At 49.2% G+C, this 57,142-nt stretch carries 55 protein-coding genes and 1 riboswitch (2 of these 56 running past the window's edge); of the genes, 39 read left to right on the top strand and 16 right to left on the bottom strand.

Features of this window, described 5'->3' with window-relative positions:
- From ACFVU8_RS16485 to ACFVU8_RS16460, 6 genes are all read left to right on the top strand, one after another.
- On the top strand, nt 1–136 hold the 3' portion of the coding sequence (locus ACFVU8_RS16485) for a hypothetical protein (protein ID WP_175370637.1). The gene continues 8 nt to the left of window position 1, outside the view; only the last 136 of its 144 coding nucleotides appear in the window; its start codon lies off the left edge, out of view; the stop codon is at nt 134–136.
- Nucleotides 137–151: 15 nt separating this feature from the next.
- Nucleotides 152–532: a hypothetical protein gene (locus ACFVU8_RS16480; protein ID WP_387428517.1), complete on the top strand. Its 381-nt coding sequence runs from the start codon at nt 152–154 to the stop codon at nt 530–532.
- An 18-nt stretch (nt 533–550) separates the two neighbouring features.
- Nucleotides 551–1,048: a hypothetical protein gene (locus ACFVU8_RS16475; RefSeq protein ID WP_387428514.1), complete on the top strand. Its 498-nt coding sequence runs from the start codon at nt 551–553 to the stop codon at nt 1,046–1,048.
- Between the two features lie 207 nt (nt 1,049–1,255).
- Nucleotides 1,256–1,861: a hypothetical protein gene (locus ACFVU8_RS16470; RefSeq protein ID WP_387428512.1), complete on the top strand. Its 606-nt coding sequence runs from the start codon at nt 1,256–1,258 to the stop codon at nt 1,859–1,861.
- A 36-nt stretch (nt 1,862–1,897) separates the two neighbouring features.
- Nucleotides 1,898–4,138: a hypothetical protein gene (locus tag ACFVU8_RS16465; RefSeq protein ID WP_387428509.1), complete on the top strand. Its 2,241-nt coding sequence runs from the start codon at nt 1,898–1,900 to the stop codon at nt 4,136–4,138.
- Nucleotides 4,139–4,150: 12 nt separating this feature from the next.
- A complete protein-coding gene (locus ACFVU8_RS16460) occupies nt 4,151–8,065 on the top strand; it encodes a hypothetical protein (protein ID WP_387428507.1) in 3,915 nt (1,304 codons plus the stop codon).
- A 27-nt stretch (nt 8,066–8,092) separates the two neighbouring features.
- On the opposite strand, the gene ACFVU8_RS16455 is transcribed toward ACFVU8_RS16460, so the two are convergent.
- Nucleotides 8,093–8,722 carry a hypothetical protein gene (locus tag ACFVU8_RS16455; protein WP_379465461.1) on the bottom strand — a complete coding sequence of 210 codons (630 nt, stop codon included), beginning with the start codon at nt 8,720–8,722 and terminating at the stop codon, nt 8,093–8,095.
- 223 nt (nt 8,723–8,945) lie between these two features.
- On the opposite strand from ACFVU8_RS16455, the gene tkt reads away from it, so the two are divergent.
- Both tkt and ppnP read left to right on the top strand, forming a co-directional pair.
- Nucleotides 8,946–10,988 carry a transketolase gene (gene tkt, locus ACFVU8_RS16450; protein ID WP_379465460.1) on the top strand — a complete coding sequence of 681 codons (2,043 nt, stop codon included), beginning with the start codon at nt 8,946–8,948 and terminating at the stop codon, nt 10,986–10,988.
- Nucleotides 10,989–11,019: 31 nt separating this feature from the next.
- Nucleotides 11,020–11,337: a pyrimidine/purine nucleoside phosphorylase gene (ppnP, locus tag ACFVU8_RS16445; RefSeq protein ID WP_066373081.1), complete on the top strand. Its 318-nt coding sequence runs from the start codon at nt 11,020–11,022 to the stop codon at nt 11,335–11,337.
- 153 nt (nt 11,338–11,490) lie between these two features.
- Here ppnP and ACFVU8_RS16440 read toward each other — a convergent pair whose 3' ends face one another.
- Nucleotides 11,491–12,393 carry an NAD(P)-dependent oxidoreductase gene (locus ACFVU8_RS16440; RefSeq protein ID WP_387428504.1) on the bottom strand — a complete coding sequence of 301 codons (903 nt, stop codon included), beginning with the start codon at nt 12,391–12,393 and terminating at the stop codon, nt 11,491–11,493.
- A gap of 271 nt (nt 12,394–12,664) precedes the next feature.
- On the opposite strand from ACFVU8_RS16440, the gene ACFVU8_RS16435 reads away from it, so the two are divergent.
- From ACFVU8_RS16435 to ACFVU8_RS16425, 3 genes are all read left to right on the top strand, one after another.
- Complete coding sequence (locus ACFVU8_RS16435; protein ID WP_066373089.1) at nt 12,665–14,020, top strand: glucose-6-phosphate isomerase; 1,356 nt, start codon at nt 12,665–12,667, stop codon at nt 14,018–14,020.
- A gap of 127 nt (nt 14,021–14,147) precedes the next feature.
- Nucleotides 14,148–14,780 carry a YigZ family protein gene (locus ACFVU8_RS16430; protein WP_379201122.1) on the top strand — a complete coding sequence of 211 codons (633 nt, stop codon included), beginning with the start codon at nt 14,148–14,150 and terminating at the stop codon, nt 14,778–14,780.
- A 3-nt stretch (nt 14,781–14,783) separates the two neighbouring features.
- Nucleotides 14,784–15,365, top strand: a complete 582-nt coding sequence (locus tag ACFVU8_RS16425) for a TetR/AcrR family transcriptional regulator (RefSeq protein ID WP_066373094.1) — start codon at nt 14,784–14,786, stop codon at nt 15,363–15,365.
- Nucleotides 15,366–15,506: 141 nt separating this feature from the next.
- Here ACFVU8_RS16425 and ACFVU8_RS16420 read toward each other — a convergent pair whose 3' ends face one another.
- On the bottom strand, nt 15,507–15,908 hold the full coding sequence (locus tag ACFVU8_RS16420) for a secondary thiamine-phosphate synthase enzyme YjbQ (protein ID WP_387428501.1): 402 nt from the start codon (nt 15,906–15,908) through the stop codon (nt 15,507–15,509).
- Nucleotides 15,909–16,149: 241 nt separating this feature from the next.
- Between ACFVU8_RS16420 and cysT the strand changes: the two genes are divergently transcribed.
- From cysT to ACFVU8_RS16395, 5 genes are all read left to right on the top strand, one after another.
- Nucleotides 16,150–16,968: a sulfate ABC transporter permease subunit CysT gene (gene cysT / locus ACFVU8_RS16415; protein WP_379465457.1), complete on the top strand. Its 819-nt coding sequence runs from the start codon at nt 16,150–16,152 to the stop codon at nt 16,966–16,968.
- Nucleotides 16,965–17,762: a sulfate ABC transporter permease subunit gene (locus tag ACFVU8_RS16410; protein ID WP_379465456.1), complete on the top strand. Its 798-nt coding sequence runs from the start codon at nt 16,965–16,967 to the stop codon at nt 17,760–17,762. The genes cysT and ACFVU8_RS16410 overlap by 4 nt, the downstream gene beginning before the upstream one ends.
- A gap of 1 nt (nt 17,763) precedes the next feature.
- Nucleotides 17,764–18,828: a sulfate/molybdate ABC transporter ATP-binding protein gene (locus ACFVU8_RS16405; protein ID WP_387428498.1), complete on the top strand. Its 1,065-nt coding sequence runs from the start codon at nt 17,764–17,766 to the stop codon at nt 18,826–18,828.
- 516 nt (nt 18,829–19,344) lie between these two features.
- Nucleotides 19,345–20,421, top strand: a complete 1,077-nt coding sequence (locus ACFVU8_RS16400) for a sulfate ABC transporter substrate-binding protein (RefSeq protein ID WP_387428496.1) — start codon at nt 19,345–19,347, stop codon at nt 20,419–20,421.
- A gap of 360 nt (nt 20,422–20,781) precedes the next feature.
- Nucleotides 20,782–21,564: an MBL fold metallo-hydrolase gene (locus ACFVU8_RS16395; RefSeq protein WP_387428493.1), complete on the top strand. Its 783-nt coding sequence runs from the start codon at nt 20,782–20,784 to the stop codon at nt 21,562–21,564.
- A gap of 1,277 nt (nt 21,565–22,841) precedes the next feature.
- On the opposite strand, the gene ACFVU8_RS16390 is transcribed toward ACFVU8_RS16395, so the two are convergent.
- Nucleotides 22,842–23,612 (bottom strand): SDR family NAD(P)-dependent oxidoreductase, encoded by a 771-nt coding sequence (locus ACFVU8_RS16390; RefSeq protein WP_387428490.1) that lies wholly within the window; start codon nt 23,610–23,612, stop codon nt 22,842–22,844.
- A gap of 21 nt (nt 23,613–23,633) precedes the next feature.
- Nucleotides 23,634–24,089, bottom strand: coding sequence for an S-ribosylhomocysteine lyase (locus tag ACFVU8_RS16385; protein WP_387428488.1), 456 nt, complete (start codon nt 24,087–24,089; stop codon nt 23,634–23,636).
- 248 nt (nt 24,090–24,337) lie between these two features.
- On the opposite strand from ACFVU8_RS16385, the gene ACFVU8_RS16380 reads away from it, so the two are divergent.
- The 8 genes from ACFVU8_RS16380 to ACFVU8_RS16345 all read left to right on the top strand — a co-directional run bounded on the left by ACFVU8_RS16380 (nt 24,338) and on the right by ACFVU8_RS16345 (nt 32,621).
- Nucleotides 24,338–25,186 (top strand): MetQ/NlpA family ABC transporter substrate-binding protein, encoded by an 849-nt coding sequence (locus tag ACFVU8_RS16380; RefSeq protein ID WP_379465451.1) that lies wholly within the window; start codon nt 24,338–24,340, stop codon nt 25,184–25,186.
- A 111-nt stretch (nt 25,187–25,297) separates the two neighbouring features.
- The gene (locus ACFVU8_RS16375) at nt 25,298–26,512 is read left to right on the top strand and encodes an aminotransferase class I/II-fold pyridoxal phosphate-dependent enzyme (RefSeq protein WP_387428485.1); all 1,215 of its coding nucleotides are present in this window, start codon (nt 25,298–25,300) and stop codon (nt 26,510–26,512) included.
- Nucleotides 26,505–27,527, top strand: coding sequence for a methionine ABC transporter ATP-binding protein (locus ACFVU8_RS16370; protein WP_175370661.1), 1,023 nt, complete (start codon nt 26,505–26,507; stop codon nt 27,525–27,527). Before ACFVU8_RS16375 ends, ACFVU8_RS16370 begins: the two co-directional genes overlap by 8 nt.
- On the top strand, nt 27,524–28,180 hold the full coding sequence (locus tag ACFVU8_RS16365; protein ID WP_379201096.1) for a methionine ABC transporter permease: 657 nt from the start codon (nt 27,524–27,526) through the stop codon (nt 28,178–28,180). The genes ACFVU8_RS16370 and ACFVU8_RS16365 overlap by 4 nt, the downstream gene beginning before the upstream one ends.
- Nucleotides 28,181–28,200: 20 nt before the next feature.
- Complete coding sequence (locus ACFVU8_RS16360; RefSeq protein WP_387428482.1) at nt 28,201–29,328, top strand: iron-containing alcohol dehydrogenase family protein; 1,128 nt, start codon at nt 28,201–28,203, stop codon at nt 29,326–29,328.
- A complete protein-coding gene (locus tag ACFVU8_RS16355; RefSeq protein ID WP_387428479.1) occupies nt 29,325–30,038 on the top strand; it encodes a 5'-methylthioadenosine/adenosylhomocysteine nucleosidase in 714 nt (237 codons plus the stop codon). The genes ACFVU8_RS16360 and ACFVU8_RS16355 overlap by 4 nt, the downstream gene beginning before the upstream one ends.
- A gap of 195 nt (nt 30,039–30,233) precedes the next feature.
- Nucleotides 30,234–30,815 (top strand): GNAT family N-acetyltransferase, encoded by a 582-nt coding sequence (locus ACFVU8_RS16350; RefSeq protein WP_387428477.1) that lies wholly within the window; start codon nt 30,234–30,236, stop codon nt 30,813–30,815.
- A 21-nt stretch (nt 30,816–30,836) separates the two neighbouring features.
- Complete coding sequence (locus tag ACFVU8_RS16345) at nt 30,837–32,621, top strand: ABC transporter ATP-binding protein (protein ID WP_387428475.1); 1,785 nt, start codon at nt 30,837–30,839, stop codon at nt 32,619–32,621.
- Between the two features lie 64 nt (nt 32,622–32,685).
- On the opposite strand, the gene ACFVU8_RS16340 is transcribed toward ACFVU8_RS16345, so the two are convergent.
- Entirely contained in the window at nt 32,686–33,489 is an 804-nt protein-coding gene (locus ACFVU8_RS16340) for a Cof-type HAD-IIB family hydrolase (RefSeq protein ID WP_387428472.1), read from the bottom strand.
- Nucleotides 33,490–33,757: 268 nt separating this feature from the next.
- Between ACFVU8_RS16340 and ACFVU8_RS16335 the strand changes: the two genes are divergently transcribed.
- Nucleotides 33,758–34,471, top strand: a complete 714-nt coding sequence (locus ACFVU8_RS16335) for a metal-dependent hydrolase (RefSeq protein ID WP_387428470.1) — start codon at nt 33,758–33,760, stop codon at nt 34,469–34,471.
- A 111-nt stretch (nt 34,472–34,582) separates the two neighbouring features.
- On the opposite strand, the gene lplA is transcribed toward ACFVU8_RS16335, so the two are convergent.
- Complete coding sequence (lplA, locus tag ACFVU8_RS16330; RefSeq protein WP_379465444.1) at nt 34,583–35,584, bottom strand: lipoate--protein ligase; 1,002 nt, start codon at nt 35,582–35,584, stop codon at nt 34,583–34,585.
- Between the two features lie 192 nt (nt 35,585–35,776).
- On the opposite strand from lplA, the gene ACFVU8_RS16325 reads away from it, so the two are divergent.
- The 5 genes from ACFVU8_RS16325 to ACFVU8_RS16305 all read left to right on the top strand — a co-directional run bounded on the left by ACFVU8_RS16325 (nt 35,777) and on the right by ACFVU8_RS16305 (nt 40,575).
- Nucleotides 35,777–36,568 (top strand): adenosylcobinamide amidohydrolase, encoded by a 792-nt coding sequence (locus ACFVU8_RS16325; RefSeq protein ID WP_387428467.1) that lies wholly within the window; start codon nt 35,777–35,779, stop codon nt 36,566–36,568.
- A gap of 104 nt (nt 36,569–36,672) precedes the next feature.
- Complete coding sequence (locus tag ACFVU8_RS16320) at nt 36,673–38,124, top strand: aminotransferase-like domain-containing protein (RefSeq protein WP_387428464.1); 1,452 nt, start codon at nt 36,673–36,675, stop codon at nt 38,122–38,124.
- A 13-nt stretch (nt 38,125–38,137) separates the two neighbouring features.
- Nucleotides 38,138–39,079: a D-alanine--D-alanine ligase gene (locus ACFVU8_RS16315; protein ID WP_387428462.1), complete on the top strand. Its 942-nt coding sequence runs from the start codon at nt 38,138–38,140 to the stop codon at nt 39,077–39,079.
- Nucleotides 39,069–40,232, top strand: coding sequence for a pyridoxal phosphate-dependent aminotransferase (locus ACFVU8_RS16310; protein ID WP_387428459.1), 1,164 nt, complete (start codon nt 39,069–39,071; stop codon nt 40,230–40,232). The genes ACFVU8_RS16315 and ACFVU8_RS16310 overlap by 11 nt, the downstream gene beginning before the upstream one ends.
- A gap of 94 nt (nt 40,233–40,326) precedes the next feature.
- The gene (locus tag ACFVU8_RS16305; protein WP_387428456.1) at nt 40,327–40,575 is read left to right on the top strand and encodes a helix-hairpin-helix domain-containing protein; all 249 of its coding nucleotides are present in this window, start codon (nt 40,327–40,329) and stop codon (nt 40,573–40,575) included.
- An 86-nt stretch (nt 40,576–40,661) separates the two neighbouring features.
- Here ACFVU8_RS16305 and ACFVU8_RS16300 read toward each other — a convergent pair whose 3' ends face one another.
- Entirely contained in the window at nt 40,662–42,353 is a 1,692-nt protein-coding gene (locus ACFVU8_RS16300) for a methyl-accepting chemotaxis protein (RefSeq protein ID WP_387428453.1), read from the bottom strand.
- A gap of 349 nt (nt 42,354–42,702) precedes the next feature.
- Nucleotides 42,703–42,748, top strand: a riboswitch (PreQ1 riboswitch).
- 10 nt (nt 42,749–42,758) lie between these two features.
- On the opposite strand from ACFVU8_RS16300, the gene ACFVU8_RS16295 reads away from it, so the two are divergent.
- On the top strand, nt 42,759–43,493 hold the full coding sequence (locus tag ACFVU8_RS16295; RefSeq protein ID WP_387428450.1) for a queuosine precursor transporter: 735 nt from the start codon (nt 42,759–42,761) through the stop codon (nt 43,491–43,493).
- A 125-nt stretch (nt 43,494–43,618) separates the two neighbouring features.
- On the opposite strand, the gene ACFVU8_RS16290 is transcribed toward ACFVU8_RS16295, so the two are convergent.
- A complete protein-coding gene (locus tag ACFVU8_RS16290; RefSeq protein WP_387428447.1) occupies nt 43,619–44,713 on the bottom strand; it encodes a M24 family metallopeptidase in 1,095 nt (364 codons plus the stop codon).
- Nucleotides 44,714–44,862: 149 nt separating this feature from the next.
- On the opposite strand from ACFVU8_RS16290, the gene ACFVU8_RS16285 reads away from it, so the two are divergent.
- Both ACFVU8_RS16285 and ACFVU8_RS16280 read left to right on the top strand, forming a co-directional pair.
- Entirely contained in the window at nt 44,863–45,705 is an 843-nt protein-coding gene (locus ACFVU8_RS16285; RefSeq protein WP_387428445.1) for an SDR family oxidoreductase, read from the top strand.
- Between the two features lie 71 nt (nt 45,706–45,776).
- A complete protein-coding gene (locus tag ACFVU8_RS16280; RefSeq protein ID WP_387428441.1) occupies nt 45,777–46,280 on the top strand; it encodes a GNAT family N-acetyltransferase in 504 nt (167 codons plus the stop codon).
- 150 nt (nt 46,281–46,430) lie between these two features.
- Here ACFVU8_RS16280 and ACFVU8_RS16275 read toward each other — a convergent pair whose 3' ends face one another.
- On the bottom strand, nt 46,431–46,757 hold the full coding sequence (locus ACFVU8_RS16275; protein WP_066373172.1) for a winged helix-turn-helix transcriptional regulator: 327 nt from the start codon (nt 46,755–46,757) through the stop codon (nt 46,431–46,433).
- 89 nt (nt 46,758–46,846) lie between these two features.
- Here ACFVU8_RS16275 and ACFVU8_RS16270 point away from each other — a divergent pair, with 89 nt between their 5' ends.
- From ACFVU8_RS16270 to ACFVU8_RS16250, 5 genes are all read left to right on the top strand, one after another.
- Complete coding sequence (locus tag ACFVU8_RS16270) at nt 46,847–47,107, top strand: YqkE family protein (protein WP_175370679.1); 261 nt, start codon at nt 46,847–46,849, stop codon at nt 47,105–47,107.
- A gap of 151 nt (nt 47,108–47,258) precedes the next feature.
- Nucleotides 47,259–47,939: an HAD family hydrolase gene (locus tag ACFVU8_RS16265; protein WP_387428439.1), complete on the top strand. Its 681-nt coding sequence runs from the start codon at nt 47,259–47,261 to the stop codon at nt 47,937–47,939.
- A gap of 141 nt (nt 47,940–48,080) precedes the next feature.
- Nucleotides 48,081–48,590, top strand: a complete 510-nt coding sequence (locus ACFVU8_RS16260; protein ID WP_175370681.1) for a metallophosphoesterase family protein — start codon at nt 48,081–48,083, stop codon at nt 48,588–48,590.
- 56 nt (nt 48,591–48,646) lie between these two features.
- Nucleotides 48,647–49,198 carry a GNAT family N-acetyltransferase gene (locus tag ACFVU8_RS16255; RefSeq protein WP_387428435.1) on the top strand — a complete coding sequence of 184 codons (552 nt, stop codon included), beginning with the start codon at nt 48,647–48,649 and terminating at the stop codon, nt 49,196–49,198.
- 20 nt (nt 49,199–49,218) lie between these two features.
- Nucleotides 49,219–49,929, top strand: coding sequence for an HAD family hydrolase (locus ACFVU8_RS16250; protein WP_387428434.1), 711 nt, complete (start codon nt 49,219–49,221; stop codon nt 49,927–49,929).
- Between the two features lie 787 nt (nt 49,930–50,716).
- Here ACFVU8_RS16250 and ACFVU8_RS16245 read toward each other — a convergent pair.
- Nucleotides 50,717–51,829, bottom strand: a complete 1,113-nt coding sequence (locus ACFVU8_RS16245; RefSeq protein ID WP_387428431.1) for an FAD:protein FMN transferase — start codon at nt 51,827–51,829, stop codon at nt 50,717–50,719.
- A gap of 255 nt (nt 51,830–52,084) precedes the next feature.
- Entirely contained in the window at nt 52,085–53,017 is a 933-nt protein-coding gene (locus ACFVU8_RS16240) for a glycosyltransferase family 2 protein (RefSeq protein WP_387428428.1), read from the bottom strand.
- Between the two features lie 203 nt (nt 53,018–53,220).
- Here ACFVU8_RS16240 and ACFVU8_RS16235 point away from each other — a divergent pair, with 203 nt between their 5' ends.
- Entirely contained in the window at nt 53,221–53,949 is a 729-nt protein-coding gene (locus ACFVU8_RS16235; protein ID WP_387428426.1) for a DsbA family oxidoreductase, read from the top strand.
- 85 nt (nt 53,950–54,034) lie between these two features.
- On the opposite strand, the gene ACFVU8_RS16230 is transcribed toward ACFVU8_RS16235, so the two are convergent.
- The 4 genes from ACFVU8_RS16230 to ACFVU8_RS16215 form a co-directional block, all read right to left on the bottom strand.
- Nucleotides 54,035–55,615, bottom strand: coding sequence for an oleate hydratase (locus tag ACFVU8_RS16230; protein WP_387428424.1), 1,581 nt, complete (start codon nt 55,613–55,615; stop codon nt 54,035–54,037).
- Between the two features lie 198 nt (nt 55,616–55,813).
- Nucleotides 55,814–56,398, bottom strand: a complete 585-nt coding sequence (locus ACFVU8_RS16225) for a TetR-like C-terminal domain-containing protein (RefSeq protein WP_387428422.1) — start codon at nt 56,396–56,398, stop codon at nt 55,814–55,816.
- 30 nt (nt 56,399–56,428) lie between these two features.
- Nucleotides 56,429–56,824: a hypothetical protein gene (locus ACFVU8_RS16220; protein ID WP_387428420.1), complete on the bottom strand. Its 396-nt coding sequence runs from the start codon at nt 56,822–56,824 to the stop codon at nt 56,429–56,431.
- Nucleotides 56,825–56,870: 46 nt separating this feature from the next.
- Nucleotides 56,871–57,142, bottom strand: the 3' portion of a protein-coding gene (locus ACFVU8_RS16215; RefSeq protein ID WP_387428418.1) for a hypothetical protein. 244 nt of this gene lie beyond the right edge of the window; 272 of the gene's 516 nt are visible here — the last part of the coding sequence; the start codon falls outside the window, past its right edge — the gene reads right to left on this strand; the stop codon is at nt 56,871–56,873.

The raw sequence follows: 57,142 nt of genomic DNA, 5'->3' as shown, positions 1-57,142 counted from the left end.
GGACTCTATTTCTGTTGCGCTTTTTCTAGCCATTGGCTTTGTCATCGCTGGGATATTTATTACCGCAGCTACTGGCATCATTGGCGACAGTCAGGATGACATCATTACTTACACAAAGCAAGTAGAACAATACTAGAAGGGGGCAGAATCCGTGAAGGCGACTGTCCTTAGGGCATTGTTCATGTGGCTCGTCCTCTTTATTATTTTGCAGCCGATATTCACTTATCTTGATTATTTGCTCGATCTGCAGGTGAAGGCGAACACCTCATTTCTGACTCAAAAGGCGGCTACCGAGGGAATGGTTACCTCTGCAATGAGAAGCGAGGTGATATCCAATCTGAAGGCGGTCGGTATTCCAGAAGCTTCGATCTCAATCACCAGCAGTACAGAAAGCGTACAGGCGCGTAAGCAGCGGATTGACGTGTATGTAACGGCACCGCGTCTTAATCTGTTTCCGTACAAATTTTCCGGGATGTCGCAGCCGACACGTTATTACGGGCATGGATCCATCATGAGTGAGTATTTGGATTAGATAGGGATGGGCTAACAGATGGACTATATTATCAAACTGGCTTTTGTACTACTGATCTTTATTTATTCCTGGTTCTTTCAAATTCAGAATCAGGAATGGGACACGCTGCGAAGCATGCTGAAGGATGCCGGTAACGTCGCAGTTCATGATGCTGCACAAGAAATGGATGAGGCTGCCCGCGCACAAGGCCGACTGATTATCGACCCCGCCCAAGCTTATGCAACCTTTGAGGATTCGCTTCGCCATAATCTTGGTCTAGGTAATGATCTTTCTCCCAAGGTGGGAAGTAGATTTCGAGACAAGGTCAAAATCTTAAAGTTCGATATCGTAGATGAATCCAAAGGAGCAAGATTCCCATTACTCTACGAGGACCGTAAATACGGCATCACCAAATATCTACAAGGTCCTTCCGTTATAGCGGTGATAGAAACTAAGCATCCGGTATTGATTGCTAGAACAAAAACGCAGGAAGCCATTACCGTGCCAGCAGTTCAGGAGTACAAGTACAATAAGTAATTTGAGCGGCAATTGGAGCCCCTGAGGATGGTATGTCCTGAGCTCTGTTGTTGCAATACATACCCCCGTTGTGGCGGATAACCTGTTCAAGTATGGCGTAAAAACTACCCGGTGAGATGAATCACTGAAGCATATTTGGAGTGGGTAAACCTGATCCGTGGCCTTAGGTGGCCGCATCAAATAAATATCCTAAAGGAGATGTTTCGAATGAAGAACACAATGATGAAGGTAACTCTAGCAGTAACGATGTTGGTAGGTGGAGTTTTGGGGCAGGGTGCAGTGGACGTTTCGAAAGCAGATGCAGCAGCTCCTACTACAAAAGCCCAGCCGATCATGACTGATAACTTGTCGAAGTATGGGCTGAAGAAAGATGTGGAACTGCCGGTGACGGTTACTACCGCAGGTTTGAGTTATACGCTTGAGAAAATTATGATTTATGACTTCAACTCTACTGAGGCAATTAACTTGCGTAAAACTTACAAATACGGTGATCAGTCTGGTTTGATTGCTAAACCGCAATATTTTATTTGGACTAAAATTACCGTCAAAAACAATAGCAAGAAGACAATAGATAATATTAACGGTGAATATTGGGATTTGAGATTCGGTAAAGACATTGTTGATCCTGTATCGAATTGGTCGCGCATTGGCAAAACCAATGATAAGTTGGCCCTTAATAGAATTGTTCTAAAACCAGGAGAACAATTGTCAACTTATCAGGCTTATATGTATAAGGGTAGTTTTAACTATTTCGCTATTGGGCTGGCCCATGATGGTCAATTCAGTGAAAAATACATTATGGAAAATCAATAGAGGTAGAAGATTATGAGGAAAACCACGTATCTTGTATTGATTTTTACATTGTTACTGGCAGGCTTTCCAAATCATGAATATGTCCAAGCTGCGGATGCGGGAACCAAATCTGGTTCCCTTGCTATTCCGATCACAACGGGGTTAACAGGGGCGAGTAATAGTGCAAAAAGCTTTTTATTAGATCTGCCTAGTGGAGTGGCAAGTGCTACTGTTTTGCAAAACACTCTAAAGTATACCGGAAATAACGAGAAGGTTGGCAATCTTTCCATTGAAAATGGAAAGATAAAGCTGACTTTGAAAGGAACAGCTAATAAGAAGGTTATCGATGATGTGCAGGGTTTTAATGCATCTTATGATCGGAAGTATAACACTAAAATCTACAACTCAATCTGGTTATATTCCGACGGAAGACGCTGGCAAATTAATGAATACGATGAAAATAATAATGCTATGAAACACAAAGATAAACCCGCTGAGGACGGATATCCATCTCATGATCCTCCCTTGACGGTAGTAACAGCGGGACCTTTACAAGATAGTTCGTATCTCAAATGGTATAACGGTTCTGTATCAGAAGTAATTGACTCACAAGATATAATCAATTCTTCCATTAGACCTGTTCTCACTTCCTATTCTGATTACGTGAAAGATGAGCCGAAATTTAAAAACGGTAGAGTTATTATCAATTACTATATTCCGAATAGCGTTCCTTATGAACCTGAAGATAAAGAGGGGCTGGTTGGTAAGGCTGAAGGAAGAAAATATTTTGCCTTTGTCAGCTATTATTATAAAGCTAAAGCCAATGTTACCACTTACAGTTATGGTGGAAACATCACCTTCGACTACTCCCTACCTACTGAACCCACCCTGAACGGAACCGCTACGCTAGAAAAACCAAGCCCGAACCCAAGCAAATTGGAAGGCAATAAGGTTGAAGTGAAAATTAATGTCAAAGGAGATCTGCTAGGGTATACAGACACCTCTAACATAGAGGAATGGGTTTTTTATGCGAAGGAAAAAGGAAAGACCTCCGCTGATATGAAGAAAGACTACAATAAGGTTCTTGCAACATCGAAGAGCTTCGATTTTGAAATCCCGGCCAGTCGAGTAACCAGCGATAACTTTAAGCAGGATTATTCACTTGCTGTTGTCGTTCGTTTCAAGAAGCCGGTTCCTACGAAGGCAGGGAAGACAATAACTTCTTTGGAGCAGAGTATGGATGTGTCTGCAGGAGTGTATAAGAAGGACAGCCCGGTCAGTTATCCAACTGTACCGAGTACACCAACAAAACCAGAAGGAAAGCCACCAATTGCCCGAATCAGCGCACCGAAGTATGTCAAAGCAGGGAATGATATGTTGGTCAATGGCGGGGCTTCAAGCGATCAGGACGGTTACATTACTGACTATGCCTGGGGAACACATGGGGCTCAGGGGGGAATTGGTAATACTTCGAGGGGATACATATGGTACACCCGAGAACAGGTTGGTCAGACCTTCCCGATTGCTCTTACAGTAGTCGATAATGATGGCCTTATCGGCAGCACCAGCACCGAAGTGACTGTTATTGAGCCGACTCCAGATGCCAGTCTTCAAATAAACGGATCGCTCAAACAAAACAGGAAAACTATCTTAATTAATAGCAGCCAAAGTCCGACTAGGTTCCCGATTATTAAGGAAAAGACCCGGGTAACCCTCAGCGCAATTAGCGGGGGAACCAATGCGGATATCAAATACGTGGGCAGCTTGGCTGAGCTGGAGAGTAAGGATGTGCTCTTTAAGAAGCCGGGCAAATATCGGGCTACCATCCATGTAGAAAACACAGCAGGATATGGCGCTGATAGCGAGATTACCTTCGATATCGCTCCCGATGAACTCCCCTTTGCGTATTTTAATATCCCTGGGAAGGTGTACAGAGATCCGAGTAACTGGAATAAAGCAGTCGTTTCCATCGATGATATGTCCTTTTCTCCAGACAAGGATAATATCGGCCGTCGGATTTGGCAGTATCGATATGATTCCAATAACAACGGGAGTTTTACAGATGAAGGATGGGTAACGTTCAACGATGAGAACAAATCCCGTCTGAATTTGGAATTGTATCAGGTTGGGAGATACGAGATCCGGCTCACAGTTATTGAAGAGTTTGGTCAGGCGACGATTGAAGATTTTGTTACGGATAACGACAGGCAGCGAAACAACTCTGATAACACTCAGAATGTGATTGAGCGGATTGTCGAAGTGAATAACCGTGCGCCCGAAGTCGATTGGGATCTATAGAAGGAGGAACAAATGAAATTTTCGAAAAAAATAATCATGACCCTAGTGTTTGTTCTTCTGATCACCTCGTTCTCCGAACAGATCCTTGGGGTAAAGGAATTGACAGCAACGGTCTCTGCCGCAGAAAGTGATGATGTCATACGCTATAAAGACATCATTTTTAATCCGGGTATTGGACAACATGACGGTTGGATCAATATAAATTTCCCTACGACCAAGTTAACGAATATTACTTACAACAAGATTACTAAAAAGCTATCGTATGACATTGCTCCCGGAAACCCAGATGTGGGGATCGGAATTTATAATTGGCAAATGCCTAGCGGGAGTTCAAATTTATGGGCGCAAACCATAACGGTGGAATCCTGTTTATCGGTTTATTCGGAGGGAGGTCTGCAATCTGAGATTGCTTATGGAAATAATGATTATCAGTGTTTTGGACCCTCTATAGGTGAATGGGCAGGCAATGTTAATTCCTGGTCTGCCGATTACGGGGCATGGTGGAAATTCAACAATCCAGATATTATTAATTATAATTTTTCTTTCAATATGTCTGAATTAAGAGATCGTCAAAAAAATAATAATTATCCAAATGAAAAAAATAATTACCTCCCAAATGAATACCTGGAAGGATGGAATTACTTTACTGGCTACAAGGCTGGCGACCCTGAATATGTAAGAATGAGAATGAATGTACGCTCAGCTTGGCGCAGGACAGATTTAGGTGAGCTTTTAACAACTAGGTATGGGCCGGGAGGCTGGACTCCCTATATGACGGAGGTAGCACGCCTCATACCCAATCATCCCCCTACATTATCGGTAGGGACACCTAACGGAATCACTTTGGTTAACGCCCCGAATTTGAGCGGTATAAATATTGAAGGGTATGTCAGTGACCCTGATAACGATGATGTGACGGTAACAGCAGAGATACCTAATGTGTTTTACAAAAAAACGGTAGTACCACAAGCAAAAACATCGAAACCATTTTATATTCCAATCGATGCGATCCAGGACGGCATTCCCCCCGGCACATACACTGTTCTGATCACAGCGTCAGATCCTTCGGGATTGAAACAAACTGCAAATTTAACCATTAACGTTAAACAGCAGCTGCGCAATAAATCCTTTATTTTAATAGATACAACAATCGAGACCAGAACGAAATTTTTTGACTCTGAAGGCGATCCTAAGTACACGGAGCGTTACAGATACGATCATGATCCTAACTTTTATGACAACTCTATGGGGATCATTGGAGACAGCGGACTTTGGCGAACTACTCCCTATCTCTCATTTCCGTTTACCGGGGTATACACGGTAATATTCCAAGGTCGTGATAACCCGTTAAACGATGACCGATTTGATGTCTATCGGAAGTGGAGCCGTGATAACTTATCCTCCATGACCTTCCATGTACATCGCAAGCCGATTGCTTTGTTTACCGCCAAACTGGTCGGGGGAACGCTTCAGATTACAGACAGTAGTTACGACCTGGATCATATCCGTGCCGTAAATAAAGGTCTAGTGGACCGGCAGTGGCAATATAAGAAAACTGAATCGGGGGTTTGGATTGATGGTCCACCGCCTTCAAATCTTCCATCTACTGATCAATATGATATTCGTTTACGTGTGAGGGACGTGGATGGTGAAGATGGATTAGGGGTTTGGAGCGACTGGTGCCAGCGGACGGTTGGAGCTGCTACGAATTTACCACCGGTAGCGCTCTTTACGGTTGATCCGAATATCGTCTCTTATCGCAAGGCAACGACGATTACAGACAGGTCATTTGATCCCGATAATGACCCATTGGATATTTATCAATGGTCTGTGATTAAAAATGGTTGGCAAGAGGTATGGCCTTATTGGGGAGGAGCAGCTACCCCTCCGAATATTGCGCAATTTGGGGTGGGGACGTATCAGATCACTCTTAAGGTGCATGATAACCGTGGCCTTTGGTCGGAACCATACACTCAGACTGTGAAAGTCATTAATCATCCACCGGTAGCAGCCTTTAATATGCCGACAGAAGTGTACCGAGATACGTTGATTACGATGGAAAATATGACACCAGATCCGGATGAAGATGGAGATAGTCTAACCTATCTCTGGTATGCAAGAAATAATAGCAGTCCATATTATTGGGCGGGTAATCATCGAAACCAGAACATGACAATCCGGGATTTGATCGCTCAAAATGGCATTACCCAGCAGCAAGCTATTTCAGATGGTTGGGAAATGCGATTGACTGCTTCAGATGGTTCGCTCAGTTCAAGTGCCACGCGAGTGTTTAAGGTGTTAAATCATGTTCCGACTGCAGCCATAAACGGTCCTGCGACGGTATATCAATTTGACACAAAGCAGTATACCTCGGCTGATAATGACGGAGATCCATCGGATGTAGCCAGCTTACAATATTTTTGGAAGGTAACGGACAGTGACGGAACAACTAAGCTATACCGAACCCCAAATATCCAAGTGAATTTTCCAGAACCGGGAATTTACACTTTGGAGCACTGGGCAGTGGATCAAATAGGAGCTAAATCCAATGTGGATTCACTGAAGGTCACGGTCTACAAAAATCTGGCGCCATCCATGACAATAACATCTCCAGTCGGAACAGTCGCCAATCCGACCGTTCTTGATAGCGAGAAACAAGGAGACCCATTGATTCAATGGACATACTCCGATCCAGAAAATGATCCGCAAGAAAAGTACAGACTAGAGTTTTTTACCAAGAAGGGTCTTTTAGAAAAGAGTATTGAAAATCCGGACCCTACCGGTTCCATTCGGCAATATCAGGTTCCTAACGGAACTTTCGAACGCTTTGAATATTTCACGGTTTTAGGACGGGCCTATTCCAAAGGTTCGTGGTCTGAGGTATCTAATGAAAAGTCCTTCATCATCGATAACCCGCCGAAACCTGGGTTTACACTGATTACGGATACCGGCAAGGATGCTACGAAGGTACCAATCTATCGTACAGATGTGCTAAGCATCAAGAGTACAGCTTCTGATCCGGACGAGCTGAAGGGAGACGTTCTATCCTATAAATACTACCTTAAAGCTTCCAGCGGAGCAGAAGCATTGGCCAGCTCACAGAAGGACCTCACCAAACAGTTCACATCTAATGGTACATTTACGTATCGTCAGGTTGTTACCGATTCACTGGGGCTGTTCAGAGAGTTATCCCAAAATATCACCGTGGTGAACCGGTTGCCGAAGGTCAACGTTACGTATCCAACGAGTGACAACCCGAATAAGCCGACCATTGCCAGTACATTGACTCCAATTATTAAGTGGGACTATCAGGATGAGGATGGAGATCTGCAGCAACGTTTCCGTGTGAGAATTGTCAATCTGGCCACTGGAGCGATAAAAGTACAGTCCGGGGACCAAGTCTCATCTGCGAAGCAGTGGCAGATTCCTGCGGGGGCTCTGATCGAGAATGAAAAGTATGCCGTAGAGGTCGAGGTGTTTGACGGATTTGACTGGAGTAATGTTTCCGTTCGGAAATATCTCATGGTGAATTTGTTGAGCGTTAAGGGCGGAGTGAAGCATACGGAAGAGTGGAATTTGAACCGGCAGAATTATAATCTGAAGAAGAGTGGTGACAGAGAGCAGCCGCGGGGTTATAGCGTGTTTTGGGCGGGAGAGAAATTTGTTTTCCTAGCGGACACTACAGGGTTGCCGGATACGGTGGAGGTGACTATGCCGGGCGGGTACAGCACACAGCTGCGTCCGGACAATGAGGATAAGCTGGTATGGAAGGGGGAACTGTATGATTCCTCTTTTGAAAAGCTGCCTGACGGCCCCCTTACGTTCACCTTCACGGCTACGAACGAATATCAGGTCAAAATCGATAAGGTAACGGTTCAAATCCTGGATGATTGGTCAGAGTATTTCCGGTTTCATCGTATAAAATAGCAAGTATGAACGGCGGAGGAAGGTCGATTAGATAACGGCTTCCTCTGCCTGTTCCTTTATATCCTTCATCATTCTGGCGGAACCAGAAGTCATAATGAACGTGTCTGAGCGAGCCGCATTATAATTGATCTTGCGCAGGTAATAGCACAGCTTGCCACTATAAATCTTATGGTGATACAACGAGAGGGCAAAGTCCTCTGGCGTAACAAAGCAGGATGGTTTATTCACAGGAAGCCTCTGGGTCTCTTCGAAAACAGACGCGACGAAATGCGAGCAGAAATAGGCGTTTTCCCTGTCGATTTTAATATTAAATAATACTCCAACCAGGCCCAGTAAATGATATTTGTAACGGTCCTGGTGTTTCATCATGCCCTGAACGTGATTATACATAGTATCGTATTCCTCATGAGATACCTTTAATTGATAAATTGCACAGTTTGCACTGTTATAAAAAGGGTCCACAAAGTTCTCTCGTATAAGCCCGGCGACAAACGGGTTGTACATTTTTTTCCTGCCGAAGCTGTAGACTTCCCGCAATTCAGGATCAAAGGCAATGGAGGCGTGATTTAGATTGGCCCTTGTGAACAAGCGGATAAAGCCGCTAAAAGCGGTACCCGTTCCGGTCAACACAATATAGATATGTTTGCTTTGAGTCATGTCCCAGATCCCTTTCTGCTGGTAGTAATGGATATTTCGGTAAAATTCTGTTTGAGTAATTCCATCTTACTGTATAATCCGGCGTTGTAAAACAAACTTTAGTCTTAAACAAATACTGGACCTGAGACCAGTGCGCACAAAAAGAAATGGTAATGCTTCTACACTAGTGATACAATAAGAGTCAAAATGACATTCTTGAGATTTCAGAGGAGGACAATTTAAAATGAGTGATTCCACACAAGCTATCCAGAAGGAAGAGAACTCCACTATCGACAATCTGGCGATCACAACGATCCGTACCCTGTCCATTGATGCAATTGAAAAAGCAAATTCCGGACATCCAGGTATGCCGATGGGTTCCGCACCGATGGGCTATCAATTGTTTGCAAAAACAATGAATCATAACCCGGAACATCCGACTTGGGTGAACCGTGACCGTTTTGTATTGTCCGCAGGACATGGCTCAATGCTGCTTTACAGCCTCTTGCACCTCAGTGGCTATGATCTGCCTATGGAAGAATTGAAGCAATTCCGCCAATGGGGCAGCTTGACACCAGGACACCCTGAGTTCGGCCACACTGCTGGCGTTGACGCTACAACAGGCCCACTCGGACAAGGTATCGGTATGGCTGTAGGGATGGCACTGGCTGAAGCCCAACTGGGTGCTACTTATAATAAAGACCAACATAAAATTGTCGACCACTTTACCTATGCAATCTGTGGTGACGGCGACTTGATGGAAGGGATTTCTTCCGAATCCGCTTCCCTCGCTGGACATTTGAAGCTGGGCAAGCTGGTAGTACTGTACGATTCCAATGACATCTCCCTCGACGGCAAGCTGAACCTGGCGTTCTCTGAGAACGTAGCTCAGCGTTTTGAAGCTTATGGCTGGCAAGTGCTGCGTGTAGAAGACGGTAACGATCTTCCTGCTCTGGAACAAGCGATTGCTGAAGCACAAGCTGAACTGAACAAACCAACATTGATCGAAGTAAAAACCGTTATCGGTTACGGTAGCCCGAACAAGCAAGGTAAAGGCGGCCATGGTGGTACACACGGTTCTCCGCTGGGTGCAGAAGAAGCGAAGCTGACCAAGGAATTCTACAAATGGGTATACGAAGAAGATTTCTATGTGCCGGATGAAGTTCGTGCGCGTTTTGCAGAAGTGAAAGATAAGGGTATTGCTGCTAACAAAGCATGGGACGAGCAGTTCGCAGCTTACAAAAAAGCTTATCCTGAACTGGCTGCCCAGTTCGAAACCGCTCTGAATGGTGAGCTTCCAGAAGGCTGGGATGCTAATCTTCCGTTCTACACAACAGAAGATAAAGCCGTGTCCACACGCGTGGCTTCCGGTAGTGCACTGAACGGTCTGGCTCCAAGCGTACCACAACTGGTTGGTGGTTCTGCAGACCTTGAGAGCTCCACAATGACTCACCTGAAAGACCTGCCGGTCTTTACATCTGAATCTTATGAAGGCCGCAATATCTATTTCGGCGTTCGTGAATTCGGTATGGCAGCAGCGATGAACGGGATTGCACTGCACAGCGGTCTGAAAGTATTCGGCGGTACGTTCTTCGTATTCACTGACTACTTGCGTCCGGCAGTTCGTCTGGCTTCCATCATGAAGCTGCCTGTAACTTATGTTCTGACTCACGACAGTATCGCTGTTGGTGAAGATGGTCCTACTCACGAGCCGATCGAACAATTGGCTTCCCTGCGTATCATTCCAGGTCTTACTGTGATTCGTCCGGCAGATGCCAACGAAACTTCGGCAGCTTGGGCGTATGCGCTCGAGAACAAGGACAACCCGGTAGCGCTGGTGCTGACTCGTCAAAACTTGCCGATCCTGGCTGGTACTGTGGAAGGCGTGCGCGAGAACATCAAACGCGGTGGATACGTTGTTTCCGATGCGAAGAATGGCACACCGCAAGCACAAATCATTGCGACGGGTTCCGAAGTTCAACTGGCTGTGAAAGCACAAGCTGCTTTGGCTGAAGAAGGTATTGATGTTCGTGTCATCAGCTTGCCAAGCTGGGATCTGTTCGAAAAACAAGATAAAGCTTACCGTGATTCCGTGATCCTGCCGGGAGTTAAAGCCCGTCTGGCGATTGAAATGGCACAAACCTTCGGATGGGAACGTTACACTGGAGATCAAGGCGATATCCTGGGTATCACAACCTTCGGTGCTTCCGCGCCTGGCGATACTGTAATCAAAGAGTATGGTTTCACCGTGGAAAATGTAGTTAGCCGCGTAAAAGCTTTGCTGTAAGCTATTGCAACTTATAGGGGGAGAACAGGACATGAGCGAGTTTAAGAATGCGACGATTGTCAAGGCAGCCAATGTGTATTATGGAGGGCAAGTAACCAGCCGTACGGTTCATTTGGAAAATGGAACCAAGGTGACACTTGGCATCATGCTTCCGGGTGTATACGAGTTCGGTACAGACGGTCCTGAGATTATGGAGATTCTGTCCGGCGACCTGAAGGTGCTGCTTCCCGGTGCAGAGGCATGGCAGGAGATTAAAGGAGCGGAGACTTTCCACGTTCCTGGTAACTCCAAATTTGCGCTGGAAGTGTTCGGCGTAACGGATTATATCTGTTCTTACCCAGAGTTGTAATTTGTAAAATAGATATTCTTGAAGGAGCTCCGCTTGTGCGGGGCTCCTTTTCTAATCGGTTACAACAAAAAGACTGCTTTTCTCGGACCCGCTGGTCGGGAAAAGCAGTCTTTTGTTCAATGCAGCGAATCCTTCGGCTGCAACTACGCTGTATTATTGTTCCGGCTTTTCTTCGCCGATCTTCTGACCAATCCAGGACTCGTAAGTTTTTACTACGGCAGAGAGATCTTCCTCGCCGAAGCCCTGGGTATAACCGGCTTGGAACAGGCTTTTGGCGAGACCCAGCATCGGCGTAGGGACGCCTGTGGCATCGCTGAGCGAAGAGGCGAGCTTCAGGTCCTTGAGCATCAGGACCAGTGAGAACTGGTTACTGAAGTCATTCTCGATGATCTTGCGGCCTTTGAGCTCAGCCTGCTTACTGCCTGCTGAACCAAGCTGCACCAGTTCCAGGAACTTGTCCGCGGGAACGCCTGATTTTACGGCGATGGAGAAGCCTTCGGCAAGCGCAACGTTATGGATACCCACCATGGTGTTGTGGGCCAGCTTGGCGACGGCGCCGCGGCCGTTGCCGCCCATGTGCAGCAGCTTTTTGCCCATGGTATCGAAGAGGGCACGGTTCGCCTCAATGACTTCGGCGCTGCCGCCGACCATGAATACCAGCGTGCCATCCACGGCTGCAGGCTTGCTACCAGTTACTGGTGCGTCGAGGAATTGGCTACCGCGCGCTTCCACGGCTGCTGCAATCTCTTGTACCAGTCCAGGGGAGATTGTACTGGAATCAATCACAACTGTTCCGGGCTTCAGCGTTCCGAGGATACCCTCTTCTCCGTAATATACTTCACGGATGGAATCATCGTTGCTGATCATGGTAATAATAACATCCTTGCCTTCTGCTGCTGCACGCGGTGTTGCTGCCTCCTGAGCGCCTTCTTCTACAAGTGGAGTGCACTTGGAAGCTGTACGGTTATAAACGGTGACCTGAAATCCACCGCGAAGCAGGTTGGAGGCCATAGGCGCCCCCATCGTTCCGAGTCCGATAAAGCCGATAGTTGTCATTACTTTCACACCTTCGCTATTGGATTTCTGTTGAATTCGACAAGATTTGTGGAGTGCTTTTCTCCATTTTAGCACGCGCTTTGTACAGGTTCCACAGGTAGCGGTACACTTCACCCTGAGGTAGCGTTTTCAGTTTTATTCAAAAACATCGTTCTAAAGCCCGGGTTGTGTCCTAAGACCTTGCCAGCCTAGGAAAATTAAAGTATCCTATTATAAAGTTGTAACAAACGGTGTCAAATTTAAAGAGACAAACAGGAGGTTACCATTACACATGTCTAAAAAGATTAATTTTGACTACAGCAAAGCACTTACTTTTATCGGACAGAATGAAATTGACAACTTCGCAGCTCCAGTAAAACTAGCTCACGAGCAGCTACATAACAAGAGCGGAGTAGGTTCCGACTACCTGGGCTGGATCGATCTGCCAACAGCATACGATAAGGAAGAATTTGCCCGCATTCAGCAGGCTGCCAAGAAGATCCAAAGTGATTCCGAAGTACTTATCGTAATCGGCATCGGCGGTTCTTACCTGGGCGCACGCGCAGCAATCGAGGCACTTTCCCATTCCTTCTACAATAACCTTTCCAAGGATAAACGCAAGACACCGGAAGTTTATTTTGCCGGTAACAACATCAGCTCCACTTACATTACGCACCTGCTTGATCTCGTAGAAGGCAAAGACTTCTCCGTGAACGTAATCTCCAAATCCGGTACGACTACTGAGCCGGCTATCGCTTTCCGCATTTTCCGTGCAGAGCTGGAGAAGAAATACGGTAAGGAAGAAGCTCGCAAGCGCATCTACGCTACTACAGACAAGGAGAAGGGCGCACTCAAGAAGCTGGCTAATGAAGAAGGCTATGAGTCGTTCATCATTCCAGACGATGTAGGCGGACGTTATTCCGTTCTAACACCTGTAGGTCTATTGCCAATTGCTGTTGCAGGCATTAATATCGAAGAAATGATGCAAGGCGCAGCGGCTGCCGCTGATGAGTTCAACAACCCGGACGTGGCAACGAACCAAAGTTATCAATACGCTGCTGTACGTAACGCTTTGTACCGTAAAGGCAAAACAACGGAAATCCTCGTCAACTACGAGCCTTCCCTGCACTTTGTCTCCGAATGGTGGAAACAGCTGTACGGCGAGAGCGAAGGTAAGGACTTCAAGGGGATTTATCCTTCTTCCGTTGATTTCTCAACAGATCTTCACTCCATGGGTCAATTCATTCAGGAGGGTAACCGTAACATCTTCGAAACGGTCATCCAAGTGGAGCAAGTGGCTCATCACGTAACGATCGAGAATGATCCGGATGATCTGGATGGTCTGAACTTCCTGACTGGCAAAACGATGGATTTTGTCAACAAGAAGGCATTCCAAGGAACGATGCTGGCGCACACAGACGGACAAGTGCCGAACCTGATCGTTACCATTCCGGACCAAACGCCGTATACTTTCGGATACCTGGTTTATTTCTTTGAAAAAGCCTGCGGGATCAGCGGATACCTGCTGGGCGTCAATCCTTTTGACCAACCGGGCGTTGAAGCTTACAAGAAGAACATGTTCGCGCTGCTGGGCAAACCGGGTTACGAGAAGGAAAAGGCTGAGCTGGAAGCCAGACTTACCGAGTAACATCGGCTACACCGTAGCAACCCTCATACTAGCGTAACTCACACTGGAGCAGTCCATAGGTATCATTACCGCGGGACTGCTCCTCATATATATTTAGCTATTATTTGCGTATAAGGACTGGGCAATCATGTTGGAACAATACCGGACGGTACGCGCTCCTGGGTCGCAGGAGATCGTTATCCGTAAGTCACGCTTTATCGGCCATGTTATGCCGGTGGAGAATGAAGAAGAAGCGGTGCAATTTATCGAAGACATCAAGAAGCAGCATTGGAACGCCACACATAACTGCTCTGCTTTTATGATTGGTGAGAGGGACGAGATCCAGAGGCAGTCTGACGACGGGGAGCCTAGCGGAACAGCAGGTAAACCGATTTTGGAGGTAATCCGCAGCCAAGGGGTTAAAAATGTCGCAATTGTTGTCACCCGTTATTTCGGAGGCATCATGCTGGGAGCTGGAGGGCTGATCCGGGCTTACGCGGATGGCGCAGCAATCGCGCTTGAAGCTGGAGAGGTCATCACTCGTGTACTGAGGCGGGAGGTATTCGTGGAACTGGATTACACCTGGCTGGGCAAGGTTGAGAACGAGCTCCGGGGCAGAGGTATTCAGACCGGCGAGACTTCATTCACCGACAAAGTGACACTGACCTGTCTGCCACGCAATGATGAGGGCGATGCATTTATGGCATGGATAACAGATCTTACCCAAGGCCAAGCCTTGGTAACGGAAGGGCGGCGGCTTTACTACAACGAAGGGGAATAGACGATGGCAAGAAGAGCAGTAGAGCAAGAGTTGTCGAGGGAAAGGATACTGGAGGCAGCCAGGCATTTGTTTATTACCAAAGGATACCGGGCGATTTCCATGCGCAGCATAGGGCAGCACTTGGGGTATAGCCATGGCTCCCTCTATTATCACTTCAAGGAAAAGGCGGAGTTGTTCTACGCCATTGTTGTCGAGGATTTCAATTATGTGGCTGCACTGCTGAGCCAGGCCATGAATAATCCCCCGGAAGAAGGTATGACACGGGTGGAGCAGCTAATTATGGAGTTTATCCGGTTTGGACTGGATCATCCTTATCAATACGAGATCATGTTCATGATCCGTGATGAAGAGTTGCTGGCCTATTGCAGAGCAGAGCAGGGACGATGTTATGACTTATTCGCAAGTATTGTACGCCGTCATATGAAGGAAGAAGGATTTGTACATGGGGACTGGCAGAGTATGCCATTGACCTTATTTTTATCCGCACACGGATTTATTTCTTACTATATTCAAGATAAAGTATCTTTTGAGGACGTCAAAGCAGAAGCAGTCTCCCATATCAAGGTATTATGCCGCAATCTGTAGAGCTTGCTTTTTTTTTAAGTTTTCGCTTTAAAGCATTGCATTGGTATAACATCACTTCTCTGCTTGATGAAAGTATTGTAGGAGCTATCTTTTTTAAAGAGGGCCGCTTCACGGTAGCAGCCGTTAGCGGCCCTCTTGTTTTTATCCCTCAACAATTTTTAGATAATACTCTCTGTGTCTGGGCCCGTCAAATTCGCAAAAATAAATCCCTTGCCAACGTCCTAATAGTAGCTCGCCATTATGGATGATGATGCTCTGTGAAGGTCCTGCGGTAATGGATTTCAGATGGGAAGCTGTATTCCCCTCAGCATGGCGATATTTCGGATGCTTCCATGGATAGATCTCATCCAGCTGCATTAGCACATCATGTTTTACATCAGGATCGGCATTCTCGTTAATGGCAATTCCCGCTGTGGTGTGTGGACAATAGACAACAAGAATTCCATTCTGAACACCGCTTTTTTTAACGTAAGATACCACCTCGCGGGTAATATCCCGCAGTTCATCACGCTTGCTCGTAGATAGCTGGATCGTATTCAGCATGCTACATTCTCCTCTCTGAATCAACAAACCTGAACAGCATGAAACGCTAGAAGCAACCCTTTTTCAAGGGGAAATGGTTTTCATTACATATTTTACCCTAAAACGTCTGGAAAGTAATTGACGGTAGTTAGTCGCTTTTGGTAAAGTAGTGTTTATATTAAACCGAGTATATTAATAGGAATAATGCTGTGTGTAAAGGCAAGTATACCGACCGGTAAGCCGGAGGTGGGGGGACTAATCGTTGAATTCGCTGCTTAGACACAAAGGATGGACATGGGGGTTCCGCACCACGATCCTGCTGTATTTTGTAGTCTTGATTGTACTGCCGATTCTTGGGGTGTATTATAGCTCCTTCTCGCTGGGTTTTGGTAATTTCGCCGAAAGCCTCAGTGACCCGATTGCCTGGAAATCGGTACTGCTGACGTTAAAGCTGGCTGTTATCGCTGCACTCATTAATGTACTGGTGGGGACGATGATTGCCTGGGTGCTGATCCGCTACAAGTTTCCCGGCAAGGCCTTGTTGAACAGTCTGGTGGATTTACCGTTTGCCCTGCCTACGGCGGTAGGGGGATTAATGATTCTGTTGTTGCTCGGACCCGGTAGTCTGATCGGCGGAATTGCAGAGAAGCTGGGCTTCGAGATTGTCTTCCACCAGCCGGCCATCGTTATTGCGATGGTGTTCGTTACGTTTCCTTTTGTAATCCGTGCGGTGCAGCCGTTACTGGAGGAACTGGATCCTTCCGAAGAAGAAGCTGCATATACCATGGGTGCCAAGGGCGTTAGGGTGTTCCGTCAGGTGATTCTGCCGTCTATGGCTCCCGGAATAATTGGCGGCGGTATGCTGGCTTTCTCAAGGGCGCTGGCGGAGTTTGGGGCGGTCGTGCTCGTAGCTGGCAATATCCCAGGCCGTACACTGGTTTCCTCTGTTTTTATCTACGGTGAAGTGGAGAGTGACAATCCTGTAGGCGCCTCAGCCGTATCCATCATCCTCCTAACCTTATCTTTCCTCATCCTATGGCTGATCAATATGGTGCAGATGCGGGGGAGAAGATCATCATGAGAAAACTCTGGATTGGATTAACGTATCTGGTGTTCTTTCTGCTCATTGCTGCGCCACTGGGTAAAATGACCGCGGGTGCCTTCAGCCAGGGGCCTGCTGGGTTATGGAATGCCTTGGTCCGGCCAGAAGCGCTGCATGCGCTGATGATGACCGGATTTGTCGTGGTCGTGGTAACGCTGCTGAACACGCTGTTCGGAATTATGCTGGCTCTTTATCTCGTCCGGGCACGCTGGATTGGACGGCGACTGAAAGGCTTGCTGAACAGTATTGTCGATCTGCCGTATGCGGTCTCGCCGGTGATTGGCGGCTTGATGATTGTGCTGCTTCTCGGACCGGACAGTGCGCTGGGCGCGCTGTTTGAAGGGATCGGGCTGAAAATTGTGTACGCTTTTCCCGGCATGGTCATTGCCACACTCTTCGTGACGTTCCCCTTGATGGTGCGCGAGATTATGCCTGTGCTGCAGGAGATCGGCTCTCAGCAGGAGGAAGCGGCTTCGACGCTTGGTGCTTATGGCTGGACGACCTTCTGGCGGGTGACCTGGCCTTCGATCCGCTGGGCGGTGGTGTACGGTGTCATCTTGACGGTCGCCCGCTCACTGGGCGAGTTCGGGGCGGTGCTGGTCGTCTCAGGCAATATCATGAATAAAACGCAAACGGCCACTACGCTTGTATATCAGGATGTCGAGAATTTTAATGTGACCGCTGCGGGCGGTGTAGCGCTTGTACTGGCGGCTTTTTCCGTAGGTCTGCTGCTGTTGATGGAATGGACCAAGAGAAGAAAGGGAGTGCATTGATATGCATGTCGAAGTCCGGGGATTAAATAAGCATTTTGGAGATTTTCATGCCGTCAAGGATGTGGAATTTGGGATTACCAAGGGACATCTGATCGGTCTGCTCGGCCCAAGCGGCGGCGGCAAAACCTCGATCCTGCGCATGCTGGCAGGGCTGGAGTCACCGGATAGCGGAGAGATTATTTTTCATGGTCAGACTGTCAACAACCTCCCTCCTCAGGAACGCGGCATTGGCTTTGTCTTCCAGAACTATGCCCTGTTCAAGCATATGACCGTATTTGAGAATATTGCCTTTGGTCTGAAGGTGAAAAAAGCAAGCAAGTCAGCTATTCGCGACCGGGTAACCGAGCTTGTCGAGTTGACGGGCCTGAAGGGTTTTGAAAAACGCTACCCGCACCAGTTGTCAGGTGGGCAGCGTCAGCGTGTGGCGTTCGCCCGGGCGCTTGCGCCGGAGCCACAACTGCTGCTGCTCGATGAGCCGTTTGCGGCGATTGATGCGAAGATCCGCCAGGAGCTGCGCTCATGGCTGCGCGAGCTGATAGAACGTGTAGGTATCACCTCCATCTTCGTTACTCATGATCAGGATGAAGCGATTGAAGTAGCGGACGAGATCATGATCATTAACCAGGGGCGTCTGGAGCAGAAGGGGACCCCGTGGGATATTTATAAAGAGCCGAAGACACCGTTCGTTGCGACATTCATCGGCGAATCAACACTGATCGATGATGCTTCCGAGCTGAAAGGTTTTAACAATGCTGGCGGAGGTAAGCCGACCAAAGCGCTAATCCGTCCGGAGTACATCGAGGTGGGCAGCCTGAATGAATTTAGAGTTGCCTCCGCTACGGAGCAGGGCATCGTGAAGCATCTGCATTTCCGCGGCAGCGAATGGCTGATAGAGATCGAGGTGAACGGCCACAAGCTCGTGACTTATCGTTCCCTGGAGAAGGAGACCCTGCAGATAGGGCAGGAAATATCCGTGCTGGTGCACCGCGCTTACCTGTTCAATGAGGATCATAGCTGGATTCAGGAGAACAACCTGAAGGATGACCCGATGCCGGTATATATTTAATTTATTTTATTTTATCTAATCCAGTTCAATCATAATTCAATTCAAGCTAGGCTATTTTCTTTTAAAGCATGATAAAGGTGCTGTTATAAAAGGTTGTACGAAGATGAGGCGTGTGGAGTGAGAGGTATTTCTTAAATAACTGGAAAAACTCCTGTTAAGTTAAGCTTTTTCATCGATTTCGAGGAAAAGCGTCGAAATAACAGGAGGAATTCCCGTTAATCTCGGAATAATGGCATTGCGGGTGAAAATAACGGGAGAAATTCCAGCTAAGCTCGTAATAGTAGCGATGCGGGTGGGATAACAGGAGAAATTCCAGTTAATCTCGTAATAGTAACGATGCGTGTGGGATAACAGGAGAAGTTTCAGTTAATCGCACCATAGTAGCGGTGCGAGTGGAATAACGGCAGGGAATCCCGTTAATTCCCATGATTATGTTTGCTCACTCACGTGATCAGCAAGCGGACTTGAGCCGAAGAAACACAATCATCTATCTATTTCAAAGGGATGTGGGCCGCAATGAAGCCTCTCAAAAGGAGCAGACAACTGCACGGATGGCTCGCCGCTCTAATGCTGGTTGTGCTTGTACTAACGGCAACCGGCTGCGGGAGCGGAGGGAAGGATAGTAATGCGGCTGACGCGCCCTCACGCAAGGGCGACCTTACGCTGGTAGTCGGTGCCTACAGCGTGGTCAAGGATGCCATGGAAGAAATATTGCCAAGCTTCGCCGCCAAATGGAAAGCGGATACGGGGCAGACTCTCGAATTCCAGCAATCCTATGAGGCATCCGGAACTCAGGCCCGTGCCATCGCCGGAGGGTTCGAGGCGGATGTGACGCTACTGGCGATGGAGGGGGACGTCGACAAGTTGGTTAAGGCTGGACTGGTACAGCCGAACTGGAAAAGCAAGGGCGGCGAGGACGGGATGGTTACCCGCTCGGTGGTAGCCCTGGGCACACGGGAAGGTAACCCGAAGGGCATTCACAGTTTTGCGGATCTGGCGAAGCCGGGGATTAAGGTGCTCTACCCCAATCCCAAGACATCCGGCGGCGCCCAGTGGGATATCAACGCCATCTATGGGGCGGGCCTGAAGCTGTCTGAGGAACAGGAAGGGGTTAAGGACCCCGTGGCTGCTAAGGCTTTTCTGGAGCGGGTACATGCCAATGTGGAGTCGCTGGACAAAAGCGGCCGGGCATCGATGGCCGCCTTCGAATATGGTGTCGGCGATGTGATCGTCACCTATGAGAACGAGCTGCTCGCCCGGATCGCCAAAGGGGTCAAATATGAGGTGATTATCCCACAGGATACCATTCTCATTGAGAACCCGCTGGCGGTTGTGGACAAATACGCAGAGAAGCATGGTACCCGCGAGGCCGCGGATGCGCTTGTGGCATACCTGCTGACTCCGCAGGCACAGGAAATCTTTGCGAAGCATGGCTTCCGTCCCGTCAATAAACAGGTATATGCTGCGAACGAAAGCCATTACCCCATCCCGACCGGTTTGTTCGACATCCAGTACCTGGGCGGCTGGGACGAGGTGCGCAGCACGCTTTATTCTAAGCGTGGTATCTGGTATCAGGTGCTAGCCGGAATTTAAGCTCGGCTATTGGGTTAGCAGAGTAAAGAAATCAGATAACAAGAGTAACGGAAGTCCAAGCCTTCACCGTAGTGACGACCGAGCCTTACGTTCGTAACTTGAGCTCATGTTAAATAGAAGGAACAGAAAATAGATGAGAAGTGTGGTCGTTCGTAAGGCAAAGCGCCTTGTGGGCGACTTTTTGTATTATCAGATTAGCTAGAATCTTCTGATTGGCTCTTTTTCTGGACTTCTTACGATGGGGGAGTCTGTCTCGTGGCCATGTACTAAGTGGGTCCTTGGCTTCGTGCAATGATGCTCCAACTTGTTTTATAATGGGCATACAAGACTTCGTTATATGGACAGAAGGAGAGATAACTGATGGATACATTGGTGTTTTTGGGTACGGGCGATGCAATGGGAGTTCCGCGTGTTTACTGCGGCTGTGAGACTTGCTCGGAGTCGAGAACAGGTGGGCTGAACGCCCGGCTTCGCTCCTCCGTACTGATTGATAACGGCGGCGACGGGCTGGTGATTGATTGCGGTCCGGATTGGCGGCGGCAGATGGAAGAACAGGGAATTCGCCATATGCGCCGCTTGCTGGTGACACATGCTCATTTTGACCATATCGGCGGACTTCCCGAATGGGCGGACGCTTGCCGCTGGATGGGGTATAGAGGTCAGCTCTATGCGCCGGCAGAGGTTATTCCGGTGATTCAGCGTCAGTATCCATGGCTTCAGAATCAACTGGATATGATTCCTTGTAATGAAGGTATCAATTTGGACGGTTGGGAGATAGAGACATGGAGAGTTTGCCATGGCAAAAATGGCTACTCCTATGCTTACAGACTGGAGAAAGAAGGGTATGCGTGGGTTTATTGTCCAGACTCCATTTCGCTGGGAGAGGAAGAGACCCGGCGTATGCATGACGCTGATCTGCTGGTACTGGGGACAAGCTTCTATTATGAAGCAGCCGAGTTGTCCACTCGTTCTGTCTATGATATGACGGAGGCCGCGGAACTGCTGAAGGAAGTAAAGCCCCACAGGGCGATTTACACCCACATGTCCCATGATGTTGACTTGCGGAAGGATTATATTCTACCGGAGCATGTCACGCTGGCGCGGACGGGGATGAGGGTTCCGCTGGGAAGCGCGGCAGAGTAAGTATAAGAGGAGAGTAGGTATGGGAGTAGAGCAGGCGTGGGAGGAGCAGGTATAGAAATAGAGCAAGTATGAGAGTGAGCGGGTATGGGAGTAGAGCAGGTATAGAAAGCAGGACAGGTATGGGAGTAGAGCAGGTGTAGGAGTAGAGCAGGTGTAGGAGTAGAGCAGGTATAGGAGTAGAGCGGGTATAGGAGTAGAGCGGGTATAGGAGTAGAGTAAGTATGAGAGTAGAACAGGTATGGGAGTAGGGCAGGTATAGAAAGCAGGACAGGTATGGGAGTAGGGCAGGTATAGAAAGCAGGACAGGTATGGGAGTAGAGCAGATATAGGAGTAGAGCAGGTGTAGGAGTAGAGTAGGTATAGGAGTAGAGCGGGTATAGGAAGTAGTGCATGTATAGCAGGTATAGTATGTGCAGCGAATATAGCAGGAAATACAATAAGTGCAAGAGGTGCAAGTGGAGAGCAAGTATGTCAGTAGAGAAGTATAGTAAACATGATAAGTAGGGGTAGTTGAGCAATCAGAGTGTGGAAAATCAAGTGATCAGAAACACATATAGCAGCATTTATCATTTAGCAGTACCAGCAGTCCAGCGCTACCAGCGTATCTACTATATAAGCCGAACAAAAGAAATGAATAAAAAGCGAAAATGAGCGAACGGGGAAGTTTAGAACTTTAGGGACAAAACGTTCTTCTGGAAGCTTTTCATAGGACAGCTAGCACGGAAGATAGACTGTCGACAGATTTCAACCACTAGAAGCGGTAAATTGCCCCTCACCAGTTATCTTAATAGTGCAAAAGAGGGGCCACCTCTCCAACTAAGAGCATTTTTGTACCTTATTTTTCTTTAATATAGGCTAATTAGGTAAATAAGGGCATTTTAGTATCTTATTTTTCGAAAAAGCAAGCTGAACGGGTGATTCTGGAAGATTTAAGGTACAATATTGCACTTAATCTCCAATAACCCTTATCTGCAAAGGATTTAAGGTACAAAAATGCCGTTAATTACACTTCGACCCTTCTTATATAAGTTCTCTTTATTCTTATACAAGCTCTCTTTTTCTTGGCTATGTTTGTTTTTAAATGCGTTCTATACAGCTAATTCATAGAATTAAAAAGGAGCACAGTCATGGGGTTGAACCCCCAGCTACTGTGCTCCTTTTATTGTATAACCGCTAACCGCTAACCGCTAACCGCTAACCGCTAACCGCTAACCGCTAACCGCTAACCGCTAACCGCTAACCGCTAACCGCTGATATCTTCTAACCTAAGTGGTCTGCTAATGCATGGTCATGCCGCCGGTTACGTTGATGGCTTGCCCAGTCATGTACGAAGAGAACGGACTGGCCAGGAACAGGACCACGTTCGCCACATCCTCCGGTTCGGCGGTCCGGCCTAGCGGAACCTGTGAGCGGTCTTCCGCCAGAATATCTTCTGGCGTCATCCCGCGGAGCTGTGCGCCCTCGATTCGTTCACGGCGCTTCATATCCGTCTCCACAATTCCCGGGCAGACGGCGTTCACCAGAATTTGCTCACTGGCGAGTTCGATCGCCATCACCTTGGTGAATCCCAGCACCGCGTGCTTGGAGGCCACGTAGTTCCCCATGCAGCGATAACCGTTTTTCCCCGCCTGTGAAGCGATATTGATAATTCGACCGCCGCCGCCTTGACGCAGCATCTGTCTGGCTCCCGCCTGGGAGACCAGATACACGCCTTTGGCATTGATATCCATAACCTTATCCCAGTCGGCTTCCTTGATGTCCACGGCATAGTCCATGGTAGACGTGCCGCTGTTGTTCACCAGAAAGTCGATTCGGCCGAAAGCCTGAACGGCTCCTTCAATGAGCCTGGTGGCATCCTCAGCCACTGTGACATCAATACGGAGATGAACCAGCCGCTCATGGATCTGCTCGTAATCTGCCTTGCAGGCGATGTCGCCAATGACGACATTGGCCCCGGCCTCCAGGAACAGATCCACAATGCCCTTGCCGATCCCGGTTAGGCCGCCGGTAACGATCAGTATTTTGCCGGTAAAATCAATGCTCAGCATGCTGCACAGTTCCCTTCTGTCTTAGGCTCTGAATGGATCGTCGCTGATGCCGGCATCAAGTACGATACGGGCGTACTCTTTAGCGCTGAACAAGGAGTGATCCTTGTAATTACCACATTCCAGAGCGGAGACTGCAGGGACATGCTCGGTTTCGAGAACCTTGTGCAATACCTTGGTAAGTGCCGCTGCCACATCGGCAGGGTTGTGCTCGTTCCAGATAATAAGATAGAAGCCGGTTCTGCAACCCATTGGGGAAATATCGATAATGCCTTCCAGCTCATCGCGGAGGTAAGTTGCGAGCAAGTGCTCCAGTGTGTGTACTGCTGCCGTTGGCAGGGCATCCTCGTTCGGCTGAAGGAAGCGCAAATCATACTTTTGAATGGTGCTACCCTTCTCATTAGTTTCAGTGCCTGCAATTCTTACATAAGGTGCTTTCACCTTGGTGTGATCTAGTTGGAAACTTTCTACTTCTGCCATAATTATATCTCTTCCTTTCGGGACTTTTCATTCCAAACTATCACAACCCGAAAGGGATGTAAATAGTTAGGTCTTCCAAAGCGGATTATTCATAGTACATTATACGGATTATGTTTGTAAATGTGTTGACATGTATATTAATGCATTGTAACATATGAAACAACTTAAATCTGATGCAATTACTTGGTATTATTCAAGCTAGTCTTGCGTTGGGAAAGAGCATCATGTCAAAGGGGAGAAACATCATAATGAAGAAAAAATGGATTCATTCTGCACTAATCATCGTCGCTGCCGCACTTTTTATTGCAGGATGCGGTAACAACAAGGAAGCTGCCGGTTCAGGGGATGCTTCTAGCCAGGACAAGAAAACGCTGCGAATTAGCTTCAATCCGGGGCCTTACAGCGATCAGTTCAAAAATGGAGTAGCACCCTATCTGGAGAAGAAAGGGTATCAAATAACATATAAAGAATTTACCGATGGCATTCAGCCGAACGTGGCTGTGGCTAATGGTGAGATTGACGCGAATGTATTCCAGCATTCTCTGTATCTGCAATCTATCAATGTGAGAGAAAAGATTGATCTGATAGGCGCTGTACAGGTGCCAACGCCACCTATGGGGCTCTATTCCAAGAAGCATAAAAGTCTGGACGAGGTGAGCGATGGCGATCAGGTCAATTTGCCGAATGAGCCGGTTAATATGCTACGTGCGCTCAATGTCCTGAAGGATATTGGCTGGATCACACTGAAGGATAATATCGATCCGCTGCAAACTTCTCTCTCGGACATCACTTCTAACCCGCACAACCTGAAGTTCATAGCCACCGAGCCGGCACAGGGGCCGCGCGCGCTGGAGGACGTCGATTATGCTGCTATTCAGGGGAATTTTGCTGTATCCAACAATATTAAGCTGACAACGGCGCTGCAACTGGAGAACATGACGGACCCATTCACCAACATTGTAGCGATTGACAGCAAGAACAAGGACGCACAGTTCGTTAAGGATATTGTTGAGGGATACCATTCGGACGAGTTCCAGAAATACATCAAGTCGAACCCGGTCTATGAGGGTTACAAGCTGCCTAGTTACTTTAAATAATAACTGATCCGGTCTGCCATTCCTTTACGGAGAAGTGGCAGACCCTCCTGTTTGTTGGGCGGACAGAATGACGATTACCTAAACCGAACTTTGCTAAAGAGGTGTAAAACAATGGACTTCAGACCTTCCAATGTAGTCAGTGAATTACCTGATAATTATTTCAGCGCGATTAACGACAAGATTGCCTTATACCGCAGCAAGGGGATTGACGTTATTGATCTGGCAAGTGGGAGTCCAGACCAGCCGACCCCGCAGCATATTATCGAAGCCCTGAAAGAAGCGGTCGAGGAGCCGCTGAATCAGGGATATCCGCCTTTTTACGGGAAAGGAAGCGCACGGGAGGCGGTAGCTGCCTTTTATAAGCGGGAATACAATGTTGAGCTTGATCCGGAGACGGAGGTGGCTGTGTTCAACGGTTCGGCGATTGGTGTGGTAGGCATTCCGCAAAGTCTTCTGAATCCCGGCGATCTGTTGCTGACAACGGATCCTGCATACCCGCCTTATTTCGCTGCGGCGATTCTGGCAAGAGCACAAGTTCAGACGATACCCGTCTACGAAGAGGATGGTTTTCTTCCCCGTTACGAGAGTGTTCCTGAAGAGATTGCCCGGAAGGTGAAGCTGTTGATGCTGAACTATCCTAACAATCCGACAGGTGCTGTTGCTACGGAAGAATTTTTTGAGCAGACGCTGGCGTTTGCTGCAAAGCACAAGTTTCCGGTGCTGAATGACTTTGCCTACGGTGCCTTTGGCTTCGATGGTCACAAGCCGCTGAGCTTCCTTCAGCAGTCTGGGGGCAAAGATTACGGCGTGGAGTTGTACACGGCTTCCAAGACATATAACATGGCAGGTTGGCGCTTTGGCTTCGCGGTCGGGAATGCATCGGTCATCGGAGCGCTCAAGCACTATCATACTCAGGCTTACAGTACAATTTTCGGGGCGGTGCAGGATGCTGCTGCAGCTGCGCTACTTGGCCCGCAAGAGGCTGTACAGCAGCTCGGGGTCTTATATGAACAGCGGCGTGACTTTTTGGTGAAACGACTGCGGGAAATCGGCTGGGCCGTTACAGCGCCTAAGGGCTCGTTTTTCTCGTGGTTCAAAGTGCCAGAAGGGTACACGGCAGAATCTTTTGCGGAGCGTCTGCTGGAAGAGGCTCATGTTGCAGTGGCTCCGGGAGCGGGATTTGGCAAGCAGGGAGATCTCTATGTCAGAGTCGGCCTGGTGAACAGCGAGGAGAGGCTGAACGAAGCCATTGACCGGATTGCGGCGACAGGTATTTTCAAAGAATCGGGTATAGCAGTGCAGACAGGGGGCGTGAAGCATGATTGAGCTTAGAGATGTCCATAAATCCTTCGAGCGCAAAGGACAATCCATTCAAGCCTTGAAAGGGGTCAGTCTCCGCGCGGAAAAAGGGGATATTTACGGGGTGATCGGCTACAGCGGAGCCGGCAAAAGCACACTGATCCGTCTGGTGAATTATTTGGAACGGCCGACCAGCGGTCAGGTCTTTGTAGACGGGGAACCTCTTGACCAATACAGTCCCTCCGAGCTGCGTCAGGTGAAGAAGCGGATCGGCATGATTTTTCAACATTTTAACCTGCTGGAATCCAAGACCGTATTCGATAATATTGCTATTCCGCTGGTGCTGCTGAAGAAGGGCAAAGAGGAGATCCGTGAGCGCGTTACAGAATTGCTGAAGTTTACGGGGCTGAGCGACAAGGCTGGAAGCTACCCTAAGGAACTGTCCGGCGGGCAAAAGCAACGGGTCGGCATCGCCCGGGCACTCGCCAGCAATCCGTCCATTCTCCTGTGCGATGAAGCGACTTCGGCACTGGACCCGCAGACGACAAGCTCCATTCTGGAGTTGCTGAAACGGATCAATGAGGAATACAACATCACGATCATGATCATTACTCATGAGATGGGGGTCATCCAGCAGATCTGCAACAAGGTAGCCGTGATGGAGCAGGGACTGATCATCGAGCAGGGCAACGTGCTGGAGGTCTTCGGTAATCCCCGTCATGCTACTACGCAGAGCTTCGTACAAACAGTGATTCACAACAGTGTGCCGCAAAGTGTAATCCATACACTCAAAGCAGAAAGCGGACGGCGGCTGTTCAGGCTCAAATTCGTTGGTGGTGCGGCATCCGAGCCTGTCATCAACAATTTGATTCGCAATCATGAGGTCAATGTGAATATACTATTTGCCAATATGACGGAAATTCAGAATACAACGCTGGGGACGATGATTTTGCAGATGAATGGGGATAACGGCACAATTGATCAGGCTGCATCCTATCTGCTAAGTCAGGGTGTTGAGATTACGGAGGTGGATAAAGTATGAATACGGTGATTACGGCAGATCAGCTTTTCGGTGCCTTGAGGGAAACGGTCGTTATGGTGGGTTTCTCCTTGTTCTTCGGCGCCTTGCTTGGGATTCCGCTTGGTATTGTACTGGTGATTACACGGCCCGGAGGCGTTCTGGAAAATAAATTTGTTTTCTCGGTACTGAATCCGGTGATCAATATTGTGCGTTCTCTTCCGTTCATTATATTGCTAGTCGCCATTATTCCGTTTACACGCTGGGTCGTACATACTTCCATTGGTACTAGTGCGGCTATTGTGCCGCTGATCGTCTATATTGCCCCGTACATCGCACGGTTGGTGGAGAATTCTCTGCTTGAAGTCAGTCCGGGCATTCTGGAGGCGGCGGAGGCTATGGGAGCAACGACTTTCCAGGTAATCTGGCACTTTCTGCTGCCGGAGGCGTTTGGGTCGCTGATTCTAACCATGACAACGGCTACGATCGGTTTGATTGGGGCTACGGCCATGGCGGGTACGGTTGGTGGAGGCGGCATCGGTGATTTGGCCATTTCCTACGGGTATCAACGGTTTGATACGTTTGTCATGATCGTTACGGTAGTTATCCTGATTATTTTCGTGCAGGGCATTCAGTCTCTTGGCAACGTGCTGGCTCGTAAGGCTCGGCGTAACTAATGAGCAGGGCGGACGAAGGATTGAAGCCGGAAATTGTAGTACGGGCTGCACCGCAAGAATTCATTTGCAGACCGGGTTCTTGGGGGAGCTTAGAGCAGCACTTGGGCCGAAGAGGCATTCGTACAGTATTGATTGTGCATGGCCGGGATTCATGGAGTGCGGCGCAGCCCTTTCTGCCAGAGCTGAAGGCGACGGAGGTCCACTTGTACGCGTACAGCGGGGAATGCACCTATCCGGAGCGCGACGGAATTGTGGCTGAAGCTGCAGGACATGGAGTACAAGCCATTATTGGCGTAGGTGGCGGTAAAATAAGCGATCTTGTCAAAAGCGCAGCTGCGGCGTTGCGGCTTCCCGCGATTATATTGCCCACACTGGCCTCGACCTGTGCGGCATGGTCGTCCCTGAGCGTCATGTATGACGATCAGGGACGCTTTGTGAGTATGGATGTATTTCCATACAGCAATGCGCTGGTTCTGCTTGATCCGCAGGTCATTGCGCAGTCGCCACCGGAGCTGCTGATCGCTGGTATTGGAGATACCCTGGCCAAATGGTACGAAGCCGATGTTATCATTCGGGGCATGATTTCCCCTCCGGTAGAGGTGGAACTGGCTTGGTACACAGCACGAAAATGCAAGGAGCATCTGCTGAAACACAGCGAAGCTGCTCTGGAAGCCCTGCGAACAGGATATGCCAATGAGGATCTGACACGGATTGTCGAGACTATTATTATGGTTGCTGGCCTTGTGGGCGGTTTTGGCGAGGATTACGGCCGCACAGCGGGTGCCCATTCCATTCATGATGCTCTAACGGCGATACCGGAAGCTCATGGGCAATTGCACGGGAATAAAGTGGCTTACGGAGTGCTTGTGCAGCTTGCGCTAGAGGATAACCGGACGGAGATAGATTTTCTTTTACCATTCTATGAGCAGTTGGGTCTGCCCGCCTGTCTTCGGGACATGGGACTAGGACATCTGGAGCGTGAGGATTGGCTAAAGATCGGGGAACGGGCAACGGTGCAGGAGGCCTCGATTCATAGAATGCCAGGTCACATCGGAGCAGAAGAAGTAGCAGATGCAATAGCGCAGCTTGAGATCTATACAACAGATTACAGAGTGAAATCCAACATGGAGAAGGCGGGAATGACATGAGTATCGCAATTATCGGGGCGATGGAAGAAGAAGTGGCATTGATTAAATCACATTTGGAGGATATTCAGCAGTTGGTAGTGGCCAAAAGCAATTTCTTCACCGGACGGCTTAAGGGGAAGGATATTGTGCTGGTGCAATCAGGGATCGGCAAGGCCAATGCGGCAATGACCACCACCATTTTATTGGAACGGTTTCAGGTCGAGCTGATTATCAACATCGGTGCTGCAGGTGCACTGGACCCGGGTCTCCAGATCGGCGATGTAGTGATTGCCGAGGAAATTACCTACAGTGATGTGGATGCTACTGTTTTTAATTATGTCTACGGACAGGTTCCGCAGATGCCGGCTTCGTATCCGGTGGATAAGCAATGGGTGGCCTTGGCGCTGGAAGGAGCTGCCCTCATTCATAGTAAGCGGAGCGTCGTGACGGGACTTGTGACCACAGAGGATTCTTTCATCGGACATTCGGAGCTTGCTGTCTCCATCCGAGCACGGTTCCCGGAGTCCAAGGCATCGGACATGGAAGGCGCGGCCATAGCCCAAACCGCTTATCAATTTGGGGTTCCCTTCTTTTCGGTTCGCGGGATCTCTGACAATGTGGGCGCGGGAGCTGCTGAATTGTTCACCTCCAACGTGGATCTGGCCGCGAAGAATTCTGCGGAAGTCGTCGAGGCATTTCTGACTTTGTATGAACCTGAAAGCTCTTTGTAGTATAAAATATGCCTGTATAAAACGTTGCCGTTCCACCCAGGGAAATGCTCCTGGCGTGTGAGCGGTTTTTTTATGTCCCAAATATATACAAAATTAGTAGTATTCTCGGGAGTGAATTCCCGTTATAATCGATGTACCTGCGTGAGAAGGTTTACATATTTAGTATTAAAATCAATTGAAATGGAGGATTACATAATGCCAGAATCACAAGCCCCAATCTTGCTTGATTTTCCCGAAAGCTTTGAGACAGAACGTCTGCTGATCCGTGCTCCATTGTGGGGGGATGGCGCCAGTATGCATGAAGCACTTGTGGAAAGTCAGGAGCTGCTGAAGCCTTGGATGCCGTTTGCTCAGACCTTGCAGAGTCTGGAGGAATCGGAGAAGTTCACGCGTGAAGCACGGCTGGAATTTCTGAAGCGCACAGAATTGCACCTGCGTATTTTTGACAAAGTGTCAGGTCGGTTCATCGGCTGCACCGGTATGCATACTCTCGATTGGAACATTCGCATTTTCGAGATTGGCTATTGGATCAGAAGCAGCTGCACTGGCAAAGGGTATATGACCGAAGCAGTGAACGGGGTTACGGATTTTGCGATCCAGGAGCTGGCAGCGAATCGGATTGAGATCCGTTGCAGCGCCCATAATCTGAAAAGTGCAGCCGTAGCGGAACGCGCGGGCTATACGCTGGACGGGATTTTACGCAGCAATAGGCGGGCGATGAGCGGGGAATTACATGACAGTAAGGTGTATGCCAAGGTGCGGGGAACAGAATTTTAGAATGGAAGGAGACTTGTAGTCATGCAACAAGGGGTATTTTCCCGATTGAGTAAGTACATGCTCAGGCACAAGCTTATTTATTTCATATTAATTATAACCACCTTGATGGGTATCACCCTTGAGCTAATGATTGCCTGGTTTCTGTCGGCAGTGACAGATGCTGCTGTTCATTTCGATGTGGATAGACTGAAAAATGTAATTGGAATTGGGCTCCTTATGCTGGCTGGCATCGGGGTCAATGGTTATGCGGATGCTTATTTTAAAAACAATGTGTCAGCCAAAATCAGAAATGAACTGCGCCAAGACATGATGAAACATACGCTGAAGCTGCCGCAGTCTTATTTTGACCGCAATCATTCTGGCGACCTGCTGTCCCGGTTCACGAACGATAATCAATCCGTCGGCGAGGCCTGCGGACAGGTGATAATCGGCTTGCTGCGTAATCCGCTGCTGGCACTCGCGGCCTTCGCGTATTTGCTGTATATTCACTGGCTGCTGGCGCTGATCTGTTTTGCAATGGGGCCGCTAATGTTCCTGACGGGGAAGGTATTCGGCAAAGCAATGCGCAACAACAGCGTACAGCTACAGCAGAATATGGGCAAGACGACTTCGTTTCTAAATGACATTCTGGGCAGCAGTATGGTATTCAAGTCATTCTCTATTGAACCTCGTTTGTTTAAGCAATACCGCAAGCACAGTGAGAACATCGCTTCCGGAGAACTGAAGCGCGGCTCCATCGAAGGGGCCACGTCTGCGGTCTCCTCTCTCCTGGGGAATATGACCTTCCTGCTAGCGCTGGTCATAGCGGGGTATTTTGTAGCTAAAGGTTCGCTCGAAGTTGGAGCAATGTTGGCCTTCATCCAGCTGATGAACTATCTGGTGAACCCGTTCTCAGCTCTGCCTGGGCTGGTGGCATCCATGCAGCAATCTTTGGGTGCCGCGGGACGGATTTTTGAGGTGATGGATGTGCCGACAGAGGTGGATTCTCTTGAAGAATCAAAGCAGCAGACGGAGACTCCACAATTTCAGACCTTGAAACTATCTGATGTTACCTTTACTTATCCCGGTGCGGAGACTCAAAGTCTGAACCGAGTGAGCCTGGAGCTTATACGCGGGCAGCAAATCGCGATTGTTGGGCCAAGCGGCGGTGGGAAGTCCACACTCTTTAAGCTGCTGCTGCGCTTCTATGATGCTGACAAGGGCGAACTGTCCTTGAATGAACAGCCCATTGGGGAAATCAGCCTGTCCAGGCTGAGGAGTTATTTTGCCTATGTCCCCCAGGATTCTGGTCTATACTCGGGCACGATCCGTGATAATATTCGCAATGGCAGATTGGATGCCGGCGATGAGGAGATTGTAGAGGCATTGCGTAAGGCGAACGCCTATGACTTCGTTATGGGTTTGCCGCAAGGACTGGATTCGGAGATTGGTGAGGAAGGGGCCAGACTCTCAGGGGGACAGCGTCAGAGACTATCTATTGCTAGAGCGATTTTGAAAGATGCACCGATTCTGTTGCTGGATGAAGCTACGGCTGCGCTGGATAATGAATCTGAGAAGCTGGTGCAGCAGGCCATCCGCAAGCTCATGAACGACAAGTCGACGCTCGTCATCGCTCACCGCCTCTCAACGATTCAGCAGGCTGACCTGATTCTGGTCATGGAGAACGGTTCAATCGTGGAACACGGCAATCATGAGGAGCTGCTGTCGGCAGGTGGCAGATACCATGCGTTGTATTATTCACAGTTGGAGAGTGAAGAGGAAGAAGACCAGATGAAGGAAGCGATGCTTTCGTCAACAGGTCACTGAATGCATAAATAAAACAAAGTGCCGCACGCCGTGAAGATAACATGGCTGTGCGGCACTCTTGGTATTAATTTGCAGTCTGCAAAATAAACTTCTCGATGACATGCTTGACGCCGTCCTCGTTGTTGCTGAGGGTGATGAAATCAGCGATTTCCTTCAGTGCCGGAATGGCGTTATCCATAGCTACGCCCAGGCCTGCTGCTTCCAGCATCTCATGGTCGTTCCAGGAATCGCCGACAGCGATCGTCTCGGACAGATCGCATCCGAAATGGCCGGCCAGGAATTCCAGAGCCAGGCCCTTGGTGCCTTCATGATGCATGATTTCCAGGAAATAAGGTTTGGATTTGGTGATGTGCACGGAATCTCCCAGCAGCTCACGCAGAATTGGCGCCAGCTCATCCAGGAAATCAGGATCGTCGATGATGAGCATTTTTGGTGTTTTTTCGGGTACCAGCTTCTTCCAGTCTGGTTCGATATAGTAACGGGTATTGTTCAAAGCGGAGTAGTCGATCAGCTTCTGGTTCTCTTCACGGGCATACAGTTTATCATCAATGTAAGTTTGCAGATGCAAGTTATGCTCCACACAGTATTCGAACAGCTTGCGAACGGCATCCTGCGGAACATAACGTTCATACAATACATTTTCGTCGAGCAGGTTCTTCACGAGTGCACCCTGGTACGTAATGATCGGCACGTTAAGTCCGGTCTGGCGGGCAATGGCCTGGGCCGACGCATAAGCGCGTCCAGTAGCAAGTGTTACTACTACGCCTGAAGCAACAGCTTGTTCTAACGCTTGCTGTGTGGCCGGGGTAACTTCCTTGTCATCATTAATAAGGGTGTCGTCAATGTCGATCGCAATCAATTTGTACATGGATGGTTTCTCTCTCCTTATTTCTTTCTGGTTATAACAATCAGATCAAATGGTACTGATGCCTGGCATTGAAAGTTGTCTTATAGAGTAAGACAAGTTGTCCAAATTGTATCCTAAAACAGGAGTAAGAACAAGCCAAAACTGCCGGAGAACCTTTATGGAACAGGACATTTCAGGGTTCGTGCTGGACAAATTGACAGGGTCTTGGTATACTTCGATAACCGCACATTTGTTCTCATTTACATCTTGGAAAAGGAGCGGATCTCATATGATGGGCAAATCCCATTTAATCATTAGCACCGGGGTTACCCTGTCGGTTATGAACCTACTTGGCTATGAGATTACCATTCCAGCCATTGCTGTGGCGGCGGTAAGCTCGCTTATGCCTGATATTGATGAGCCTAATTCATTATTGGTTCGCAAGGCTATTCCGGAGTTCGTACTGCGAATTCTTCAGGTAGCGCTAATCGGCGCAGCTATTTATCTTTATTTCGCCGGTCTGGCTCAGCCGCCTTGGAACATTGCTTTGGCTCTACTTGTTGGCAGTGTTTCTTTCCTGCCGGGACGCAGACTGAGGCATCTTGTCATGATATTGATTGCCGTGGGGTTGGTAGCATTCGCAGATGCCTATGATCCATGGAACTATATCGCGGCCTGCATACTCATCGTCGCATCCGTTGTCCCGCATCGTGGGTTAACGCACACGCTGTACGGCGTGGCCGGATGGGGCGCTCTGCTCTATTTCGCTTCCCTTAGCATGAACGACGGCGGCAGTCTGTGGATCGCTGGAGGACTGTCCTATGCACTGCATCTGTTAGCAGACTCTGTTACTCAGCGCGGAATTACCCCGCTGCCACCGCTACCCTTCAAGCTACGTCTGAGGCTGATGAGCACTGGCACGAAGAAGGGCAGCGCAGTAGAGAATGTCTGTATTTTACTTACATTAGTACTAGTAATCTATGCTTTCATTCTTTCTCCGTAAGGGACTACGGGTCCGCAGCGATATTGCTGCAACAATACATACAATCAATAAGGCTCTTTCGCTGCGCGGTGCAGTGAGAGAGCCTTATGATTTGTTTTATAAGAAAGGAATCTATTCTTCCAGGAAAATCAGCCCGAAAAACTCCTCCGGTTCAATCCGTCCGAAGTAATGCTTCAAGTCCAGCTCTGCGAGCGCTTGTCTGACCTCGACCTGCTCGTAACGTTTGCCGCGAAGTGCATTCTCGACGTCTACGACATCGCCAGCACCGAAGAAGTCGCCGTAAATTTTAATATCCTTGATGTAGGAATCTTCAATATCCATCCGGATGTCAATGATTCCGGCAGGGAACTTGCGCGTGTGTTTAACGTTGCTTTTTGGTGACAACCCGTAGTTCCAATCCCAGTTCTGGTAGTGCTCTTTGGAAATTTCGTTGATCTTCACCCAGTCATCCATCTCGAGCTTGTACTGTGGCACCTCGGAAGGCTCCATCCCAAAGATTGAGCGCAGCAGACCGCTGCGGAACTCTTCAATTGTCATATCCGTCCCTAGCAGATCTTTAATGTTGGCTACGCGGCTGCGGACTGACTTTGTACTCTTCGATTTGAACTTCTCCGGATTAACATTCAGCGAAGCTTGTACATCCTCCAAATTAAGGTCGAACATTAGAGTGCCGTGGCTGAACATCCGTCCGCGTGTGGAGAACTGGGCATTCCCGGAGATTTTTTGCTCCCCGACCTGCAGGTCGTTCCGCCCGCTGAGCTCGGCATTGACGCCCATGCTCCGCAAGTAGTCGATGACCGGCTGCGTGAACTTCAGGAAGTTAAGGAAAGACTCGCCGTCATCCTTAGTAATGAAGCTGAAATTAAGATTGCCGAGGTCATGATAGACCGCTCCGCCGCCAGACAAACGACGAACAACCTGGATGTTATTGTCCTTCACGTATTCCTGATTGATCTCTTCGATCGTATTTTGATGCTTGCCGATAATGATAGACGGACTGTTGATATAAAAGAGCAAATAGCTCTCGTCCATTGGCAAATGCTTGAGCGCATATTCTTCAATCGCGAGATTGATGGATGCATCCGTAATCCCCGTGTTATCGATAAAAAGCATGGCTTGTTCCTCCGTTGCAGCATGATTGAGTACAGCCTTTATTTTAAACCAAAAGCAGGGATTTCACAAAAAAATTCCAAAGCTGAATCCAATGAAATCTATCCGGCGGGCTGAAACCATTTGACGGATTTCCGGCTCTGGCGTAATAATGAGGGCATTGGCTTACACGATGAAGGAAGGGGCGAGGAGAGCATGAGTGATACCACAGAAGCTAGAGTAATGAGTGAAGCAAGAGTAGGAACTGTCGCTAGTACAGTAAAGTCGCCTTTTATGAATGAAGAGAACACCACAAAATATACCTCTCTGGTCTTTCCAGGATTGACTCTGGAGCGGAAGGAAGACCATTTGCTGCTGGCATTCCCATCCGAGGTGGACGGACTGTCGAGTGCTGTATACGGCGGAGGCATGATTCGTCTGACACGGGCAGTAAATCTTTTTGTCAACCAGGACTATGAATGTAGTGATCCGGTACGGGATATGGAGAATAAGCTGCGGGAATGGGGTTATCCAGCAGCGGGCTGCGCAGGGCTGATGACCGCCGTTCCACTGGAGCTTGCTGCGATTGCTGAAGAAGATATCGGCTCTGCTGCGATCTTCTGCTGTGTAACGTCAGCAGCGGGCAATGCTGCCCGTGCCGGGGTAGTGCGCCCTGTGCTGAAGGCTTACCAGCCAGGTACGATCAACATCATGCTGGGCATTGACGGGCAGCTGTCGCCTGCCGCGATGGTTAATGCCGCAATGACAGCTGTTGAAGCTAAGGCAGCCGCTCTGGCCGATCTCGGAATCGTCGATACCGAGAATGGCCTGACAGCAACGGGTACGCCAACAGATGCTATTGTGCTGGGTGTGAGTCAGAGCAGACGATACCACGCTGAACATGTCTACGCTGGCACAGCTACTGATTTGGGTGGTGCGATCGGACGTCTGGTCTATGGAGCAGTTACGACTAGCCTGCAATCTATGCAGGCTAGGAAAGACGGATAAAAGAACTAGAACCGCTAAGAACCACGACTGGATGAAAAATCCGGGGCCGTGGTTCTTTTTTTACCCTGCTAAGTGTGCCATGATAGCTATGGGGGCGATGCTGGATGTTTCAGGATTTCAAGCTCATTGCCGGACGACCGGTATATATACAAATCAAAGACTATATGAAGCACTTAATTATAAAAGGTGCGCTGCAAAGCGGCCAGAAGCTGCCGTCCACCCGTGAGATGGGCGTGCTGCTGCAAGTTAGCCGTAACTCTGTAATCGCCGCGTATGAGGGGCTGGAGGACGATGGATTTGTCTACGCCGTTAAAGGGCAGGGCAACTATGTAGCCTCTACTGCACCTGGTACCGTTACTGTTTCTTCCCGCACAATGGACTGGAAGAAACATCTGAACGATCACGCCATGCTGGCTGAAGAACTGGATATTATGAAGCGCGGTATTCGAGCAGACAAAGGTACGATTTCTTTTACCAGCATCGCACCGGATGAGAGTCTGTTCGATCTGGATAATGTAAAGCGGGCCTTCATGGACCGTATGGCCGTAGAGGGGAATGTCCTGTTGAACTACGGCTACGCCAAGGGCTACAAACCGTTGATTGATTATTTGCACCAATATATGGAGCACAAGGGCGTGGATATGAAGGGCAAGGACATTCTGATCACCAATGGTTTCACGGAAGGCTTCAATATTGTGCTGTCTGCCCTGAACCGGAAGAGTGGCCAGGTCCTGACCGAGAATCCCACGCATCACACAGCGATCAAGAATCTCAAACTGCACGGCTTCGGGATCAAGGGCATTCCGATGGAATGGGACGGCATTCACCTGGGTGAGCTGGAGAAGGCATTAGATGAGGGAGAGTATGATTGTGCTTACTTCGTGCCTTCGTACCATAATCCGACCGGGATTGTCATGTCTCCTGAGAAAAGACAGGGCCTGATGAAGCTGATGGCGAGATACGATATTCCGGTAATTGAGGATGGTTTCAATGAAGAGCTGCGTTATTCGGGTTCACATGTATCGCCGCTGATTGCGACGGCTGGTGCAGGCAACAGTGTGATTTATCTTGGAAGCTTCTCCAAAGTGCTGTTTCCGGGGCTTCGGGTAGGCTGGGTGCTGGCCGATCAGGAACTGATCTATTATCTGGAGAGTCTTAAGCGGGCACAGACCATTCATACTTCTACTCTGGATCAGTCGATCCTCTATCAATATTTGTACAACGGCAATCTGGAGAAATATTTGAAAAAAGCCAGAACGGAATATAAACGGAAATATGAACTGACCTTGGAATGCTGTAAGCAGCATGTTCCTTACCAAACGTTGACGGGCGACGGGGGAATGCATTTGTTCGTGGCATTTGCAGAGGGCTTTAGCACAAGAGCTTTGCTTGAGGCGTGCCGTGCGCAAGGGGTTATTTTTACGGCAGGCGAGATGTTCTATACCGATGGCGGCGGGCAGCATACGATGCGGATCGGCTTCTCCCGCGTGGCGGATGAGGATATTGTCAAAGGAATCGAAATCATTGGAAGAACGGCGCGGCAATTAATGGGATGAAGGGGTGCTGGTGATGAAGGTTGGCGTGATTATGGGGGGCATTTCTTCTGAAATTGAGGTGTCGTTGAACACAGGCAGAGAAATGATGAATCATCTGGATCGTAATAAATATGAGGTGGTTCCGGTTGTATTCAATTCACGTGAGGAGCTTATAGAGAAGGTCAAGGGGCTTGACGTTGCTCTGTTGGCGCTGCATGGCGCTTACGGGGAGGATGGAACGATACAAGGAACGCTGGAGACATTGAGCATACCTTATACGGGAAGTGGTGTGCTGGCAAGCAGCCTGTGCATGAATAAGGATCTGTCCAAAAAAATCCTCCGTTATGAGGGAGTCAACACACCCGACTGGTTGTGCTGGGACAGCATGGACGATTTTTCACCGGAAGCTGTGGAGCGTTTGGGCTATCCCGTGATGGTGAAGCCGAATTCAGGCGGTTCCAGCATCGGAATGGAAAAGGTGAACGATGAGCAGGGACTGCGAGGCGCGGTGCTGAAAGCTTTTACGAGTGACCCCGATCAGTCGATCCTGATTGAACGGTATACAGTGGGCCAGGAAATTACCTGCTCTATCTTGAACGGGGAATTTCTCCCCGTGATAGGCATTACTTCGGCGTCTTCGGAATGGTTCGATTATAGTGCCAAGTATGAGGTAGGTGGGGCGCAAGAGGTCGTGATCACCCTGCCGCCAGAGCTGGAGCAGTCGGTGCGCAGAGCAGCAATGACCTGTTACAAGGCGTTGAAATGCAGCGTGTATGCCCGGGTCGATATGCTTTTGATGGAAGGTGTGCCTTATGTACTGGAGGTTAATACCTTGCCTGGGATGACAATGACGAGTCTGCTTCCCAAAAGCGCAGCGGCAGCCGGACTGTCATTCAGCGCATTATTGGATCGTATTATCAGCTGTTCCCTGACGGAACGCAGCAAGAACAAGGGGGTGCCGGTACATGTTGAATAATTGGATAGCGCCTCGCGTACAGGACATCCCGCCTTCCGGAATACGGGCGTTCTTCGAACTCAGTGCCGGCAACGAGGATATTATCTCGCTGGGCGTAGGCGAACCGGATTTTGTTACCCCGGAGCACATCAGAGAAGCTTGCATGGTGGCGCTGAGTCAGGGAGCGACGAGATATACGCCGAATGCGGGCTTGCCTGAGCTAAGAGAGGAAATTGCTCATTATTTGCAAAATAACTTCAATCTGCGTTACGACCCTTCAAACGAAATAGTAGTCACTGTAGGCAGCAGCGAAGCGCTGGACCTGGCGCTGCGGGCGTTCACTGCTCCAGGAGACGAAATTCTTCTTCCTTCTCCCAGTTATATCGCTTACTCGCCGATTGCCTATCTTAATGGCGGTACATTGGTAGAGGTGGAATCGAAAGCGGAGGAAGGTTTCAAACTGACTGCCGAGGCGCTACAACGGGCAATTACCCCGCGTTCCAAGCTGCTGATGCTGAATTATCCGAACAACCCGACAGGAGCGATTATGACTGCCGAGGACTGGCAGCCGATTGCGGAGATCGTGAAGGCGAACAACCTGCTGGTCATCTCCGATGAAGTCTATGCCGAATTGACCTATGACCGGAAGCATGTCAGCATTGCTTCACTGCCGGGAATGCAGGAGCGGACCATTGTACTCAACGGATTTTCAAAAGCATTCGCCATGACTGGCTGGAGAATCGGCTATGCCTGCGGCCATCGAGATCTGCTGGCAGCAATGCTGAAGATCCACCAATATACAGCCATGTGTGCCCCGGTGCTGGGACAGATTGCTGCAATTGAATCCCTGCGCCATGGCCTTGAGGCTATGAGCGAGATGAGAGAAGTGTATCGGCAGCGCCGGGAGCTGCTGGTGAACGGATTCCGGTCGATCGGAATGCCTTGCCACGTCCCGGAAGGCGCATTCTATGCTTTTCCAAGTATCGCGCATACCGGGCTTGATTCCGAGACGTTTGCGCTGCAGCTATTGAAAGAAGCCGGTGTTGCAGCCGTACCCGGATATGTATTTGGATCGGGAGGAGAGGGGCATATTCGCTGTTCTTACTCAGTATCCACAGAGCGGTTATATCAGGCGCTGGAGCTGATGGAGAGCTTCATGAAGGTGAAGATATAATTGTGTTATAGGACGGCTAATGGGTATGCCAGACAGGCGGCTGTGGGAAGTCTGGTAATATTAAGTGACTACTAATGATAGGGGTGTACCCTTTATGTCAAAAAATACACAAGCCAGCTCTGGCAAAGACGGGGCTGGCGAGCAGCCGGAGTCTGACTTTCCGTCCAGTCTGGCCAAGCCGGCACAGCGCGCGCTTGCCGGAGCGGGGTATACTCGGCTTGAGCAATTGAGCAAGCTTACCGAGAGCGAGCTTTTGCAGCTGCACGGCATGGGTCCCAAGGCGTTAGGCCAATTGCGTACGGCACTTGCTGAGAAAGGACTGTCGTTTGCGGAAGGTTCCTGAGACTGGCATTCCGGCCAAAAGATATATACAAGCAAGCCCCCGTCCATTATCGGACGGGGGCTTGTCACATTTTAAGAATACATAGGTTAGATCTTAAATTGCTGCACGGCTTGTTGCAGCTTTGTGGCTTGCTCGTGCAAATGCTGCACTGTACGGGAATGACCTTCAAGCTCGGCGCTTTGTCGCTCGGAATTACGAGAAAGCGTATTGGCATTAGCCTGCGATTTTGCAGTAATCTGCGCAGTTTCTTCTACGGAGGCGCTGACTTCCTCACTTCCAGCCGAGATTTGCTGGGTAGCTGCCGACACAGACTGAATACTTTGGTCGATGCTTTGAATGAGGATCAACAGATGATTAAACGCATTTCCCGCTTCTGCAACCTTACCGACGCCGGAGGCTACTTCCGAGTTAACGTGGTTCATCTCTGCGACAGAGCGATTCATGTCCTCCTGCAAACCAAGCAGGAATTCACGAATCTGATCGGTAGCTGTCCGGGATTGCTCCGAGAGTTTGCGTACCTCTCCGGCTACCACGGCAAAACCGCGTCCATGCTCTCCGGCCCGTGCCGCTTCAATCGACGCATTGAGGGAGAGCATTTGAATCTGCTTCGTGATCTCTGTAATGCCCTGCACCACTGCACCGATTTGGAGGGAGCGTTCATTCATAATCTGGAACTGACCCAATGACTGCTCGGAAGCCCGTTCGACCTGGCGCATTTGTTCAACGGCTATTTGGGCAATTTCATTACCGCCAAGCGCTTCGGCTGAGGCTTCGCTAATCTGTTCCGTAACTTCTCCTGCTGCGGAGGCGATATGCTGGATACTGTAATTAATCTCTTCCATGGCCCGCGAGTTATCCTTCGCGCTGTGGGCAATGGATGTACTGCCTCTGTCAATCTCGATGACGGACTGGGCGGACTGTTCGGCCATGCCGTTCAGGACCTTCACGCGCTCTTTGAGGTCATTGGAATCTTCGACAACCGTACCGGAAGTCTCCAGAACCTGGCCGATCATTTCTTTGAGGCGATTGGACATAGTCTGAAAGCTTTCAGAGAGCTGTCCAACTTCATCGGTGCCTTTTATAGTCAACTCCTGGGTGAAATCACCCTGTGCAAGTTTATTACTATACGTTGCGAGCTGTGTTATAGGACGTGTTATCCGCCGGCTCATAAGCAGGGCACCGGTCATGCCGATGATAAGGACCACCAAGGTGATTCCTGCACTAGTCCAGAGGATGCTGCTCATTCTTTCTGTGATAAAGGCTACATCAGAGCTTACGCCGACAACCATCGGACTGCCTTTAATAGCGATGTAAGCTGTTTTATGTACACCGTAATCGTCATTATAGATATCGCTGAGCGTCGTTTTTTGGTTCTGGAAGGCCTGTTCCATAGCCGGAGTCACCTGCAGGGTGTCTCCTGTCTTAATCTTGGAGCCATGATCAGCGGCAAGTACGGTAGCTTGACCGTCGTTCAGACTCGCCAAAAAGATCGTCTCTACATCATGTTGGTTGCGTTTGTCCTTGAAGTAGTATTCGATATTGGTAATTGACTGCTCATTCTTGCCTAGCGCCCGCTGGGCATGGGTAGAATTGATGTTCTTGTATACATCCTGGACAGCTCCCGTCAGTAACTTGTTGATCTGCGGCAGTACATAGCTCTCGAACGTATTAGTCGATATGAAATAAAAGCTTACACTTAACAAAAGAGACGCGAGCAACAGGACGACAAACAACAAGCGCGTGAATTTACGGCTAATCGAGTGCTTGAAACGAAACATAGGGTTCTCTCCTTTTCTCTGATATGCCTTTCTATCCCAAGCCTGATGCCTTTTTATGTATGGATAGCTACGATAACTCCGTGAGTAGGGTCGTATATCAGGTTAATACTATCGCTCTGGTGGGATAAACACACATAGTTGATAACTATTTTATATAATTAACCTGCGGTTGAATAGTGAAAAATTTGATTTTCACTGTATTATTTTCTGAAAAAAGATAAAAAAAGTGTCGAAACTTCTAACAATGAATAGAATTAGGTGGAAGAAAGAGGATTCGTACAAAAAATCAAAATATTCTGGTATCTTTGGTTCTGTTATGGTAGAGTGTTTATGTTTTGTTCCGGAATCCGGAACCGCGGTTCGTAACCATCCCGCGTAAACAAAACTAGGAGGAGTTATAAGAAGATGTTTAATTTATGGTGGGGGATTCTCTTTGTCCTCGTCAATTTTGTGTTTTTTCTGCTGTGCTACCGACTATTCGGCAAAAAAGGGATGTATGCCTGGGTGGGAGTCGCCACCGTCATTGCCAATATTCAGGTCTCCAAAACCATTTCCATGCCACCAGGCATTGTCATGACTCTTGGCAACACCATGTACGTGACGCTGTATATGGCGAGCGATCTGCTCAACGAGAAGTATGGGCGGGTCGAAGCGCGGACAGCGGTATGGTTTGGCTTTTTCACCCTGATTACGACGACGGTGATCATGCAGATGGCGCTGGCGTTCACGCCGCAGGAGAGTGATATCGCCCAGTCTTCACTGGAGACGATCTTCGGAATGATGCCGCGGCTTGCACTGGGCAGCTTGGTAGCTTACTTCGTCAGTCAATTCCTGGATGTACGGCTGTATTCTTGGATTCGCAAGTATTATGGCAGTTCGCGCCAGCTCTGGATTCGCACCAACGGCAGCACGATGGTGAGTTCCTTTGTGGATACGCTGATCTTCTGTACGATTGCTTTTGCCGGCATTTACGACTTGAAGGTATGGACAGAGATACTACTGACCACTTATATTATCAAATTCTTGCTCACTGCAGCAGGGACACCGGTATTGTATATCGCCCGCACGTTTACTTTTGCGGAGGATAAACCGAATATGCCACTCCCGGAGGCTTCCGATACGAAGGCGACTACCGCCTAGAAGATCCAGGAGATCTTATAGAGCAAGTTACAGTATTTAAAAAACAGCACGTCCCCGCATATGGAGACGTGCTGTTTTCAATATGCGCCCAATTTTCCTTGGTCAAGGGCGATTGGAAACTCTCTCTATAGATGAAGCACAGTCAGAGCTTTAGGGAAGTTGGTCAGTGTCTGCGCACCGTTTTCACTGACGAAGACATCATCTTCAATGCGCACACCGCCTACGCCCGGCACATAAATGCCCGGTTCCACCGTAAAGACATTGCCCACTTCAATGATGTCTTCATTGAGGCCGTGCAGTGAAGGATATTCATGGACATCTATGCCGAGGCCATGGCCGACACGATGCACGAAGTACTCCCCGTACCCGGCAGCTTCAATGACTTCACGCGCGGCGCGATCCACTGAACCAAAGGTTGCTCCTGGTATAGCAGCGGCAATCCCTGCTTCATTGGCTGCAAGTACGGCATTATAGATGCCGGTCAGCTTGCTGTCCGCCTCTTCCACGGCAAAGGTGCGTGTGATATCAGAAGCGTAGCCTGCAGCATATAGCCCGAGGTCGAACATCAGGAAGTCCCCGGGCTCAATGATCCGGCTACCCGGCTCGCCGTGCGGGAGGGCAGTGTTCGGTCCCGAGAGCACCAGGGTGTCGAAGGCTGGGCCGGAAGCGCCAAGCTTCTTCATTAAATACTCCAGCTCTGCTACCAGTTCAATTTCGCTGACACCGGCCTTGACATGCTTCAGGCCACGGCGCAGCACTTCTTCCACCAGCTCTGCGGCGTGTTTCATGGCAGCGACTTCTTCCGGCGACTTCTTCGCGCGCATGCTCCGCAAGAGATGGCCGATATCGCTGAAGCGCTCTGCCGGAACAGCTGCTGCAAGCTGCTCGAATCGGGAGACGGTGAAATGCTCTTTCTCGATACCGACCGCTCCGAGCTTCTTGCCTTGCAGACGTTGGCGCAGCAGATCATACGGATTATCGGTGTCGCTGTGGGTGGCGATATTCTTCACGGAAGAGGCAGCATGGGCTGCTTCAGCATCAAGGGCCGGGACGATCAGAACGGGCTCTTCGCCACGGACCAGAAGTAGTCCGAGAAAACGTTCATGCGGATTACTTGCGAATCCGGTCAGATAGTAGATATGCTTAGGATCGGTGATGAGCAGAGCGTCCAGTCCTTCGCTGGTCAGCCCTTGCTCCAGGCTTTTCAATACATTGCTCATATTCAATAGTTCCCCTCTCGGTTTTGCGAAGGCATGCTTTCTCCCGTCCGCAAAATGATGTACCATTATATTAAGACAATCGTCCGCAAAAAACCAGAACAGGGGACCGGCCGCGTCTGCCGAATCCAGCCTAAGAGGAGTGAACCCGTATGAAAGGTAAGGTTGTAATCATCACCGGTGCCAATGCCGGTATGGGATTGGCTACAACAGTTGAACTTGCCCGCAAGGGTGCCAGGGTCATCATGGCTTGCCGCAGTCATAAGCGCGGGGAAGAGGCGTTAGTGGCCGCCAGACAGCAGAGTGGATCGGAAGAGATTGAATTGATGCTGCTGGATCTATCCTCGCTGGACAGCATTCGCAGTTTCGCACAGGAATTCTCCGCTCGTTATTCTGTATTGGATGTCCTGATTAACAATGCCGGGGTAGTCAGCACGAAGCGCCAGTTGACGGCTGATGGGTTTGAGATGGATTTTGGCGTCAACCATCTAGGACATTTTCTGCTGACCAACCTGCTGCTGGAGCGACTTCAAGCGGCAGAGCAGGGACGGATCGTCGTGGTTGCTTCCGGCGCCTATAAAATCGGTTCCATGCACTATGAGGACCCAACATTGTCCCGGGGCTTCAATCTGGCGAAGGCTTATGCCCGTTCTAAGCTCGCTAATATCCTTTTCACCCGGGAACTGGCATCGCGCCTGCAGGGAACGCAGATTACCGTCAACTCTGTACATCCTGGTGCGGTGGGTACGAGCATTGGGGTGAACCGGGATACCGGTTTTGGAAGCTCAGTCATGAAGCTGATGTCTTTTTTCTTCTTGACACCGGAGCAGGGGGCGGACACTGCCTTGTATCTGGCCACGGCCCCGGAGTTGCGCCAGGTTACAGGAGAGTATTATTACCGCCGCAAGATTAAGGAGCTGTCGCCGAGGGCGACGGATTCCGCGGAAGCTAAGCGGCTTTGGCAGTGGAGTGAAGAACAGGTCGGCTTGTCCTGACCGATTTCAGTAATAGTAAGAGCCAAGCGCCAACCATGGCAGACAATGTATTATACTGGAGGAATGAAGATATGGATTGGCAGAACTACACGATTGAAGATGCCGAGCTCGCCGATTTGGCGGAAATTGTGAATATCTATAACTCAACAGTTGCTGGACGAATGGTGACTGCCGATCTGGAGCCTGTACGCGTAGAGGAGCGGGAACGTTGGTTCCACGAGCATAACAGCCATCATCGCCCGCTGTGGGTACTAAGGAATAACGGAGAGATCGCTGCCTGGTTCAGCTTTCAGTCGTTCTACGGACGCCCGGCTTACAATGGAACTGCCGAGATCAGCGTGTATGTAAGTGAAAAGTACCGGGGAAGTGGCGCAGGCAGCATTCTGCTGACCCGGGCGCTGGAGACGGCTCCGGCTCTTGGGCTGAAGAATCTCGTCGGTTTCGTGTTTGGCCATAATGAGCCTAGCCTGGGTCTATTGCGGAAGTTCGGCTTTACGGAGTGGGGACTGCTGCCCGGGGTAGCCGAAATGGACGGTATTGCGCGTGATCTGGTAATTATCGGCCGCAAGCTGTAATCTTGGGAGCACCATACCCCGCTTTAGGCCAAATGCCAAAAGGGAAACCGGCGTTCTCCGGTTTCCCTGCGTCACAGTATTATTTCGGTCTCCATCCTACGAAACGTGATTTCGTAGGGTCCAGTGAAGCTCTCTATAGTTAGACAGGAATCAGGATTGGCATTCTCCAGGCTCTATCCAGTCCTCGGACCATTGCTGCAGGTCCCGAATGACCGATTCAAGCGCCCGACCTTTTTCCGTTAAAGAATATTGAATTCTTACAGGGGTCTCGGGAAAAACTTCCCGCAGAACAATACCTTCCTGTTCCAAATCCTTGAGCCGCTCCGAGAGCAGTCTTCCGCTGACGGGGAGCGATGCTTCGATGGTGCTGAAACGCTGTGGTCCATGAAGGAGCTGATAGATGATCAGGCCGGTCCAGCGCTTGCCCATAATATCCATGCTTTTTTGTAACCGGGGACATAAATCTGTGGCTTTCATAAGGCTCACCTCTTATAGTACATTATAAACGAAAAGTCCCGTTACTAAAACAAATTTGAATTAAACGTAGGCTGAAAGGATGATTCATCGTGGCAAAAAAGAAAAGAACTCAAACGCCTCCCCGCGCTGCCGCAGCGGACAGTCCGGCTACATTGAAAGACCTGCTAAGCAGCGATGTGCTGAGCAAGCTGAAAGCGCAGGCAGATGAACTGAAGGCTGAAGAAAAACAGCGTCAGGAAGCAGCCCGTCAAGCGGTGGAAGACCAGCGGAAAGCGGAGCAGAAGCGGCTGGATAATGACTTTGCCCATCTGCTGGAGAACAGTAAACAAGATTGGCACAAGTTCAAATAAAGGCTAAATGCCCAGGAAAGGACACTCGAATGAGTGTCCTTTTTGTGTGTGATGAAAGAGCGAGCCGGGAGAGGGCAGGATGTGGTACTTTTTTCACAGGAATCATTGGAATTCACATTATTCGCAGGTAGTAGGCAGATTGGGGGTAGCCATGAAGTCGATTAAGGTCATTAGTCTGGATATGTTTCAAACGCTGGTGAATCTGGATAGGCGTACTATGAGCATGTGGAATGCGATTTTGGGCAATGACTGCAGTGAGGATCAGGCGAATAGTAATCAAGCTCGGTTATTGGAACATTATTATACTATTGCTGTGCAGATGAGGGGTGACGGCCAATTCCTGCTGACCAAAGAGATATACAGACGGTGTTTTACTAGACTCTTCTCCACGTATAATATCCGATTCGAGCCAGAGCAAGCGCTGGATATTCTCGTTCGGGAGCATTCGCAGGCAGAGCTATATGAAGAGACGGAAGACTTTATCCGCTATATTCTTGGAAACTATGATGTTTGCATTGTAAGCGATACGGACGAGGATATGCTGCCTGCCTTTTATACCCGTTATCCCATTCGCCTGTTCGCTTCAGAAACATATAAATCGTATAAAAATGATCATTCTAACACGCTATTCCAGCAAGTGATCGCTCATTATAATGTTCAACCTGCGGAAATCATACATATTGGCGATACCGTCTCTGACGTTCTGGGGGCGAAGCGCGCTGGAATCCAGGCCTGTTGGCTGAATAGGCTCTCCGTCCCCTGGACACTGGATAATCATAATGATCCGGATTTTATTATCCATAATTTAAACGACGCCAGGGCATTCTTGTAGAAACGTAGAATATCCCAAAGACTCTAAGGCGATACAGAGGGCGAGGCCGGTGGAATAACTGCCACAAACTTGCGTCTGTGGAGTGCAGATTATACAATAATCAGAATTAGTAGGATTCCTGAAAAGAATGGAGCTGAGGACATGAAAGTAGGCGTTGTATCCGATACACACATGACCAGAATGGCCAAAGCGTTGCCACAGGCCCTTATAGCAGAGTTCCGCAAGGTGGATATGATCCTGCATCTCGGGGATTGGGTTGCGCTGGAGATTTACGATATGCTGGCCGAGTTGGCTCCGGTGGAAGGGATTGCCGGGAATAATGATGGTCCGGAAATTATAGAACGTTTCGGTGAACGGAAGATTATCACGCTGGAGGGAGTCCGCATCGGCATGATCCATGGACATACCCCATACTCCCGCAAAGGAACCGATGGCAACGCGCTGCTCGCTTTTGCAGAGGAAGAAGTGGACTGCATCCTGTTTGGCCATTCACATCAACCGCTATTGCGCAGAGAAAATGGTATTTTGTTATTCAATCCTGGCTCACCAACGGACAAGCGGCGAGAGAAGCAGTACTCCTTCGGGCTGCTGGATATTGAAGATGGCAAGATAGCCGACGCCCGTCATGTCTTCTATGACTCCAAGGAATAGGGATAAGAATAGCAACAGTGATGAGGTAAAGATCTAAATTTTGCAGCAATCTATCCATGGGCTATTCGGCAGCCAGATATTACAATTACAGTAAAAAGGCTGTAGCCGGAAAGCAGGGGTATGTGATGCAGAAGAATGATGTGCAGAAAATCGTAATTAGGCAAGCTGATTTGGAAGATTTGGAGCTGCTCTCTCCGTTATTTGATGAATATCGGGTGTTCTACAGACAGGCATCCGATCTGGACGGGGCACGGGCGTTCCTGGAGGAACGACTGCGGCTTAAAGAGTCTGTTATTTTGCTGGCAGTGGAAGAAGCAGGGGATCAGCGCCGAGCGGCTGGCTACACACAGCTGTATCCGTCCTTCTCGTCGGTGTCACTGCAGCGGCTTTGGATCTTGAACGACCTGTACGTGAATGAAAAATTCCGGGGTGTTGGTATAGGATCCAGGCTGCTGGAGTCGGCGCGTGAGTATGCAATGAGAACGGGAAGCAAGGGTTTGACGTTAACGACCGCGACAGACAATAATATGGCGCAGCATTTATATGAATCGAACGGCTACATCAGGGACGAGGACTTTTATACGTATGATCTTTTTTTCCAAAAGTAAATAGAGCAAGGAGACTTAATGTGGAGAAGAGCAAGAAATTAGCGGTATTTTTTGATCTGGATGATACGCTGTATGACCATCTGGTTCCCTTCCGGGAAGCGGTGAAGGAGGTCTTGAAGCCTGAGGGAGAGAACTTGGACTTTGCGGATTTATTCTTTAAGGTAAGGCATCACAGCGATCTGCTGTGGCCTCAATATCTGAGTGGGGAAATTCCGCTGGAAGAGACGCGGGTCATGCGGATGGAACGGGCTTTTGCGGATTTCGGGTTGACGCTTGATCGTGCACAGGCAGCAGAAGTGCAGGCAGCGTACATCGGCCGTCAGTACAAAATCGAAATGATCCAAGGGGTGCGGCAGCAACTGGACCGCTTTATCACCGCAGGTCATACGGTAGGTGTGATTACGAATGGTCCGGCAGATCACCAGATGAAAAAAATTGTAGGTCTTGGTGTGGATCGCATCCTGCCTGCGGACCGGATTTTTATCTCCGATGCCGTCGGGATTGCTAAGCCGGACCCGGAGATTTTCGCCTATGTGAACCGCAAAACCGGGACGACAGCAGAGCAGTCACTGTATATTGGGGACGCCTGGGATAACGATGTTGTCGGTGCGCTGGGAGCCGGGTGGAAAGTATGCTGGTACAATCCACACGGAAGAGAGCCGCGTTCAGCCCATAAGCCGACGCACACGTTCAGTAATTATGAAGAATTTGCCGGGCTGCCGATCCTATAGTATTGTGTGGGGTTCTGGTTTAGTGAGATTCCCCGTTAGCTTAATACGTTCCCGTGGTTTGGAGTACACTCGGTGGTCAGCTCAAAAGTGATGCTCGAAGGAAATAGGGATGATCCAATTTATGCACAAATTATAAAACAAAGGACCTCTGAACTCCACGATTCGTGGAGGGCGAGGTCCTTTTCACAGGCTCTAGTTGCACGGAACTTCAATTCTGAATGATGCTAGCGAATAAATCCCTGAGTTGAACAAATTAAGGGCAAAACTGTACCTTAATTTGGATGAAAGGAGTGGTTTTGGGCAATTAAAGGCAAAAATGTATGTTAAAATTCATCAATGGCCCCTTATCTGGTCCTTTCTTGAAAATTAAGGTACATAATTGCACTTAATTCGCAAATAAGGATGGTTTTATAAAATATAAGATACAAATATGCACTTAATTCCCACTCACCCGTTCCTCTAGTCGCTGCTCCTGTTCACACTATGCTCCACATGCGACGTTTGACGTTCGACGCTCTACATTGGACGTTCCGTAATCTACGCAACTCGCGCTCAATGTGCCGCATGCGATGTTCCGCATCTACGACCTTGCACTCGACGCTCGTATCCGGCGTTTCGTAAACTACGCACCCAGCACTCAATGCGTCTACGCACCTTGCACTCGACGCTCGTATCCGGGCGTTCCGCTATCTACGGACCTTGCAGACGATGCACCTCAATCGGCGTTCCGTAATCTACGCACCCACCCCTCAATGCACCGCCCTCAACGCTCCACACTTCTGCACATTTAATTAGCAAGAGTGTAGGTAGTGTCTGTCAGGTTCAGTCTGCCTTTGATGCCGGACGTGGCATAGATCTTGTTGTCATCGGTAATGAAGAACGCTTCGATCTTCTCTGGCAGCGCCTCGATGAATTTCATGCCTTCGTCCAGACCCATCAGGAAGATCCCGGTTGACAATGCATCTGCATCCATTGCGTTAGGGCTCATGATTGTGATGCTCTTAAGCCCGTTCTGGGACGGGAAGCCTGTGCGCGGGTCGAGAATATGATGATAACGGACACCATCCTGGATGAAAAAGCGCTCGTATACACCGGAAGCATCAATGACCTCGTCCTCAATCTTGATCGTACCTAGCTGTGTTCCGCGGCTTTGGTCAGGGTCTTGCAGGCCAATGTTCCACTTCGCGCCGCCCGGTTTGGCGCCCAGCGCAATAATGCTGCTGCCGCCGAGATTGATCATGGCACTCTCTATGCCTTGTTCTTTCAAGTAATCAGCGATACGGTCTGCGGCGTAGCCTTTGCCTATTGCCCCTAGGTCGAGTATCATACCTTCTTTGGTTAGCTTGACAGTCTTCGCATTCTCGTCAATGATAACGTCTTTATAATTGGTCAGGCTTGCAGCCTTCGCGATAGCGTCTTTGTCCGGCACCTTCTTGCCGCCACTACCAATATTCCAGAGGTCAACCAATGGCCCAATGGTAGGATCGAACAGTCCGTCCATTTCCTTGGCATATTTAAGGGATTCCTTCACAATGTCCAGTGTTTCGTCGGAGACGACAACAGCGTCTTTACCTGCTGCTTTGTTCACGGCGTAAATCTCGCCGCCTTCCTTGGTCCGGCTGAATTCCAAATCCATACGTTCCATCATCTGCTGAATATCGTCCATATTCTTCTGGGCAATCTTGTCTCCGAAAATCTTGATGTTCACGACCGTATCATAAATGTAAAATGTCTGCGACAGGGATTTCGTTCCGTTTTCTTCTACAATCTTGGAACCTTGTCCGTCCGGAGAGGTCGCGGATTCTTTGTGTTTGCCCCCGGTGAATAGCCAGATCCCGCCTGCTAAGGCAACAACAACGATGAGTGCAAGGATCAGCGTCAATTTTTTGTTTTTAAACATGTTCCACCATCCATAAAGTTAGTTTCTTAAACCACATCATGACTATCATACCGCAGATAAGAAGCCCCGGGAACCCATTTCTCCAGTCGGGCGACAATAAGCATACTCCAGAGAAAGACCTGCGAATAGTAAATTTGTCTCACTTCAGAACAAAAACACCTTCCCTGAAAAGAGAAGATGCGTTGGTAAGTAATAGCGGTATTCATGTCGGTGTAATGCATATTGTGATAGTGTAAAGCCATATGAACTCTGGCTTCAGTTCATCATATACTCCTTGTACTTATTCTTACGGGGATTTAATACGAAGAGGATGCCCTGGATATAACCGGAAACAGCACTCGTGTTGCGTTTTAGCGTTGATTTCCCTGTTAAATAGGTAAGTGTCCAGAGCAGGGCAGCGTAACCGGTTAGCGGAGCTTGGCGCAGGTTCAGCAGATAATAATGATTGACCGCGGTCGCTCTGGCAACGCGTCCTGCTTTGTCACGGGAGCTGGGGGATTCGTGATGCGTAATTTTCATCTGGGGGTTGATGACTAGTTTGCCGTAGTGGCTGGCCAAATGACACATATAGATATCATCAGCTACCGCATAGCTGGTCATCCAGGGGTAGGGCTTCATATCTCTTAGGGCAGATCGTCGGAAGGACATATTGCAGCCGTGAAAAAAATCGGTCTCAAACGTCTCCTTCGTTTCTCCCCATAGAAGCAGGGAGCCAGCGAGCGTGCTCGCGGATAGCTTGCCCGGTGAGCCTGACATTTGGCAGGTCAGCCGGCCGAGCAGCTTGCCCGAAGGACTGCTGGACAGCCCCTTGGCGATACCGCCAACGCCGACGATGCCAGGATCAGTTGCATAGGTATCCAACATACGGCGGATATACAGGGGATCGTCCAGTTCGGCATCATCATCGAACGTTAAGAGGATGTCGCCGTCGGCGAGACTCACCGCTTCATAGCGTGAGAGCCAGACGCCTGGTTTGGTCTTCCGATAATATCGGAGCTTCGTCTGCGGCAGCCCAGCAAGTATGTTGCGGAACTGCTTCAGGGTCTCCTCCGGTATGTCCCCGTCATCCATAATGAGCAGCTCTATAGAGATGTCCTCTAGCTGAACTTGTCCAGCAATAGATTCAAGACATCGCGTGAGGTCACTTATCCGGTTGCGCGTTGGAATCACGATAGATAAATCATGCATGCCGCTGTCTCCTTCCAGGGGGAGCGCTCCCCGCTATTCATCCGAAATTTCCGTTATCCCCATTCTACTCCCCGCCGAAGAAGAGCGTATATACCACTTTCGTTTACTTTTTTCAGAAAAAACCTAAGTTTGTATTTTCAAGTCTTCAACTATATAATAGTAAGTGACTTAATAGGTGAAGGATTATTTGGGAGGTTATGACGATGAGAATAGATATTTGGTCTGATTATGCATGTCCGTTTTGTTATATAGGCAAAAGAAGACTTGAGCACGCACTGAGCCAGTTTGCAGGCCGCGATAAAGTGGAGGTGGTCTACCGCAGCTTCCAGCTGGATCCCCATGCTAAATCTGACGGCGATGTGACCATCCACGAGATGCTGGCTAAGAAATACAACATGACATTGGAGAAAGCTAAAGCAATGAATGCACAGCTGACGGAGCAGGCCCAAGGTGTGGGATTGGATTTCCGTTTTGATACTATGGTGCATACGAACACGTTCGACGGTCATCGTTTGAGCCACTATGCAGCCAAGCACGGAAAAGCTGCCGAGATGACCGAACGTTTGCTGCGCGCCTATTTCACGGATTCTCTGAATCTGGGTGATCGGGGTGTACTTGCCAAGCTGGCCGAAGAAGTGGGGCTGGATGCGGCGGACGTTGCGGCGATGCTGGCATCTGATGCGTACAGCGCCGAAGTTCATGCCGATATCGAAGAGGGTGCCCGCTTGAATATTACCGGTGTGCCGTTCTTTGTCTTCAACAATAAGTATGCTGTATCAGGCGCTCAGCCTGGACCGGTCTTCTCGGAGGTGCTGGACACCGTTTGGGCAGAAGAGCAGGAAGCTCCGGCGCTACAGGTTGTGGGCCAACCCAAAAGCCAAGGTCAAACAGCTGGCGATGACGGTTGTGTAGACGGCTCCTGCAGTCTGTAATCTGGTGTTCTGAACTTAAAAAGGCGAAAGAGAAGGGAATCCCTTGCTCTTTCGCCTTTTTGGCATATGAATATCATCTAGGTCATTATCTGAAAGAAGTAATAAAGCTTGAGAACAGGCTTCGCACATCGTACTGATACTGGGTGATCGGTTCAATTGGGCGGTTGATGCCCAGCAGCGTGTATACGGCGATTCTGGCGGCTCTCACAGAGTATTCTTCAGTGAAAACAACATCGTCTGCAATTTCGCAATACTGTCCAATAAAGGCCAGGTTCGTGGAGCCTTCAGGCACCACCTGCGGTCTGTCGCTGTGCAGTCTCGGCATAAATTGGGACGTGATATAAGGCATCATGCACGGGATACAGTTGGCGGTGGCCATAATTTCTTCCCGGTGTGCTTCAAAATGAAGATGACCGATCAATTCCTCCATGATCTCTTCCCCGGTACAATCGCACATTCTCTTCTTCACGAAGTCGCCGACTTTGTCAGGGAACAAGCCATAACCCCAGAATACCCGGACATGCTCCGGCTGGTTGCGGAAATGGGGCTGGAAGGCCAGCACAACCGACATAAGCCAACTGGACTCCTTAAAGGTGACCAGGGCGCCGGTACCGGCACGGTTACGCGTGAATTTCTCCATAAGATCGAAGAACTTGGTGTCCTTGAAGGTGACTGTGAAGGATTCCCATTTCGAGCCATCCACATGATCTGCGAAAGAAGAAGGGTTACCGAGTCCCGGCTTCTTGGCCGCGATATTCTCCCACAGCTTCCAGGAGCTGCCCTTGCCGTTCAGACTTGGCGCTTCCGTCATAGAGCCGAGGCTGGAGCCTTCGGTCATGGAGCCGTTGGTGATGATGACAAGATCGCCTTCTTTTACATCGATCACATCCGCTACACCTTGGCGCAGCACATTCATCCGGGTTACAGTGATGCCGTCGCCGTCCTTGAACTCCAGGTCAGTTACGGTACATTTCAGGGTAAAGTCTACACCGAAGCCTTCGAGATATTTATGCATTGGCAAAATAATAGAGTCGTATTGGTTATACGGCGTACGGGTTACGCCCTCCAGCGTCTGAATTCTCGGGAATTCGTGGATGAAGCGAACCATGTATCGCTTGAATTCAACCGCACTGTGCCACGGCTGGAAGGCGAAGGTGGTTGCCCACATGAACCAGAAATTCGTTGTAAAAAAATGAGGGCCGAACAGGTCATTGATCCGCGCTTTGCCCAGCTTCTCCTCTGGTGTGATGATTAGCTTACCCATGGCAAGGCGGTCAGCCATGTCGAAGCCCATCGACAGAACATCTTCTACCTCGCCTCGGCTATTGACCAATCTGGCATTGGAATGAGTCGGGTTGGCCATGTCGAAGGCCATAATCTCATCCCTTACTGACAGGCCCGGCCGGTCGATGGATGGGATCGATGTCAGCAGTTCCCACGTGTTCTCATAAGTTTCATCGTTGAGCATCCGCCCGCCGCGGATGACATAGCCATTCTCTTCGTCGCCGGCCCCGTCGTTGCTACCGCCTAGAATTTTCATTTCTTCAATGATATGAATGTTCTGACCGGGAAAGTCACAGTCTCTGACCAGGTAAGATGCGCCGGCCAGGGACGCAATGCCTCCACCTACAAAATAGACCTGTTTATCACTGTATTCTTCTCTCACAACTATCGCCTCCAAAGGGTTGCTGTAATCACACCCCTAATGTAATACAAGGCGTGAGGCGTGAGTATAATCAAAACCTTGGAAGTGTCGGGATTTTGGTCACTTGAGGGAAAGTGTCTAGTTTTTAGACAGGATTCAAAGAACTTCGCGAGGCATTCTTAAGAACGACTGCTTCGTAAAATCAGATTTGAATCAGATCTATAGGGATGGAGCCGACTTGTTGCCGTACGTGTGTAGGGCCTTAACAAAGTTGCCCTCGAGCAGTTCGCTTAGTTTTTCTATAATCTGCTTGGGTGGCTCCTTCATGCCGTTTCTTATCCATTGGATGACTAATCCGGTAAAAGCCAGTGTATAAAAGTTAGCAATGAATTCTTTATCGGTACTACTCACTTCCAGTCCTTCGGACAGCTCACGAATCACCCCCATGATCATGTCATGGGTCACTGAATAGAGATAGGCATCGAGATGATTCCGGCCTAGGGAATCCAGGGTGTTGCAACAGAAGGCCTTGTTGCTCTCAATATAGCAGAATATTCTATAGAAACAGTCCGTCCACGTGTTAAAGCTTCGATACTGGGCGATGCTTTCCAGCGCCTCTGTAGTATAGATCCAGCCTAGCAACTCAAAAATATCCTGAAAATGATAGTAAAAGGTCTGTCTGTTCAGTCCACAATCATCTACAAGATGCTTGACGGTTATTTTGTTCAGCGGAGTATGCTCCATCAGACCTTTCAGTGAGTGGGCCAGCGCATTTTTGGTAAGTATGGCATTAGACAAAGACATCACCTCCACATGTAGTTGCAACGTGTGAAACTAGGAATTGCTCCACCACTTGGCCAGCCGGACGATGCCTTCTACGATCAACCCGAAGACGAAGCCTCCGAGTGATAATACAGAGAAAGCGAAAAAACCCGTAAGATCCTGCCAGCCGGACATTTCCCTGGAGCTGTAAGTGAACATCACAAGAAAGCCTGCGGCAATCCCGACAGTTGCCATCATCCAGACCAACCGGGCACCAAGCCATCCGAAGGTATGCAGAACAGCGGATATCGTAAGGGCAAACAGGGCGAACCGCAGCAGAAGTGTAACTTCAAAAGGCCGTCCGAGCAAGACGAAGCGATTCAGGCAGAGCAGCAGCCACAGAAGCAGACTGTAAATCCCCATCCACCGAAACCAGCGAGCTTCTTTGGCAGAAGGCAGAATTGACATAGTGACATTCTCCATTCTCGATTAGAGTTTGGCTGCAGAGTAGAAACTATAGATTTCCAAGGGCTTCGGCACTTTGCAAGACATGCTTCAGGAGCTCCGGAATATCCTCCATCTGTTCCTCAGTAATTTGCCGCTTGAACTGTAATTCAATGCAGTTATGATAGCTATCCTCTTCCTGACCGTATATAAAAGACAAGGACTGCACTGGCTGCAGATCCGGCCCCCAAATGGTATTCAGTGCACTGGCTATAACCGGGCATTCCTTAGAGGCATCGCTAATTTGCATATAAAAGCGTAGCAGCAGATGACAACCGGGAT

It is taken from the genome of Paenibacillus sp. NPDC058177 (assembly GCF_042883835.1).
GTDB classification, from domain to species: domain Bacteria; phylum Bacillota; class Bacilli; order Paenibacillales; family Paenibacillaceae; genus Paenibacillus_AQ; species Paenibacillus_AQ agri.
The sequence above is the reverse complement of the archived record's forward strand: the minus strand, read 5'-3'. Positions and strand labels throughout refer to the sequence as shown.

Coding starts and splice junctions, on each gene's coding strand:
- ACFVU8_RS16335 (WP_387428470.1), top strand. CDS start 33,758: ATGATGGGCAAATCCCATTTAATCATTAGCACCGGGGTTACCCTGTCG.
- ACFVU8_RS16425 (WP_066373094.1), top strand. CDS start 14,784: ATGGCAAGAAGAGCAGTAGAGCAAGAGTTGTCGAGGGAAAGGATACTG.
- ACFVU8_RS16420 (WP_387428501.1), bottom strand. CDS start 15,908: ATGCTGAATACGATCCAGCTATCTACGAGCAAGCGTGATGAACTGCGG.
- ACFVU8_RS16275 (WP_066373172.1), bottom strand. CDS start 46,757: ATGAAAGCCACAGATTTATGTCCCCGGTTACAAAAAAGCATGGATATT.
- ACFVU8_RS16310 (WP_387428459.1), top strand. CDS start 39,069: ATGTTGAATAATTGGATAGCGCCTCGCGTACAGGACATCCCGCCTTCC.
- ACFVU8_RS16300 (WP_387428453.1), bottom strand. CDS start 42,353: ATGTTTCGTTTCAAGCACTCGATTAGCCGTAAATTCACGCGCTTGTTG.
- ACFVU8_RS16405 (WP_387428498.1), top strand. CDS start 17,764: ATGCATGTCGAAGTCCGGGGATTAAATAAGCATTTTGGAGATTTTCAT.
- ACFVU8_RS16265 (WP_387428439.1), top strand. CDS start 47,259: ATGAAGTCGATTAAGGTCATTAGTCTGGATATGTTTCAAACGCTGGTG.
- ACFVU8_RS16365 (WP_379201096.1), top strand. CDS start 27,524: ATGAATACGGTGATTACGGCAGATCAGCTTTTCGGTGCCTTGAGGGAA.
- ACFVU8_RS16385 (WP_387428488.1), bottom strand. CDS start 24,089: ATGGCAGAAGTAGAAAGTTTCCAACTAGATCACACCAAGGTGAAAGCA.
- ACFVU8_RS16435 (WP_066373089.1), top strand. CDS start 12,665: ATGTCTAAAAAGATTAATTTTGACTACAGCAAAGCACTTACTTTTATC.
- ACFVU8_RS16350 (WP_387428477.1), top strand. CDS start 30,234: ATGCCAGAATCACAAGCCCCAATCTTGCTTGATTTTCCCGAAAGCTTT.
- ACFVU8_RS16290 (WP_387428447.1), bottom strand. CDS start 44,713: ATGAGCAATGTATTGAAAAGCCTGGAGCAAGGGCTGACCAGCGAAGGA.
- ACFVU8_RS16315 (WP_387428462.1), top strand. CDS start 38,138: ATGAAGGTTGGCGTGATTATGGGGGGCATTTCTTCTGAAATTGAGGTG.
- ACFVU8_RS16245 (WP_387428431.1), bottom strand. CDS start 51,829: ATGTTTAAAAACAAAAAATTGACGCTGATCCTTGCACTCATCGTTGTT.
- ACFVU8_RS16280 (WP_387428441.1), top strand. CDS start 45,777: ATGGATTGGCAGAACTACACGATTGAAGATGCCGAGCTCGCCGATTTG.
- ACFVU8_RS16260 (WP_175370681.1), top strand. CDS start 48,081: ATGAAAGTAGGCGTTGTATCCGATACACACATGACCAGAATGGCCAAA.
- ACFVU8_RS16440 (WP_387428504.1), bottom strand. CDS start 12,393: ATGACAACTATCGGCTTTATCGGACTCGGAACGATGGGGGCGCCTATG.
- ACFVU8_RS16430 (WP_379201122.1), top strand. CDS start 14,148: ATGTTGGAACAATACCGGACGGTACGCGCTCCTGGGTCGCAGGAGATC.
- ACFVU8_RS16235 (WP_387428426.1), top strand. CDS start 53,221: ATGAGAATAGATATTTGGTCTGATTATGCATGTCCGTTTTGTTATATA.
- ACFVU8_RS16285 (WP_387428445.1), top strand. CDS start 44,863: ATGAAAGGTAAGGTTGTAATCATCACCGGTGCCAATGCCGGTATGGGA.
- tkt (WP_379465460.1), top strand. CDS start 8,946: ATGAGTGATTCCACACAAGCTATCCAGAAGGAAGAGAACTCCACTATC.
- ACFVU8_RS16320 (WP_387428464.1), top strand. CDS start 36,673: ATGTTTCAGGATTTCAAGCTCATTGCCGGACGACCGGTATATATACAA.
- ACFVU8_RS16340 (WP_387428472.1), bottom strand. CDS start 33,489: ATGTACAAATTGATTGCGATCGACATTGACGACACCCTTATTAATGAT.
- ACFVU8_RS16220 (WP_387428420.1), bottom strand. CDS start 56,824: ATGTCAATTCTGCCTTCTGCCAAAGAAGCTCGCTGGTTTCGGTGGATG.
- ACFVU8_RS16325 (WP_387428467.1), top strand. CDS start 35,777: ATGAGTGATACCACAGAAGCTAGAGTAATGAGTGAAGCAAGAGTAGGA.
- ACFVU8_RS16255 (WP_387428435.1), top strand. CDS start 48,647: ATGGGCTATTCGGCAGCCAGATATTACAATTACAGTAAAAAGGCTGTA.
- ACFVU8_RS16295 (WP_387428450.1), top strand. CDS start 42,759: ATGTTTAATTTATGGTGGGGGATTCTCTTTGTCCTCGTCAATTTTGTG.
- lplA (WP_379465444.1), bottom strand. CDS start 35,584: ATGCTTTTTATCGATAACACGGGGATTACGGATGCATCCATCAATCTC.
- ACFVU8_RS16455 (WP_379465461.1), bottom strand. CDS start 8,722: ATGACTCAAAGCAAACATATCTATATTGTGTTGACCGGAACGGGTACC.
- ACFVU8_RS16345 (WP_387428475.1), top strand. CDS start 30,837: ATGCAACAAGGGGTATTTTCCCGATTGAGTAAGTACATGCTCAGGCAC.
- ppnP (WP_066373081.1), top strand. CDS start 11,020: ATGAGCGAGTTTAAGAATGCGACGATTGTCAAGGCAGCCAATGTGTAT.
- ACFVU8_RS16395 (WP_387428493.1), top strand. CDS start 20,782: ATGGATACATTGGTGTTTTTGGGTACGGGCGATGCAATGGGAGTTCCG.
- ACFVU8_RS16380 (WP_379465451.1), top strand. CDS start 24,338: ATGAAGAAAAAATGGATTCATTCTGCACTAATCATCGTCGCTGCCGCA.
- ACFVU8_RS16370 (WP_175370661.1), top strand. CDS start 26,505: ATGATTGAGCTTAGAGATGTCCATAAATCCTTCGAGCGCAAAGGACAA.
- ACFVU8_RS16225 (WP_387428422.1), bottom strand. CDS start 56,398: ATGTCTTTGTCTAATGCCATACTTACCAAAAATGCGCTGGCCCACTCA.
- ACFVU8_RS16475 (WP_387428514.1), top strand. CDS start 551: ATGGACTATATTATCAAACTGGCTTTTGTACTACTGATCTTTATTTAT.
- ACFVU8_RS16400 (WP_387428496.1), top strand. CDS start 19,345: ATGAAGCCTCTCAAAAGGAGCAGACAACTGCACGGATGGCTCGCCGCT.
- ACFVU8_RS16470 (WP_387428512.1), top strand. CDS start 1,256: ATGAAGAACACAATGATGAAGGTAACTCTAGCAGTAACGATGTTGGTA.
- ACFVU8_RS16355 (WP_387428479.1), top strand. CDS start 29,325: ATGAGTATCGCAATTATCGGGGCGATGGAAGAAGAAGTGGCATTGATT.
- ACFVU8_RS16375 (WP_387428485.1), top strand. CDS start 25,298: ATGGACTTCAGACCTTCCAATGTAGTCAGTGAATTACCTGATAATTAT.
- ACFVU8_RS16390 (WP_387428490.1), bottom strand. CDS start 23,612: ATGCTGAGCATTGATTTTACCGGCAAAATACTGATCGTTACCGGCGGC.
- ACFVU8_RS16410 (WP_379465456.1), top strand. CDS start 16,965: ATGAGAAAACTCTGGATTGGATTAACGTATCTGGTGTTCTTTCTGCTC.
- ACFVU8_RS16240 (WP_387428428.1), bottom strand. CDS start 53,017: ATGCATGATTTATCTATCGTGATTCCAACGCGCAACCGGATAAGTGAC.
- ACFVU8_RS16460 (WP_387428507.1), top strand. CDS start 4,151: ATGAAATTTTCGAAAAAAATAATCATGACCCTAGTGTTTGTTCTTCTG.
- ACFVU8_RS16305 (WP_387428456.1), top strand. CDS start 40,327: ATGTCAAAAAATACACAAGCCAGCTCTGGCAAAGACGGGGCTGGCGAG.